Below are 57,671 nucleotides of genomic sequence, written 5' to 3' on the forward strand. Positions count from 1 at the left end.
GGGTGCATCCCCGTGTCGCTTGGCCTTCGTGGAAATGCTGTCGTACGTCGGGTCAATGTCCCCCTGGCACCTCATGCACGTACTCTCCCAGGGCGTCTTGTTCGAGGTAAACGGCACCTTCGAGTCGCACCCGTTCCGAAGCATGAGCTGCCGCGCATCTTCCGGGTCAGTCGCACGTCCTGATACCAACTTGTCCATCCCTCAGTCAGGTTGCAGGCCACGCTCGCCCCGCAATGACTCTACGGGCGACCACCGACAGAGACCGGGCGCTGCGACCCTTCCCGTCCGACTGTTGCCGTCCGTGGCGCCACCCACGCGGATCCGGAAAGACAGGAGCGCAGCGACCGCACCCTGGCGCGCCTGCGATCCCAACGCCGCAACGGACGGACCACATCGAACGCAGGCACGTGCCCGACGACACCCAGCAGGCGATCCCAGCCGTCCCGAGTCCGGCGACCGGAGGTGGACCACACGAGCACCACATGCACCTGCTCGGGCGGTACTACCGCCAAGTGGAAGCAGGCCGCAAGACGATCGAAGCGAGGGTGGCTACCCCTCATAAATGCGCCGTCACAGTCGGTGACACGGTCGTCTTCCGCGACCGGGACACCGGGCCAGAACCCGACGTCATCGTGAAGCGGGTCGCCGCGTACCACTCCTTCGAGGATCTGCTCAGCTCGGAGGACACGTGCGTATCGGACGGGCCGCATGGAGAGCTACCCGCCAACCTCCGCAGCATCTACCCGCTCCCTGTGCAGGGACCTCCAACCGCACAAGCAGCGACGGATGAAGTGTGGGGTAGTCAGGCCGGGCGGGTTGGCCTGCGGTGCTGGCCTCTTCAGTCTCCGTTGCGGTTCCTTCGCCGGCGTGCGGACTCGAGTTCTCTTTGCAGCTTGCTCAGCAGAGTCGGGTCCAGGTCGAAGTCATAGGACTCGAGCCCGAGCACATCAAGATCGCGGCGGAGGAAGGTGCCCAGGAGGTTGCGCCAGGCATAAAGGTCCTCGGGCTCAGGCCCCCCTGTCGCTGCCCAATTGCGACAGCATTCACGAAGGCCGAGCAGAGCACCTCGTGTGGTGGCGTCGGCGCATAGACCGCCGGCGGAGTAGAGCCAGTTGTTGAGCTGCTGGGCCACCTCGCCGGCGACTTGGGGGGTGACCGCGTCCGGGCTGGCGTGTGACAGCGGCGCGAGGCCTCTGTGCGCCTCGGGGTAGGTCGCCATTCGTGATTTATGGAGTTCGAGTGACCATGCGACCTTGAGATCGGTCAGCCACCTTCGGTGCTCCCTGCGGATCTGTGTCAGGGACAGGAGGGCGCTTCCACCTCCAACGAGCAGGGCTACGAAACCTGATATCAGTGCCGTCGTGATCTGCTCCATGCGATTCACCTCGTGCGGGTTTGCGTGATGGCGCTGTCGAAGAGCGGCGTTGCCTAATCCTCGTCCAGCGTCGTTTCCAAGTCAGCGAGATCTCGCTTCTCTGCACGGAGTCAACCCACACGATCAAGGTGGTCCGGCGGGCGGGGAGGCGGCGCGCGAGTCGGCGGCATCAGCTCGCTCGGTTCAGACGAAGGCCTTTTGTTGGGCTGGGCAGCCTGGGCACTGAGCGTGGAAGATCGCGCCGTGACCATCACCGGGCGTGCTGTAGAGGTCGAAGGAGCAGGCGCAGAGGACCGACCCGCACCGCCCGCGTTTGGAATCCGGTCAGCGTCTGAAGTTCTCTGCCCTGATTGGGCAGTTGAAGGGAACCGGTATCTGCCTGGGCCCGGGGCAGGCTCACGGACGTCGAGCAAGCGGAGCGAGCAGACCGTCGCCGGGCCACAGGTCCTGGTCAGCCACGAGGCTGGCGAGGAGCGTGCCCACTTCGGCCAGCGCGGCGGCCCGTTCTTCGGGGCCGTAGTCGATGAACTCGTCAGTTGCGGCGTCGAAGGCGCGCACGTGGCTGACCGGACTGGTGCAGACGAGGGCGCGCGCGATCTCGGGCAGGCCGAGGCTGAGGGCATCGCAGTCGCCGGAGTGGACGAGCTGTACCAGGTCGGTGGTTACGCGCTCCCAGTCGCCGACGGCCGGCCAGTCGACGCCGCCGCCCAGTTCGTGGGTGAGGGTCGACAGGGGAACGATCTCGTCCGGCTGCCGTCCTCGGGTAAGGAGGTCGTGGATCCGGACACCGTCGGGCTGGCACACCTGCGGGTGGAGCAGAGAGCCGGCGGCGACGACGGTGGTGTTGATCTCCTGAGTTCCGGGGCCGGGGTAGTACGGCGCGTGCGCGAAGAGCAGGTACACGTTCTGCTTGCGGGCGGGGCTGGGTTCGGGCTGGGGCATGAGGAGGGTTCCTTCCAAGGGTGGTGCGCCGGGAACGCGGTGAGGTGCTGGGGGTGGCGTCGACCGAGCGCCCGGTGGGTACGGGCCCAACTGCGGCCCGGGCTCACGGGTCAGGTCGGTGTTGGCCGTTCCGTGCTTGGATGCCGGGCGCATCTGGGCCACTTGGTGGGCGAGTTGGAGCATCAGCCGCTCGTAGGCGATGCGGCGGTCCGGGGCGGAGCGGGTGTCCTGGGCCTGGAGGAGGCCGGCGGCATCCCAGAGCAGGTTGTGGCCGAGTTCGGCCGAACGGCGCAGTTCGTAGCGGTCGCTGCCGGCGGCGGCCTGGACGAGCGAGGTGTGCAGGGCGGCGAGGCGCTGCAGGTAGCGGCAGGCATCGTCGCCTTCGACGATGTGGACGTGTTCGCCGGCCCAGATGTCCAGTCGGTCGGGCAGGTGTTCGGCGAGCAGCGGGGCGAGGAGCATCGCCGGGCAGGGCGACGTCGACGGGGACTGCGTGGCTCATGGCGACCAGGCTGACGAGCGCGGCGACCGCGGCGGAGAACCGCAGGGGCCCGGGGACGCTGTTCAGGGTGATGCGCTGGGCCGGGCGCCTGGTCAGCCAGCGCAGGGCTAGGCGCTGCGTACGGGTGGCGGCTGGAGTGAGGACCGCGATCCGATGGGGGAGCTCGGGCGGACTGCCGTCGCCGGGGACGGTCCAGGCGAGCCAGCCCCAGGGGGTGCGCTCGTGGACGAGCACCAGCTCGCAGGCGGCCGAGCATGTGTGGTCGCGGACGTGGCCGGCCCGCAGGGCACGGGAGCGTTCTCTTTCCCACCGTCCCGGGTAGCGGGTGAAGGGGCGCTCGTGGTGCGCGGCCGCTGCCGGGGGTGGCGTGTGGAGCGTGGCTGTCACGGGCTAATTCCTTCTGGTTGGGCGGTGAGGGCGGAGGCGCACGTGGTGCAGCGGCCGTCGCCGTCGGGGTGGGCGCGCCTGGGTGTGGGGCCGGGGCAGGTGCGGCAGAGCGGCCAGCCGAGGCAGGCCGGGCAGAGGTCCTCGCCGGGGGCGGTTCCGGGAACGCCGCAGCCGGCGCATTCGGTCAGGGCCCGGTAGGTCAGGGCCTCGCTCACTGTGCGCGCGGCCGCGGAGCCGGTCGTCGGCTGCGGCGGCGGGTCGTCCCACACGGGCTGGTCGTGGTGGTCGGCCGCGCGGGTGGGCGGCGGGTAGGCCTGGGCGGCGCGCAGGCGGGCGGCGATGATCGCGCCGACCGAGGTTCGCACCGGATGGGGCAGGGGCCGGGCAGCGATGACGTGCCGCAGCTGCTCGCGGCTCCAGCCGGATTCGAGCATCACGGTCACGACGCGGCCTTGGTCGGTCAGCGCCTGCCCGGTCAGCAGCAGCTCGGGGCGAGCCGCCCCGAGGTCGAGCAGCAGCAGGATGCCCGGGTGCATCTCATCCGCCGCGGGCGCGGCCGGCGGCGACGGCAGCGGGTCCGGCCGGTCCGTCCGTCCGGGTGCTCGCGACGCGTCGCCGCGGCACGGACGGAGGGGGCTGGTCTTCTGCTGAGTGGTCTTCTTTCTGTTGGTGTTCTTAGTGGACCGATCAGCCAACGTAGGGTCATCCACTGGTGGAAAACCCGACTCTGGTTGTGACCTGCTGCTTTGCAGAGCGGGCAGGTCGGTGATGAAGTACGCGGCCGCGCCGAGGGTGCCGTCTGGGCCGCGCTCGCGTTCTCGGACCAGGAAGCCGTGCTTCTCCAGCTCCTTCAGCCCGCTCTTGACGGCTGAGTCTCCGTCGCGTCCACGGCGGGCGATGTCGGCAACCGTCATCCGCCAGCCGTCCCGGTGCGTGGAGAGCAGTCCGAACAGGCCCTTGGCCTTGAAGGACAACCGGGTGTCGCGGAAGAGCCCGTTGGCGATCTGGGTGAACTGATCGGCCGCCATAACGCCCCGCCGGATCCCCGCCGGGGGGCCGCCGGCGTGCTCGGCCTCGGGAGCCGTGACCACCAAGTCGGCTTCGATCAGTGCGATGTCCAAGGCGGCTGACCGGTCCGTGATGCAGTAGACGACCTCGCCCAGGGTGCCGTCTGGGCGGCGCAGGCGTTCACGGATCAGGTAGCCGTGTGCCTCGAGCTCCTGTAGGCCGGTGCGTACCGCTTCGCGTCCGTCCGGGCCCAGGCGCACGAGGTCGGTGACCGTCACCTGCCAGCCGTTCCTGTGCGTAGAGACGTACCCGAAGATCCCCTTGGCTTTGAACGACAGCCCGGAATCACGGAACAGCGCGTTGGCGATCTGGGTGAACTGATCGGCCGCCATGACGCCCCGGCGGATCCCCGCCCCGAAACGGCTCACCGCCGTGTCCCTGACGCATGCCGCGCGCAGTGGACACGGCGGCACACCGGCCCCGCCGCGGTGGGGCGGCCGGGGGTCCTGGGCGTGGAGGCGTGCGTGTGTTCCATGGCGTCAGCTCACCCGCCGACCCCGACCAGGCTGACGGCCACGAGCCCCGACCATCGGTCACGATCCGACAACGGAGCCGTCTAGCAGCCGTGGTCGGGCTCATGGTCGGGCCGACCATGAACCTTCAGCCCCGGCGCTCAGTGATTGCGCAGCCGACTGCGCAGGCTCGGCAGGCGTTGCGCAATCGGGCTGCGCAACTGGCCCGGGGATCCTGCGCAGTCGAGTTGTGCCGGGCTGGCTGCGCAGTCCGCCCGGACTTCCTGGTCTTCTCTTGCGCAGGTCCGTCTGGCGCACTGCGCAGGCGTCTGTCGCAGCCCGGCCGACTTCCATCTGCGCATCGATGCCCGGGTCCAGTGGCCGGGCGGCACGTGATCGCACGGCGGTCGCCAGTCCAGGCAATGCGCCCCGGACACGATGGCCTGCCGCCGGCTCGCGGCTGACCCGTGGTCGGGGTCATGGTCGGGCCAACCATGACCCCGACCACGGACTTCGTGTCCCCATCGTGACCTTGGTCGGGGGTTCATGGTCGGTGGTCGGGTCGGGGCCGACGGGTTTTCTCGAGGTCAGAAACATCCGTTCTGACCTGGGAGTTTGACCATGTCCCCTGGCAAGCAGGCCTCACAGAGCGAGGCCGCTGCTCCGATGGCGGCCGGTGCCCGGCTGGAGGCGATGTGCCGCCGCGTACGCCTCTCGCTCCTGGCGGTCTGGACCGTCATCGCAGCTGGCCCGATCGCCCTGTGCGTCGCCGTAGCCTCCACCCCGACCACGGTCGAGGCGGCCACCCCGGCCAAGCCCACCGCCGTGCGCACTGCGGCGGTTGTCGCCGACCCGGGTGGCTATGCGCAGCTGTTCGTCAGTGCGTGGTTGCGCAGCAGCGCGGACGACGCGACGACTGCGCAGGCGCGGCTTGCGCAGGCGCTCGCGCCCGACGTCGAACTGCCGGACCCGGCCGCGGGTGCGCAGTCGAAGCCTCTGTCCGTGACGGCGGTGCGCAGTGCGCAGCGCTCCGGTGGTACGTGGTCGGTGACGGTGGCTGCGCAGTACGCCGATGGACGGTTGCGCTACTACGCCGTGCCGGTTGCTGCTGGCGGCGCGGGCGCATCGTTCACGGTGACCGGTGCGCCCGGCGTGGTGGCCGGTCCGGCCCGGGCCCGGGTGGCGAAGTCGTCGTACAGCGTGACTGTCCCTGAGGGTGATTTGTCGTCCGCGGTCGGGGAGTTCTTCGCCGCGTACCTGACCGGTTCTGGGGAGGTGAGCCGCTACCTGGCTCCCGGTGTGACGCTGTCGGCTGTCTCTCCCGCCCCGTACCAGGCGGTCTCCGTCGAGCAGGTGTCCGCTGTCGAGGAGGCCGCGGCCGCCGGGCAGGTGTCGGCCGACGGCACGAAGGTGCGTGCCCTGGTCCAGGTGGAGGCTCGGGACGCCGACGGCCGGTGGCCGCTGGCGTACGAGCTGGCTCTCGAGGCCCGCTCGGGCCGGTGGGAAGTCGCGGCGCTGGAGTCCGGCACGGTCCAGGACGGCGGTGTGCGGTGAACACGGTGCACAGCCTGATGCTCGCTGGGCAGCTGGACGACCTCGGCAACTCGTGGATCACCATGTTCAAGAACTGGGCGGCCAAGGGCCTGCAGGCCGGTCTGCTCGTCCTCGTCGTCGTCACCATGATCCAGAAGTTCTCGTTGAAGGCGGGGATCGGCGCCCTGCTGCTGATGGTGATCGCGCTCGGTCTGTACAACTCGCGCAATGACCTGGCGAACATGTTCACCAACGAGGTGAAGAACCCGTCCAAGGGCGCGCCCGCCGCTCCGGGGGTTGTCCGGTCCGAACTCCCGGCCTCTCGTGACCACTCGCCGGGCGTCGGGGGCCGGCTGTGAGCGCGGCCGCCGCGGCACGGGTGGGCCGCTTCTACACCTCAGCCCGCCGTCACCCGTGGGTGCTGGGCAAGGTTGCCGACTGGAAGATCCCGCTCGGCCCGTACACCCCCGCGCAGATCGCGGTCGCCGTCGTCGGCGGTTTTCTGCTCATCAAGACCATTGCGTGGTGGTCGTGGATGGGGCCGGTACCGCTCGTGGCCTGGCTGCTGACGATCTGGGCCGTGCGGCGGCCGAAGATCCGGGGGCGTGCCCCGATGCAGGCGGCGTTGGGTTGGGTGCTGCTTACCTGGCAGCCCCGCGGAGGGCGGATCGGTGGGCGGGCCGCCCGCGACCGCGGGTCCCGTCCCTTGCTCGGCGGTTTCACTATCGAGGATGCGCCCGCTCTCGCCGCGGCGGCCTCACCGTCTCGTCCGGGTGTGCAGCGTGCCTCCCGGGCAGCGCGCCCGGACCCGGTAGCCGGTCGCTCGTCCACGCGCCAGCCCGCGGAGCCGGCGGCTCCCGCAGCGCCGGCGCGTCCGGTGTCGGGTGTGCAGCAGCTGCTCGCCCTCGCCGGGCAGGGCGGAGGTGCACGGTGAGGGTTCCGATTCGGCACATCGCCGGGCACCTGGTGTGGTCGACGCAGGGCAGCGTGTGGGCCCTCTATCGTCTTCACCCCGGCCCGGACGCGCAGGGACGGGTGGAGGAGACCGTTCAGGGCACGTACGTTCCCGCTGCCGTCCGTGACGAACAGCTCGCCAAGATCACACATTTGGTGCGGTCGTTGTCCGGGGCGCCGCGCCTGTTCGGGCTGTGCGCGCAGGTCGACCCGGGCGAGGTCGCCCTGCGCATGATCGAGGGCATCGAGCCGGCCGACCAGGCACCCGATGCGGGCCGGCGCCCGTGGGTGGAGAACGTCGAGGCCGCCCTGGATCTGCTGGACGACCAGGAGATGCACCGCCGCACCCTGTGGCTGGCGGTGCCGCTGCGGACCGAGAGCGCCGGCATGCAGGTGTCGGCGTCCCTCGGCGCGGCGTGGGCCGAGCTGTCCCCGATGCTGGGCATGCGTCCGGCGCTGGTGGCCCGGCGCGAGGTGAGCGCCTACCGCGAGCAGGCTTCCCGGGTGGAGGCAGCGCTCGCCGGCGGCATAGCTTTCCGCCCCGCCCGCCCGGCGGAGATCGTGTGGATGATCGAGCACGCCCTCCACCGCGGTCTCGCGGAGCCGCTGCTGGCCGAGGCCGAGAGCAGCGAGCTGTACGGCGGGCGCATCCGGGACGGGGTGCTGCGCTCCCCCAGCTACGCCGACCTCGGGCAGGTTCGCCTGCAGGAAGGCGGTATCGACCCCGAGCTCGACGACGTCGACGAGCTCAAGAGCGCGGGACAGCTCACGCGGTCGGGCCGCAAGGCCTGGTGGCGGCTGAACACCGGCTCGCCGCTCGGGCGGCGCTGGCTGCAGGTCGAGACGGACATCGGGGTGGGCTACCAGGCGCAGTTGGCGCTGGCCGAGTGCCCGCCCGCCGTCGGCCAGGACGCCGCTGATCTGTTCGCCCAGCTGGAGCTGCTGGACTTCCCCGTCGACTACACCGTCGACCTCACCCTTGTGCCCGCGGAGAAGGCCCGCGGCCAGGTCCGGCGCAAGAAGAACGAGCTGATCGACCAAGCGGACCAGTATGACGCCCGCCCCACCGGCATGCCCGCCTCGCTCACCGAGGCAGCCCGGGACCTCGGCGAGCTGGACGCCCGTCTCTCCCGCACCAGCGTGGAGGTCGAGGTCCAGTCCGTAACCGTGCTGACGGTGTGGGGGCCGACCGCTTCCGTCTGCGACGCCCGGGCTCGCGCCCTGGTTGCGCTGCTCGGCGGCGCCGACTACCGCGCTGTGCGCCCGGCCGGCCTGCAGGAGGCCCTCTTCACTCTGGGCCTGCCCGGCACGGTGCGGCCCGGTGTGGTGCGGGAGTTCACCCAGCATCAGGTCGGCGAGGATTGGGCGCTTTCCGGGGCCTTCACCGCCGCGGAGGTCGGCGACCCGAACGGCATGTTCCTCGGCATCGACCTGGACTGCGGCACCACCCGACCCGTGATGATCAACGTGGCGGATGCGCCCAGGGTGGACGCCTCTGCCTCGATGGGCATCGTCGGCGATCTCGGCGCTGGGAAGAGCGTGCTGCAGAAGCTGATCGCCGAGGCGGTGTGGGCACGTGGCGGATGCGCGATCTGCATCGACCGCACCCCCGTGCGCGAGTGGGCCACCTTCGCCCGGACCGCCGCGAAGGGCCGCGTCCAGATCATCGACGCCGCGCAGGCCGAGGTGTCCATCGACCCGCTGCGGATGTTCACCGGGCCTGAGGGACGGCACTACGCCCTGTCCTACCTGACCCTGCAGCTCGGCATCGGCCCGATGAGCACCAGCGGCGAGGTCCTGCACCACGCAGTGGAGCAGGCCGCCGCTGGCTCGGAGCCGTCCATGCACCGCGTCCTTCAGGTCCTCGAGGAGATGGCCACGAGCGAAGCGGGCAAGCGGCAGGACGCGGCGGCCACCCTCGCCGGCCTCATCCGCGTCGTCGCCACCAACTCCCTGGCTGCGATGGTTTTCGACCCTTCGCTGCCGCCGGTACGGCTGGACGCCTCCAGCAACTCCGACATGATCGTGATCACCACGACCGGTCTGAAACTGCCGCCGAAGGCCGCGTTCGCCAATCCGGAGGTTCTGCACCAGCAGCCGCTGGAGGCGCTGATCGGGCGCGCGGTGCTCTATCTGATTGCCGCGATCGCCCGCCAGACCGCGTTCGAGGACCCGGAGCGGTTCACCGCCGTGGTCCTGGACGAGTTGTACTGGCTCACCTCGTCCGCAGAGGGCACCGCCCTGGTCCACGAGATCCTCCACGACGGCCGTAAACACGGCGCCGGCCTGCTCGGCGCATCCCACGAAGCCGAGGAACTCGGCCCCGACCGCGGCCTGATGGCCTACCGGGCGCTCGCCCGGACCGCGGATCGCGAACGTGCCCGCCGCGGCCTGGAGTTCGTCGGCCTCGACCCAGGCGACCCGGAGCTGCTGCGGCTGGTGACCACCGGCCTGTCCCCCGTCGGCCAGAAGGGCCGGGAGGGCGAGTTCCTGCTGACCTGCCCGCGGCAGAACACCGGCCGCATCAAGGTCTCCATCCCCCGCATCCCACGCATCACCACCTCCATCACCACCACGCCAGGACGCCGCATGAGCGCCGCACCGCGCTCCGCACCCGCTGTGGGTGAGGCCGTGGACGCCCGTCCGAAGGAGCACGTCCGATGACCACTTCGTCCTGGGACCGTTCCCGGCGCATCGCCGCGGTCGTGAGCGTCCTCACTGTGATCGCCGTCATCGCCGGCGCGGTCATCCTTGCCCTCGGGGTCGGCCTGCCGGACGCCTGGTGGCCGCACACCGGGCAGGCGTTCGCCGCCGATGCCCGCCCCGCGCACCACGATCCCTGCGCCTTGATCGTCGGGCCGGCCAAGGCGTACTGCGAGCGCGGGGCCACCACCGCCGCCGGTCAGCAGGACACTGCCGGTGCTGCGTGGAGGCTGGTGGCCGCCGGTGCCGGTGTGGCTGCCCTGGTGGTGTGGCGGCTGCGGTCCGCTGCTGGGCAAAGGCGGCGCTGAAGTGTTCCGTCCAGACCGCATGACTCTGCGTTCGGCTGGCTTCGTGGTGCTGCTCACCGGCGTGTTCCTTCTGGTGAACAGCCAGGTCGTGTACGCGGCCAGCAGCAGTAACAGCGAGACCGGAGACCTGCTTGCCCCGCTGAACATCACCTCGTCCGAGGGTGTACCGATCGACGGGTACGACCTCAACGCTTCAGGCGGCTCCATCGTCGCCTTCAAGACGCAGGCCCTCGCCTTCGCCCTGTCCGGGCTGTTCACCCTGATCAGGCTGCTCGTCGGACTGGCCGGGTGGGCCATCGAGGTCGCCTTCAGGTTCCCGCTGCTGAAGATCCTCACCCGCCCAGCGCAGAAGGTTGCCGATACCTACGACGACGTGGTCGTCGACACCCTCGGGCTGAAGGGTCTGCTGCTCGCGTGGGCGTTCGTCTTCGCCGGGTTCATGATCGTGCGCGGGCGGGTCGGGCGTGGTCTGGGCGAAATCTTCCTCACCCTGCTCATCGGGGCGTTCGCCGCCTCGGCTCTCATCCGCCCCGACACCCTGCTCTCCCAGGACGGGCCGCTGGGACAGTCCCAGCAGGTCGCCGCCGACGTCGCCCAGCAATCCGTCAACTCCTACGACTGGGGCGGCAAACTCGCCAGCTACGACCCCTGCGCGGGCATGGCCGGCAACGCCGAGATCAAGTGCGAGAAACAGGAGAGCGAGGGGCTGGTCTCCTCAACCGAAGTGGCCCGTCCTATCCAGGACTCGATCACCAACGCCCTGATCGTCAAGCCGTACATGCTCCTGCAGTACGGACGCATCCTCGACCCGGCCAAGCCCGCCGACCGCAAGGCCTACGCCATCCACCTGAAATGGATCACCGGCGGATACAAGGTAGGCAACGCCAAGGTCACCGACCAGGGCAAGAAGGCGTGCAGCAAGATTCACGGCCCGGCCAAGCAGTACTGCGAGCGGGGCTACATCGAGGGCGTCACGAACGCAGACGGCAGCGGAGACGGGCTTCCGGCCCTGACTCCCGGCGGTGAGCTGCTGGACACCACCAACGCGCTCGTCACCGACGAAGACCGCGAATTCGACGCGTTCCTCGCGGACATGAATAGGGCCGGCGAGGTCGGCAAGTCCTGCGCCGCCTACGCCGAGAAACCCACCTGGTGGCGGGTCGGCGGCGCCGCGCTCCTGCTGATCGCCGCGCTGTTCATCTGCGGCACGCTGCTCTCCTCGGCGATCGTGCTGCTCGGCACCCAGGGCATCTGCGCAGCCGCGGCGGCCATCGGCGGCGTCACCTTCATCGCGGGCATGCTGCCCGGACCCGCCCGCCAGTCGGTGTGGAAGTGGCTGTCGATCTGGGGCATCGCAGTCCTGGCCGTGGTCGGCATCTGCGCGTTCATCCCCTTCTTCGGCATCGCCATCGACGCCACGATCACCAACGGGCCCGACCTGATGGTCGAGCGGATCCTGCTCATCGACGTCCTCGCCATCGCCGGCGCGGCCGGGCACCGCCGCCTGCTGAGCGGCATCACCTCCTTCGGACAGCGCATGGCCATGCGCATGCGCTACGCCAAGGTCGGCGGCACCCACCTGCCCGGCGACACCTCCGAGCTCGGCGCCGCGCTCGCCATGAACTCCCCCGCCGCAACGGGCGGATACGGCGGCGGACTACGCATGTTCGCTGGCGGCGGTGGCGGCCGGTTCGGGCTGCTCGGCACCCGCCATCGCCTGATGGGCGCACTGACGTCGCTGGGCGACGGGGCGGGCATGCCGGTCGATACCGGGCGCGTACTTGCCGACGCAGGCGCCGAAGCAAGGCGTGGGCTCGCCCCGCTCACCGCCGCGGCCGCCCTGGGCGCAGTAGGTGTGCGGCTCGGCGCGAAGGGCTCCCACTGGCTGCTGATCGGCCGACGGCCGGACAACGAGCAGTTGGCCAAGTGGCGCAAACCCACAGCTGACGGCGACCCAGAAGAAGGTGGCCCGACCACCAGCCCGGGCGGCGGCCGTTCGGGAGGCGGAGGGCCGCGCCGTCCTGGCGGCCCGCCCGACCGCTACCGCGACGAGGACGGCCAGGTCATCGACCGCCGTACGGGACAGGTACTGCACGACCAGAACATCGACCGCACGCTGCTGTCGACGCGCGCCCACAACCGTCTGGTGCGTTTGCGCGGATACCGCATCCTCAGCCGGGGCGGGCGCACCGCGTATGAGGCGACGGTCGGTCTCCCGGCCACTGTCCGCCGGGCCCGCGCGGGAGGCTCGCGCTACTCCCAGGACGCCCGCCAGCAGGTGCGGGTGTGGGGCAACACCGTCCGCGAGGACGCCCACGCCTGGGCCGACGTGGGCCGGCAGGCCGCCCGTTCAGGCCCGTTCCGCAGCCGCCGCCTCCCGGCAGCACCGACGGTAGCCCCCTCCCCGCGGCCGAACTCGGTCCAGCCGCCGGCGGCACGCACCGGCAGCCCCGCTGGCCGTCCGGGGCCAGCCCCCGCTCGGCCGACCGCGCCGACGTCTGCGGCTGGAGGCAACGCAACGCCGGCGGGCACGCCGACGTCCCCAAACCGGCTCGCGGGCGGCAGTGCCACGCGCCCGGCGAGCCCTGCGCCGGACAGGGCAGGCCCGGCCCTTCCCGGCGCAGGAGGCTCCCGCAGCTCACCGCGCGAGGAGGCGCGGGCCCGGATGCGGGACCTGCTGCGGCACAACGGGCCCGAGGAAGAACAGCAACGCCAGGCCGATCGGCTGCGCCAGATGCGGGCGCAGTGGCAGGCCGAGGACGGTGAGGACCAGTGAGGGCGCCGGGGCGCCGCCTGGGGCGGTGGGGATGCGTGACCGTGCTGCTGCTGTTCACCGGCGTGTGCTGCGCGGCTCCTGTCTCGAACGCGATCAGCGCGTACGTCGCGCTGCAGACCGGGCTCCAGGACAACGGCGGGATCGCAGACGGCGGCACCGCAGCAGACATCCCCGCGCGGATGCTGACGGCCTACAAGAAGGCCGCCCAGCAGGTGGGGAAGTACAGGCCCATGTGCCGGGGCATGCGCTGGCCGATACTGGCCGGGATCGCCAAGGTCGAGTCGAACCACGCCCTCGGCCGCAGCGTCACCGCAGGCGGAGACATCCGTCCGAAGATCTACGGGGTGCTCCTCAACGGCTCCGGTGCCGGTGGGAACACCGCCGTCTTCCCGGACACCGACGGCGGCAAGTGGGACGGCACCGCCAGCGGGGAGCGCGCGGTCGGACCCTTCCAGTTCCTGCCGTCCACCTGGGAGGGCGTCGGCGAGGACGCAAACGGGGACAAGGCGGCCGACCCGCACAACGCCGACGACGCAGCCCTCGGCGCCGCCAAATACCTGTGCGGCAACGGACGGGACTTGACCAAGCGGACTCAGCTCAGGGCCGCGGTCCTGCAGTACAACCACTCAGGTGAGTACGTGGCGAACGTGCTGGGCTGGATCGACCAGTACACGGCGGCCGCGAAGGACCCGGACCTGAAGAACGTGCCGGGGAAGGTCCGCGCGGTGATCGAGGCGGCGCTCGCCCAGCGCGGTGTGCCCTACTCGTGGGGCGGCGGCAACGCGAGCGGCACGTCGTACGGCATCTGCTGCTCGCCGAGCGGCAAGAGCGGCACCACCGTCAAGGGCTTCGACTGCTCGGGGCTGACCGTGTACGCCTACGCGCAGGCCGGCATTCGCCTGCCGCGTACCGCGGCCGCGCAGGCCGGTGTCGGCCAGCGGATACCCGCCGGTCTCGGTACCGGCGCGCTCAAGGTCGGTGACCTCGTCTTCTACGCCGACGCTCCGGGCCGGGACGCGACGATCTATCACGTCGGGATCTACCTCGGCAGCGGGCAGATGATCAACGCCCCCAGGCCGGGTGCCGTGGTCCGCCTGGACGCGGTCAGCGCGATGCCGGGATACGCGGGAGGGGCCCGGCTGCTATGACGCGCTCCCCGGCGCGTTCGCCGCGCCTGCTGCTGATCGCCACCATGTTCCTGGTCGTGGCCGGGGGGATCCTGCTGACGGTGCCGCAGACGCCGAGCGCGCCCACGATCTCGGCACCACCGCTCGCGACCGCTCCCCCGGCGCACCCTGCGGCAACCGCTCCAAGCAGCCGCGCTACGCCAGCCGGCGCGCCCGCGCAGGCCACGGCCTCTGCCGCGTCGACGCAGTCGGCCAGTGCGTCCGCGCTGCCGCCGCACGGTGAGGGCGTGGCTGGCGATGCCGCCATCCAGAAGTCGTTGGAGGATGCGTGGCCCGCCGACCTTGCCGCTGACGACGAGCACACGCTCCTCGCGGCGGGCCGTGGCCTGCTGCGGGCGGACGCCACAGGGGTCGACCGCGCCAAGTGGCCGGCTCTCTTCGGCGATCCGGACCAGGTGATCGCACCGGCGTTCTCCACCGCCCGCTTCCGTATCCAGGCCGCCATCGCCCGCCGCGACGGAAGCCCGAACCAGGCGGTGGTGCACCTGGTGTGGGCGGCCACGGACCGCGGCGGCACCTACACCGACCGGCGCATCACCGACTGGCACTTCACCCGCACGTCGACGAAAGGCGCGTCCACATGGACACCCCAGCCCCGTACCTGACCGACCGGGCGGATGACACGGCGGCCGGCCAGGTCCTCGGTCTGCTGGCCAGCCTGGTCAACGCTGCCGACTGGTTGATCACCTACTGGTACGTGCCCATGGCGGCTGCCCTTGTCGTCTGGGTCATGGGCGAGGCGGTGATGCGCCGTCTGGCGAGGAAGGCCTCGGCCGAACGGATGGCACTGGAACTCGTGCCGACGAGGCACTTCGAACCGGGCCTGGAGGAGATCTTCCGCCGTGGGGTCCAGCTTGCCCGGGCCTCGACGAGCATGCCGTGGTGGGCGCCCAGGCGGTCGAAGGCGGTGCAGATCCGGCTGCGCGCCGACGGCTCGAGCCCGTTGCGCTACCGGATCGAAGGCCCGGCCGGCGGCGAACGCCTGCTGTCAATCACGCCCTTCGGGCCGGCCGTCACCGTGAAACGGGCCCGTCACCTCGTCGACAAGCCGCGTGAGCATGTGGTGCGGGCGGAGTTCATTCTGCGCGGCAAGCCCACGGCCCCGCTGCGGGACGTTCCGCTGGACCCGGATCCGCTCCAGCCCCTGATCGACGCCGTCTCCGATCTGCGGGCGGAGCTCGGGGACCTGGCTGAGATACGGCTCGACATCCAGCGCGCCCCCAAATGGGCGCTGCGGGCCCGGCGCCTTCAGCTGATGTCGGACGCCCGCCGCAGGGAGCGGCGTGAAGCGCAGCGGGCGGCCCGGTGGGTGCGGCAGGATGCCACCGGCGTCGAGGACTCCGTGGCCTGGCAGCTCCAGCAGTTGGTCAGCGGCAAGCAGGGCGGGGGCGGGCGCCGTTTGGTCATGCCGCCCGTCCCGCGCCGGGTGGACCCCGCAGAGGCGCTGGGCAAGCTCGCCGATGACGACCACCTGGTGCGCGTGCAGCTGCTGGTGATGTGCGCGTCGAACACGGAAGGGCGTTCCCAGGCCCGGCTCGCCCAGCTCCAGGCCGCCTTCGACGTCTTCGGTGGCGGTTCACGCTGGGCGATGCGCGGATGGCGGGTTGGCCCGTGGCGGTTCGGGGCGGACCGCTGGCCCAGCAGGCGCGGCTTCGAGCGTCGCTGGACGTTGGGCCACTGCCAGCCGCCCCGCCCGAACTGGGTGCGCCTGGAGGAGCTGACGGGTCTGCTCAAGCCGCCCACGGTGCACTGCCGGCTGCCGCTGCTCGCCGGGGACCTGCCGACCTTCAAGTTCGGGAACCCTCAGTTGCTGCTGCAGGGCATCTACCATGCACCCGACGGCCGCCGGCGTCTGGTCGCAAGCTATGCGAAGGAGACGCTGTTCGAGGTCGGCGTGGGCAAGGCGGGCGGCGGCAAGACGGAGAGGGCCCTGGCGCAGGCGATCGGCTGGGCTCATGCGGGCGGCGGGCTGATGTTCGTCGACCCACACCGTGACTCCTGGCCCCGCGCTCTGCCGTTCCTGGCTCACGACGCGCTGATGGACCGGATTGCGCTCGTCGACCTCAACGCCCATGGGCCCGCGCCGCAGGTCAGCGCATGGAACCCGCTCGGCATGCACCAGGGCCAGGTGGCGCACGAGGTCGTCGAGGCCACCGCGGACGCCTACGCGGCCGCATTGGGCTGGGACGATTCCAGCGCACCCCGCGCGCTGACCATCCTCACCGCCTCCCTGGCGGTGCTGGTGGCCGTCAACGAAGCCGCCTGCCAAGCCGGACGCGCCGAAGACCAGGCCACGGTCTTCCACGTGCGGGCGCTGCTCACCGATGCGGCCTTCCGTGCTGCGGCGCTCGCCGGCGTTCAGGGACGCCTGGACGACGAGACTCGCTCCTGGTGGCAGACGGTATTCCCCACCCTGGCTCCGGACTCCTTCGCCGTGGTCCTCAACCCGCTCGCCCGGCTCGCCGCGAACCCCGTTACCCGCGCATTCCTCGGCCAGCCCGCCGGCCGCTACAACATCCGCGCCGCGATGGACTCGAAGATGATCGTGTGGGTGTGCCCGGGCGGCAACGGACCCACCGACCGACTGATCACCGCACTCCTCGCCCGAGACCTACTGCGAGCCGTGCGCTCCCGCCGCGACACCCCCGAAGCCCAACGAGAGCCGTTCCGACCCTACTTCGACGAATTGATCACCCTCACCGGCGCAGCCCCGGAAACGATCGCCTCCATGTTCGAAGACTTCCGCAAATACCGCGTCCACGTCCACGGCATGACCCAGCTCCTGGCCCGCCTGCCCACCCCCGTGCGGCTCTCCCTGGTCCAGAACGCCTCCACCCTCGCGTCCACCGCCGGATCGCAGTCCGCCATCGCTCCGATCACAGCGGAATGGGGCGACCGCCCCGGACCTGCCGTCGTCGCCACGCTCGATCGCTACGAGCACTACATATCCCTGACGGTCAGGGGCCGTCGCATCGGTCCCCTCCGGATCACCGGCCCACACCTCGACGAAGTCTTCGCCGACTACGCACGACCCCGCCAGACGGCGGCGCTCGAGCGCGCCGCCCGCGCCATGGCCGGCGCCCAGCCCCTGGACCAGCTCACCACCCGCGCCACCGACCAGTTGTCCCGTGTGAACCGGTTCCTCGCCCAACTCGCCCCCACCGCCGAGCCAGCTGCACAGCTGCAGAAGAAGCGATACCAGTAACCGCCACCGTCGAACCGGGTTTCCGGTGGGCGATCACCCTGCCCGTGCCGAGGCCTCGGCCGTGCTCGGCGTCTGAGTCCTGATGCTCGGCCTTCGGGGCCGTTCTCGTACTTCCGTTGTCCGTCACCGATACCGCGACACCTGCCCTGAAGCCCTCTGATTCGTAGCTCTGTAGAGATCGGTCGTTGGAGGTCATACAGGCTGCGGGGAGGAGTGTGAGGGCGGTGTTGGGCGCTGGCGGCTGCTGGGGTTCCTGTACTTCGTTGCTGTACCGCAGCAAGGCACTGTCGCTTCTCCTGGTCCCGGCCTGTTGTCAGTGCCGCTTGCTAGTTTGCGTGGTGGAGTGAGACCGGTCAGAGAACCTTCGAGGTCCGCGGTCAAGGGGGGTGGGCATAAATGTCCCCGGGAGCCACCTCGGGACTATGTTCCAGGCCGTAGATCCCCACCCCCCTCTCCTGCTCCTTGGCGGAGCTGTCGGCACCGCCTGATGCCCAACACGCTCTCCCACTGTGGTGGTGGGGTGTTGGGCCGTGTGCAGGGGCGTTCATCTGGGTTCATGGCCGGTAGGTCGTCGGTTTCCGGCAGGGCTGTGCGCCTCGCCTGAACGGTCGTGAACGGGGCTGAATGAGACGGAGACTGAAAGGGGGCTAGCGTGTCAGGGGTTCTCCTCTGCCCAGGTGCCGCTCAGCCTTCTTGCGCGTCGTCCGCGAGTGGGACGGTGTCCTTGGCCGGCGGGGCTTTGACGGTCACAGGCTGATTGATGTCGAGGAACGTGATGGTCAGATCGAGCGGCCCGTCTCCGGTGCCGGCAAGCATGTCGTTGTGTTCGGCCCGCAGACGGAACTGCTTGGTGCGGTCGTCGCCGTCTATCCACAGGTCCATGGTGAGCGGGTCGGAGACTTCCAGCTGTATGAACTGATCCAGGTGCTCTCCAATCAGGCCGTCGCTGTTGACCGTCCCCTTGTAGTGCGTGGCCCTGGCGCCGTCGACCGTCTCAGTGCCGACCAGCCGCAGGTCCTTGGCCCCGGTCAGAAGCGTGGACTGCGCAGTTGGGTTCCCCTGTAGCTGACTGGGCAGCACGCCATAGGACTGGTTGTCCACCGCGCTGCGTCCCCATGTGGCTGGCGCAGCGCTCAGCCAGCTCTTGCCGTTCAGCTTCTCGGAACTCACCCCACTCCCGCCGACGTACATCGCCTCGTCCACGAACCGGATTTCCAGATGGTGATCCCCACCCTGGTCGGCCGCAGCGGTCATCTTCATACTCATGGCCAGCGGTTTTGTGTTCATGGAGGCCTCGGCCTCCAGACGGCCTTTCGCCGGCACGGTGCCGCTGATCCGGTAGTGGAGCGACGTGATGTCCTCGGAGTTCTTCGCAGCCTTCGCCACGGCGGCCGCGGGAGTCACCTTGGGTGGGGCTGCAACCGCGGAATCGCTCTTGGCGCCCCCTCCGCAGGCTACCGATCCCCCAGCGAGCAGTACGGCCGCGACCGCCACGCTCGTCACTCTGCGCGGTACGGAAACAAGAACGGACATTCCCACAAACCCCCAAAGACAGATGGCAGATCCATGCCAAGGCCGCGAGCCTAACTGGGGGTGTGTCTTGCGGGCTGCTGGGGGCTTGTGAGGTATGCGCGTCAGACGTGCTCGCCCGCTTTCGGCTGCCGTGCCCCTGGCCGGACCTTCAGCTTGGCGCCTGGTGCGGGCGCTGACCAAGGTGAACGGCTGGGTCGTGGCCTAGTCGGGGGCAGTTGCTCTCACCGTGTTTCCCCGCTGCTCCCCGCTGGATCTGGTGCGCTGGTGGTGCGCCTTCGTTGTCAGTGCGGGTGGCTATGGTGCGTCTGCCATCAAGGGCAGCACTCTGGGAGGGGTTTTGGGAGCCAAGACGGGTCTGCTGGTGTACGCCGACGGCGACGTACCGGAGCTGCTGCGACGAGTGGGAGCGGCGGACCGTGATCGGACTGCCACCATGATGCGGCGGCTCTACCCGGGCAGGGGGGCGAGGAGTGCGAGGTCTCAGTTCTCTCAGACGGCGTGTACCCCCCGGAGGGGACGGTGTATGCGGCCTGCTGGCCGGGTGTGGAGGTCATCGGTGATCGGGGGGGATGATGGTTGACCTTCCCTCACAACTCCCGGAGCACCTCGTGGCGGCAAGCGCGGGCCGACGGCTCGTCCTGCACAACATGCACAGCGTCGTCGACTGGCTTGCATTCGCCGTGTGGGAAGACGGCCGGCTCGTCCGCTCCCTCAGCCTGTCCCCGGACGGCGTCATGGAGAACATCGGCGAACCGTTCCCGTTCGAACTGCCCTACTGGGCCGGAGACCGCTCAGCCGACGTTGTCTCCTGGCCGGACGAAGACGAAGACGAGGAGCCCTATCCACTGCCCTTCCACCCCTTGGAACTGGGAGAAGACGCACTGCGAGCGCTCTGCGGCTTCGTCCAGGAGGGCCGCCCCGAGGCGGATGACGTCAACGCGGACCACATCCGACTCCACGGCTTCCGGGTGCGGGATCCACAGGGCCCTGGTCCCGTGAAGCCGGAAGCCGAACTGAAATGCGCTGGGGAAGCGATGGGACCGCCACGCTTATACACCTTTGGGCCTGACGGCTTGATGGTCGAGAACGACGGCGTTTAGCTCACGAATTCTTCGTCCCGAATGAGGTTCGATCATGCTGCCAACCAGTCGCGAAGGATGTATACCCAGGTCAGGGTGTTGGTGGCCGTTGGTCTCGGGTGGTGTCGCGGGCGCTCTGGGGGGCGAGATCTCCCAGATTTCTCCCAAGCGGCGGAGTGACGGCGTGGCAGTTGCTTCAGCATGTCGCGTTACGAAGGAGAATTTACGCGATGCGGTGCGCCGTCAGCGGCAGCGCGGCGCATGGTGTACCACCGCCTACGCATCGCTCGCGCTGAGGATCGGCTGAACCGTTCTTTCAAGCACCTCGACGCCTCCCTGCTCTGCCCGAGGGAGTTGGCCGAACCTGCGCGTGCACCTGCGCATTTGGAGCAAGAATGGCGGCCTGGTGGATCAACAAGGCGCAGGGGGCGGAGTTCTACATGACGAGCCAGGTGGAAGTAGGCGGCCTGAGGATCGCCAAGGCACTGTCGTACGTGTGTAGCCATCGGGACGACCTCGCCGCGCTGCTCGACGAGGACGATGCCGCCTTATGTGCCGTCGAAGCCGCAGTTGGCGGGCCGCCCGCGGACGATGTCTCGCTCACTGCCCTTCTGGACGCCTTGCACACAGCGGTTCGAGGTGCAGGCGACCCAGCGGGGGTGTACGGAGGAACGGGCCGCGGCGTGATGCCGGCCGGTGTTGCCGATTTGGACGTCGTGTACCGGTGTCCCTTGCAGCTATGCATCGGTCGATCCGGTCCTGAAGCGGATAACGACGTGCCACGCTGCCAGTTCGCCCCAGGGGAGACGGCGCTGATCCGGGAGAGGCTCCCGTAGTGGGAGGGCTGCTCAGTGAACTTGGCAAGAAGTTGGCCGAGCGGTGGCTGACTCTCCTCGTACTGCCAGGCGCGCTCTACTTGGCGGTCGCCGCAGCCGGACACATCCTCGGGCAGAGCGCCGCGCTGGACATGGGGCGGCTTACTCACGCGATCTCGGACGCTGCCCGAGCTCCCGTGGCGACCGCGGTAGGCGGCCAGGTCGTGCTACTCGCTGCCATCCTGGCCGGTGCGGCCGCCGCTGGTCTGTCTGCCCAGTCCCTCGGCTCCTTAGTCGAGCGTGTGGCCCTGGCTGCCGGTTGGGGTGCATGGCCGTGGCTGTTCGGTGAGTTGGCTGAGCGGCACGTGGCACGCCGCCAGCGTCTCTGGGACGCGTCACGGGCGGAGTACGAAGCCCTACGGTTTCTGGAACGCGCTCCGCGACCGGCCGACCGTCCCAGGACCCGGCAGCGTCACCGCGCTGCCCACAGGTATGAACGTATCTCCGTGGAGCGGCCTGAACGGCCGACTTGGAGTGGTGATCGGATCCACGCAACGGCGGTCCGGCTGGACCGAGACGCACATATCAATCTCCTCATCCTCTGGCCACACCTTTGGCTGGTGCTGCCGGAAGAGATACGTGGCGAGATCGGTACGGCCCGTGCCGCGTTGACGCGAGCTGCCGTCCTCGGTGGATGGGCCCTGCTCTATCTGCCTCTGGCCTGGTGGTGGTGGCCCGCAGCGCCGCTCGCCGCCACGATGGTGGTCGTCTCGGCACGTCGCCTCCGTACTGCCTCGGACACCTACGCCACGTTGGTGGAGGCATCCGTGCGCCTTTACCTGGCGGATCTGGCCGACAAGCTGCGCATCGAGGAACAGCCGCTGGGTCCTCTGCTCGGTGGCGCGGTCATGCGACGGCTGAGCAGCCCGGCGCCTGTGACAGAACCGGCTTCGTGAGCTCCGTCGAATTCAGTGGCTCTCCTTGGCAGACATGGACAGCGCAGCAATCAGACCTATCGGAGACCGGGAAGGTACAGGACGGTTCATGCAGGGGCGCGAGCAAGACTTCGCAAGGGAACACGAACTGGAGCAGCGGATTGCTGTGGTGGGGTTACGGCTCGAACGGCTGGCCCGTGAACAGGACCTTGGTGTGGTGCTGGAACCGGAAGCACTGGTAGAGGCCCGCCAACTTGCCGCAATACTCCGAAACGACGAGTCCGACCTGGAAGGTCATTACGTCCTCGGTTGGTTGCACGCCTTCAGGTACCGGGCACTTCCCGAAGGGGCTGGGCAGCGGGACAGAGAGGAAGCCGTCGCGAAGTTCACGCCCTGCTTCGTGTTCGGCGCAGATGAGGAGGATCTGCCGGACGAACTGCTTCCAGACGTGGCTCAGCGCGCGCTTTCCTTTGTGTGGAGGATCCAACAAGGGATGAACGCCTCGCCGAGCCCGGAGTTGCGCGCAAGAGTGACCGATCTCCTACGGCGCATCGCGGCCGCTATCCCCCGCGGCGAAACCGGGCACGCGGGAACGCTGTCTAATCTTTCCGTCCTCCTAAAATCCCACTTTGACGCGGGTGGCGAACCAACCGATCTGGATGCGGCGATCGACGCTGCCCTGGGCGCAGTGGAAAGCATGGAACCAGGGCATCCGAATCAGCCTGTCATGCTATCCAACTTGTCAGGTGTGCTGATGGCACGCTTCACCTATGCAGGTAGGGCGGCGGACCTGGACGATGCGATCGATATCGGACGCTTGGCAGTTCGGGCTGCTGCGAGCTCTCCTGCTGACCGGGCTGCTGGACTCAGCAACCTGGGTAACGCGCTGAAGACCAGGTTCACCGAGAGAGGCATCCTCTCGGACCTGGGCGCGGCGATCGAAGCCTTCCAGGAAGCGTCAGATCTGTGTGCCGAGGACGACGAAAAGGCAGGAATCCTTCACAATCTTGGTATCGCGTGGCGGGCCCGATATGAGAGCACTGGTGTCCCTGTAGATCTGGAAAGCGCAATCGAGTGTGGCCAAGCCGCACTTGAGGCTGCCTCCGAGGAGCATCCTGGACGCTCCATATTCCTGTTTGGGCTCGGCGGCATCACGCTGACTCGATTCGAACGAACCGGGGAAACAGCTTATCTGGACCGATCCGTCAACGCATTCCAGGAAGCTCTGGAGATTCTTCCGCCGGGGCATCGGGCTCGTGGGCTTCGTCTCTCCGGCTTGGGTCAAGCTCTCCTAACGCGATACCGCATCGGCGGCGACAGGTATGACCTCGATACGGCCATCGAGATGAATCGCGCCGCCTCCGGGGAAATTACCCCGAACCAGACCGAATTCAACGCGGTCCTAAACAACTTGGCCATCTCTCTCGGACAGCGTTTCGAATGCACTGGTGATTTGGCCGACCTGGACGAGGCAATCAGTGCCAGTCGCGCTTCCGCTCAGGCCACTGCGGACGGTCACGTCGACCGGCCGATCCGTCTGTCCAATGTCGGTCTGATGCTGTGGACTCGGTCCAAGCACACTGGGGCGATGTCGGACCTGGACGCGGCGATCGAGTTCGCGCACAGAGCTGTGAAGACGGCACCCCGTGAACACTCCGCCTTGGCGGCGATGCTGTCCAATCTCGGCGCAGTGTTGTTGCAGCGTTATGAACGGTACGAGGACCCTCAAGACCTCGACGAGGTGATCCGAAGGAACCGCGAGGTCCTCGGCATTGTGGATGCAAGCAGTCCTGACCGTCCTCGTTTCCTCGCCAATCTGTCCGCCGCCCTGTATGCCCGCTTCCAGCGCGCTGGAAGTTTTGAGGACTTGGACGGCGCGGTTGCGGCGGGACAGGATGCGACCGCCACCGTTCCATCCCACCACCCTGAGCGCCCGAGGTACTTGTCCTTGCTGGGAGGTGTGCTGACCGTCAGGTTCAAGAAGACCGGGTCTACTGCGGACCTGGATGACGCGGTGGTTGTGTGTCAGGCCGCACTCGACACCTCGCCGGCAGAACATCCTGAGCGCGCCGACTACCTGTTCCAGCTCGGGACGGCCTTGCACCGCCGTTATCAGCGGACTCACTTGAGACAGGACTTTGATCGTGCCCTGGCCGCCCACATGGAAGGCGCGCGAGCCGACGGGGCCAGGCCCTCGATTCGGATTCGGGCCGCCCAGGCAGCGGCTTCAATGACCGGACGGTCGGATCCTGATCTCGCAGCTGATCTCCTGGACGGTGCCGTACGCCTGCTGCCCGAAGTGGCAGACCGCCGACTGAGCCGCGGTGACCAGCAGCATGCCATGGGCAAGTGGTCCGGGCTGGCCGGAGATGCGGCGGCACTAGCTCTTGCTTCTCGCGAAGGCACACCCGCTGAACGGGCAGCGCGAGCACTGCAGTTGATCGAGGTGGGTCGCGGCGTCCTCCACAGCCAGGCGTTGGACATGCGGAGCGACCTCGCAGAGCTTCGCGAGCGCCATCCCGACCTGGCCCATCGCTTCGAGGTACTTCGGGACGAGCTGGACCGGCCGATGGAATTGGCTTCCCTCACGGAGCCCGACGGACAAGTCAGCGCCACGGTACGTGCGGTCGATGCCGAGGAGCAACGACGCGGCCGCGCCGACCAACTTCAGGCCACGCTGGGCAACATCCGAGCGCAGGACGGATTCGCCAGCTTCGCTCGTCCCCCTGCCGTCAGTGAGCTCCTGGCACAAGCCGCCTCCGGCCCGGTGGTGAGCTTCACCGTCAGCCACTACCGCAGCGACGCACTGCTGTTGACGTCCGATGGAATCGAGTCCCTGAACCTGCCCGACCTTACGTACGACCTCGTCATCGACCAGATACAGACTTTTCATAGGGCCCTGGAAACCGTTGCGGATCCGCGCATGTCGCCTCTCACGCGAAAGGAGGCGCAAGCGACACTTCACGCTGTCTTGGAGTGGCTGTGGAACGCGGCGGCCGAACCGGTCCTGCGCAGCCTTGGTTTCACGGGTGAGCCCGCTCCCGGACAGTCGTGGCCCCGCGTCTGGTGGGCGCCTGGCGGGCTCCTCTCGCTGCTACCTCTGCACGCTGCCGGCCATCACTCCGAGCCGCTCCGGGCGGACTTGAGAGACGGGGAACCGCCGACAGTCATGGACCGTGTCGTCTCCTCGTACACCACCACGATCCGCGCACTGCACCACGCGCGCCGTCGTCACACCTCCGCGCCGTCCGTGAGCCGGTCACTGATCGTGGCCATGCCCACAACTCCGGGCGTTCAAGGCAGCCTGGACCACGTCTCTGAAGAAGCCGCACTGCTGTGCGGCCTGCTGCCCGAGCCGACGCTCCTCATGGCGCCGGGTGCAGAAGCTGACGGCATGACCGTCCCCGGGCCGGAGACACGACCGACCAAGGCTCGGGTCTTGAAGACCCTGTCCGATTGCGGGATCGTTCATTTCGCGTGCCACGGTGCCCACGACCCCGACGACCCGTCCCAGAGCCTGTTACTTCTGCACGACCACGAACGTGATCCGCTCACGGTGGCGAGCCTTGCAGGAATGAAGATGGACTCGGCTCAACTGGCCTACCTGTCAGCGTGCCGAACAGCGTTCATGGAATCCGTGGAGCTGATCGACGAGGCCATCCATCTCACATCTGCCTTTCAGCTCGCGGGTTTTCCCCACGTCATCGGCACCCTCTGGGAGATAAACGACGAGGTGGCCTCGCATATGGCAGCTGACTTCTATGCTGAGCTCGGCGGGGTCACCGTCCAGCATGGTGGCCTCGACACGGATGCAGCGGCCCGTGCTCTGCACCACACTGTGCGCAAGGTGCGTGATCGCTATCCCAAGTCCCCCTACCTGTGGGCGGCCCACTTGCACGCCGGGATCTGAACGCGGGCGGTGTCGCTGCTGAGACGCGGCGTCGACATACGTACTGTTGTCGATGCCGCGTACACCTTGGTCTCGACTGATCGTGAGTGCGCGGTGATTGAGTGTCCGTGACGCGGATCTTCCGCGATGGACATGTAGAAACTCCCCAGGCTATGGCTCACATTGCGGTGGTTGGGGTCCGACCAGGCCGAGATCCGACAGGACTTGGTGAGCCAGTTCGAATGGCTGGTTGCGGGGGCCGTGGGGTACGGAGGCAGCGGATTCGAAGCTGCGCTGTGCGGCGAGAGCTCGGGGGCCTACAAGTCCAGTGAGCCGGTAATGCCGCCAGAGGGGAATCGGCCGGCGAGCATCGACCACGATGAGGTCGGGTCGACGCCAGACAACCAGCGCCCAACCTCCCCCGCCGGACTCCGAGCCCGAGTCGGCCCAGGCCCCGACCAGGGGCGCATCCTCGGCGGAGCCGACTGCTTCGAGTGCCACCAGCGCGGGGTTGCTGAAGCGGCCGGTGACATGGAGCAGGAGTCGTCCGTGGCGGTGTACGTCGCGCCCCTTCTCGGCGAGGGACCATACGGCGTCAGTGAGGGGATCGTCCTGGACGACGTCCGACGCGACATCGAGCACGGCGGCCTGGTCGACGGCTGGGCCGAAGGCTGTGTCGAGCGGGGCCGTGTATTCCGCGACGTACGCGGAGTCCACTGCGGGAAGCAGGTGGCCGACTGCCTGGGAGGCTTCGTTGAAGGCGAGTGTCTCAGGGGTGATCTCGTAGCGTGGGGCGTGGCTTCGGAGCACGGCGAGGGCGACTGCGGCGAGGCTGGCGACCTGCGGCTCGATCCGCTCGGGGAGATCGTTTCGGTTCAGTGCGCGAACGGCCCGGGAGAGCAGTGGCAGCCAGTCGGTGTGTGCCGGGGGCCAGGCGCCTGCCGCGACGGTCCACAAGGTCAGCCGGACGACGAGCATGCGCTCCGGAGGGCCCAGTTGGGGAGCGAGGGCGACGAGGCGCTCCACCCAGCGCCGGTATCTACGGCGGACTTCCTGGTCGGCCTGCCGGAGGTCGGGCAGGGTGATGGCGTTCGCTTCGCTACCGGCTGCCTCGGGGTCGTGCTCTGCTGCCACGGCCTCGGCGTCGTCATCGTCGAGGGCGGCTTCGATGTCGTCGGTGAACCGCTCGTCCCAGGAGACGGGGAGCAGGTCCTGAAAGGGCGTGCTGGTGTCGGTGGGCAGGGGTAGCCCCAGCGCGAAACGAGTGAGCGGGTGCCCGACGCGTCCGGCGCATTCGTCCAGATAGCGCTCCCAGCCGTCCTCGTCTCCGTCCAGCGGTACCGTCGCGGCCGCACCGCCAGTGCTGCTGCTCGCGGATACGCCCGCTGGGGTGGGGGTCAGTCCCGTACGGAGGGTTTCCAGGTCGCCCAGGAATCGTTCGGCGAGCCGGGGATCCGCGAACAGGTCGGGTGGCCGTGTTGTGGGGGTCTGGGACTGTGCCGGGGTCATTCGGCGCAGAGCGCGGTCAGGGTCGACGACGAACACGATGTTGCCGAAGCTTGGTACGCCGTCGCTGTCGACTACGACCAGGCGCACACGGCTGCCCGCATCAGCCGGAGCCGTCACCGTCAGCGTGGCCTGTCCGGGCGGGATGTCGGCGATGCGCTCCCATGCCTCCGGCGGTGCTGCCGCCTGAGACAACTCCAGGTGAGCGATGTCGGAGAGAGGCCGGGCCACGCTGATCTCCAGGCCGTCCGGTACGCGTAGGGCACCGAGCAGCAGCGGCCCACTGCTGGCGATGGGGCGGGGGAGGGGCGGGGCCGTGTGCAGCCGGGTGGCGGGCTCGTCGGTGCCGTCCGGAAGGAGGGTGGCGGGAATGGGGGTGATGACGCCGAGTTCGCAGTTGCCTCCCTCGCCCTGGGAAAGCAGCAGGGCCGCGGCGGAAAGGTTCGGGCTGCCGGTCAGGGCCCACCGCTGCCCCTCGGAGACCCACTCGACGAGTTTCCCGTGGCGGTACCGCTGGTCGTTGTCGCTGATGACGCGTCCGTCGTACTCCTTCACCAGGGCGGCGACCGACGGACCGTCGAGATCGCTGAGCCCGGGCTGGTAGGCGAGGGTGAACCGGCTCGGACGGAAGCGTTCGAGCAGCCGCCGCAGTGCCATCGAGCGCCGGTCGTAGAAGGGCGCGAACACGGCCAGTTCGTCGACGGGCCCCTGCGGCAGCTGATCGATGATCGGCGAACGCAGACTGCTGACGACGCGGACCTGTGGCGCCTTGGGTGTCCTGTCGCGGTGGAGCCGGTCCAGCAGCGCTGCGACCCGACTCAGCGACTGTGGCACTCCGGCGGAGAACCTCACCTTTTCCGGGAGGTCGCGCAGCCATGCCGACAGCTCCGGAACCGCGGCGGGACTCTGCTCGCCGTCCACTCGCAGAACCGTCCACAGTTCGGCGTTGGCCTGCCAGCCGGCCAGCGTGGTGTTGCCGGAGCCGAGAGCGATGATGGCGTGTTCCGGTCCGGCGAGGACGATCAGCTTGGGATGGAACGCGGCACCCTGGGCGTAGGCCAGACCGGCGAGGTAGCTGCGGCCGGCCCGCCGGACGGACCGGGGATCGTTCCGGGCCATTGAGACGTCTCCCGCCACCGTGACGCGTGCGCCGGTGGACTGGGTGACGCCGAGGGCTACCTCCTCGAAGAAGCCGAGATCGGCGGTGAAGCTGAGGAAGAGCGCTTCTTGCAGGTTCCGCCCGCCCGTGCGCTCCTCGTCGAGGATGAGGGTCAACGGAGAGGCGAACGCGGTTGGTGGCTCCACCACGACCGGTGCCGGTGCGGTCTCAGTCAACGAGAGCCCTCCCGCTCCTGGTCACCGACCAGTGCTGGTCGTCGTAGTGCAGCACGCCGCAGGTGGCCAGGACGGTCCCGAGCTGGTCCAGCCGTAGCCCGACGTCACCGCGCCCCTCCTGGCTCGTCCGGTACAGCAGCCCGCCCCGCTCGTGCAGCCGGGTCGGTAACCACAGCGTGCCGTCAGCACGTCGGCGGGCCTTGGCCAGCGCGATCCGCTGCGACCGCGCCACCAGGTCGTAGGTGAGTCGGCGGGCCACATCGCGCAGTTTCATGGGCCGCGCTTCGTCAAGCCGCCGCTGGACCCATTCCGGGCCGAGCTCGACACCGCGCTGGCCTAGAAACGCGTCCCGGACCCGACCGGTAAGTTCGTCCACCCGACGGGCACCGGCGGCGAGCACTCGCAGTTCGGAAAGGGGCAAGGAATCACCCGCCCACCTCAGGTCGTGCTCGGCGGGCAACGGCGCTTCGGTCGTGCTTTGCGTCGCGGGAAGGGAGGACAGGAACGCGTCCACCGTCATGTCCGGAAGCTCAGCGGCGAAGCGGTCGGCCACTTCCTCGATCGGTAGCAGTCCGTCCACCTGCTCCACGAGCCAGGACCACAGGCGGCGCCACGCTCCGACGGCATAGTTTCGCAGCACCACTCCACGCCAGGCACCAGCCGCGTCGATGCCGTTGGTCACGGGATCAGTCATCAGGAAGTCGCCGAAAGCGAGCACATGGCCGATGTCGCGGGCGAAATATCGAACGGGATGCGTGGCGACCACACGAGCCAGAAGCTGAATCGTCTGTCGTCGTGTTACCGAGCGGGAGCCTGCTTCGCCCGGTGCACCGGGCTTGCACATGAGGTCCGCCAGCCACGCCCCGTCAGGATGCTCACCGCCCACGCAGACGCACAGCCGGTCCCCGAAAGAGGCGAGATCATCCACGTTCAGCGTGTCCTCGGCGGCCAGTTCGAGCAGCCCGCCCAGCCCAGCTCGTAGTGCCGCGGTCTCCAACCGCGGTCCGGGAACCGGCATGGGGCCCGCACCGAGGATGCCGAGCGCGACCTCGGATCCGGCGTACGGCGCCCAGAACCCCCACGAGTTGCCCACGTACCCGTCCTTGCCCGGGACCTCGGCCTCGGACATGGCGACCGTGCCGGCGTGCAGCCGTCGGGCCAGGGCATCGACCCCATGGGCACGCGGCAGCCACTCCAGAGCCTGCGGATGATGCGCGAACGACACGGCGGCCAACGCCACTTCAGCGCGCCTGAGCAGAGTCTGGGCGGCCGGGACCGTCAGGTCTTCCGCATCGGCTTGCGCTGCGATCAGCCCGTGCAGAGCGTAGTAACGCGCATGCGGCGTCAACGTGGTCACCCCTGGCACCAAGTGATCGACCATGCGCCCCACATGCCGCTCCACCGAGAGCGGATAACGGCCCGCGGCGACGTCCAGTCCGGGGCGGCTCCAGCCCGGTCCGTCCACGAGCTCCGGTGTTTGCCTCTTCCCACCGGCAGCGACCATACGCTCAACCATCGGACCCAGAGCAGCTGAACGCCGCTGGCCGGTTGGTGCGCCGCGCAGTGAGCCCTTTGCGGCAAGACAGTCCGCGGCTGCGCTCGACCATTTCCCGCTGTCACCCCCTCAGTGCTGTTCAGTCGGGAAACTGATCCGTCATTCTGGCGCATCTCTCGGGAGGCAGAGGCACTTCGGATGTGAATCACCCAGCCGGATGAGACAGCCCGACGGGGTGAATCTGCAGCCATGTCTGATAACCGTCATTATCAGATGAAGGCGCACTCACGTAGCCAGGGTCGGCGTATCGTCTTGTGGCGTCGGACGAGAATCCACTGCAAGCCGTGACGCAAGACAAGGCCCGGCCTGATGGCCGAAGCGGCTGATGTGACGATAGATGAGCGGGGGAGGGATGCGCACCGTGGGCACTGGTCCGCCAAACTCGGCACTCCGCTCCCCAGCACCGGCGCCCCTCCTGGTGTCGATGTCCGACATCGCGACGTTCGCCGGGTGAAGCGCCCTGTCGTGCCCCGCCGCCATCTCCGAGAACTCAGGACGGCCGCTGTTCGACGGTGCGCAGGTGACCGACTGGCTGATCGCCTCCGGCCTTGGCAACGCCGCCCCGGAGGAGCTCCGATCCGAGCTGGCCCTTTTCGGCATCATCGCGCTGCGGGACCGTTTCACGCCGTGGCAGCTGGTCGAGACGCTGGGCAGCCTGCTGTGCCTGCGCCAGCTCGACCGCCGGCCACTGGCCGACGACTCGAACGTCTCCCCGGCCTCCCTGCCCGACGCCGAAGCCGACGAGGCCCTTTGGTCCGCGCTGCTGCGCCGAGCCGAACGAATCGACGCCGAGGACGATTTTGCACTCCGCGAGCTTCGCTCGATCGACGCCACGGCGGCCCCCCTCGCCCGCCTCACCGAGGACCTGGTCGAATCCGCCTACGACGAGCGCGGCGCGTACGAGTGGCTGCTCGCCGCCCGCTCCCGGCTCGGGCTGGACTCCCTCACCGCCGACGCTGTCACCCCGGAGTTGCGGAGCCTGCTCACCCAGCTCACCGACCTCCGCGTCCGCCTTGAGCGAGGCGAGGCCCTCACCCTCGCCGACCCGCACGCCCGCGCCGGCGACCTGATCGCCGCGCTCCTCGACGACACGGAGGACCGCGACCGCGTCACGTCCTCGCCGCCGACCCCGACGACCGGCTCACCCGCATCACCCGCCGCCGCTTCCTGCTGGCGGGCGTAAGCGAACTCGACCTGGACGTGCAGACTGGCTCCGACCTGGAGGAACGCTTCGCGGACCCGGACATAGCTGGAGTATTAGGCAGCCGAATGTCGCAGTCCTGCAACGGCCCTCCAAGCCACTCGACATTTGCATGAGTGAACAAGTAATTTACCAGTGCACATCGCGAACGCCCCTCAACTCGCCCTACCCAAAACAGGCCGGAGGCGCCAGATGGCGTTGGCGGGGGATTCGATTCACCAGAAGGAAGATCCATGGAACTACATGCCCTCAACCCCGATCCGGTCCGTCAGCCGCATCGGGGACGTCTGGGTAGTAGGGGGTCGGGAACTACGAACTGGAAGATCTCGACGAGCTCCGCCGCAGGTTTCCCCGCCGACGCGCCACCCTCGATGGAGAGGTGATCAACGTGTGGCCATCCTTCACCGAGTTCAGCCGACCCGATAGACCACCCGCACACGGAACAGGGGCGGCCGGTCCGTTTTCCGCATCCCGTTCCGGCCACATCGCGCCAGGTGCCCCAACAGCCCCACGCGTCCCAGCATGTCCCAGCCAGTGGCTCGACCTAGAAAATCGCCAACCAGGGAACGTCTGAGTACCACACGAAATCACCCCAAACCGGCTCGCGATGCAGAGACTCCGAGCAACGATGGGCGGACGCCGCAGCGCATCGCGCACCTCAACTTCACAGCCAAAAACACAACTCACCAAGCAGGCCGACGAACAAACACTCGAAACCAGCCGCAGGCATATGCGTAACTTGCCATCACGCAACGCATCACTGCAGCCGACCCGGCCGCCGATCTGGACTGCCTGTGCGTAGGCGCCCGAAGCAGCGGTCGCACCGCACAGCGTCGTACGGGGAGACACATCGTGACACGTGCACAACGACGCCCGTCAGGGTTCACCGCAGTTCGCATCCGGAGGCACGCAACCGGGCTACTGATGGCGAGCGGTCTGATCGCTCTGTCGGCCTGCGGGAGCGGCGACGACTCCGACGGCTCCGCCAAGAGCCCTGTCCCCACCAGCAGTGCGCCTGCCCCCGAGACGTCGTCGGCCAGCGCCGGTACGCAGAAGCAAACCAACGAGGCTGTACTGCAGGCGTACGAGGATTTCTGGGCGGAGCAAGTCAAGGCGTATGCCAAGGGCGACACCGCTGGAACCTCCTTTGCCCAGTACGCAGCTGGTGAGGCGCTGTCCAGCACTCAAGACGATCTCAAGGACCTGCATAACAAGGGGATCGTGACCACCGGCGCCCCTTCCCACGACACAACGGTCGTCAGTCTCGAACCGGGTAGGAAGGTTCCTTCCGCGAAGCTGACGGACTGCCTGGACAGCACAGATTGGAGGTTCATCTACCGAAAGTCCGGCAAGCCCGTCGAAATGCCGGAGGGCAGGCTCATTCGCTACGTGACGAGGATCGACGCGGAGAAGTGGGGGAAGCAGTGGAAGATCGTAGACGTCACGCCGGAACAGCGCGCTTGCTAACCCACTTATGCGCCGGCCTGACGGCGGTAACGGTGGTATCACTGTTACCGGCATCGTCGGCATTCTCGGCCACGCCTTCGGGCGGGGGCTGCGGCGCGGCTAGCAAGTGGGTAATTTGCGAGGCCGACGATGATGCGGCCACGTCAGGATCGAATTCCCAGGCTTCCGATCCCGGCAGCGGAAGCTCGAGCGGCAAGCCCGTGTGCACGGTCAAGAAGCTGGACCCACAGCCCCCTGAGGGCAGCATGTACTGGAAGGGCAAGTCGCCAGAAGACGGTGGCGCCGTGTACGAACGCTCTTGCCGGACCGGGCCAGGCACTACTCCGGTGTACACGTACTTCGTAGCCGATGACGCAGTGAACGTCCCTGCTGTGGATCCCGCTGAGGTGGCCGAGCAGGCCGTCGCCAAGATGCAACTCTCCGGCCCGGACATCGCGAGCCCTCGGGCGAACGGCAAGTACGTCGTGGGCGTCCCGATGTGGATGTGGGTGAACACGAGCCCCACTACCTTCGGCCCCAATTCTGCCAGCGCCACTGCCGGCGGCGTGACGGTGCTCGCGACTGCGAGGGTTACAAAAATCGTCTGGGCGATGGGCGACGGATCCGCTGTGACATGTAACGGCGCTGGTACGCCCTACGCGGCCTCCGACGGCATGCAGGAATCCCCTACCTGTGGCCACACCTACGCCCGTACCTCGGCATCCCAGACTGGCGGCAGGTTCACCGTGACCGCGACCTCGACTTGGACGGTGGACTGGCAGGTCAATGGCGGTGGGGAGAGCGGACAACTCGTCGAGACCCGCCAGTCCCAGATGCAGGTGGCAATGGGCGAAGTGCAGGTTGTCAGATGAGCCGCCGGAAGGGACAGAGCGTTGAGTAGGACCAAAGAGCAAGCTGGACCAGCAAGGGCGGCAAACGGAGTCCCTCAGCCAGGGCAGGTGACCAGCCCGGTGGCTCCGCCACGTGTGTCGGCACGCAGGCGTCGACCAGGTCTCATCGCCCTGTCGTTGGCGCTGATCGCCGCCGGGGGTGCCGGTGTTGCCGTCCTGCTGTTGCAGGTCGGTGACCGCACAGAGGTGGTGACCGTGGTGCGCGACGTCCAGGTCGGCCAGGTCCTCACGGAGGACGACTTGGGCACGGCTTCCCTCGCTCTGGATCCCGCCGTCAAGGCGGTGCGTTCCGACGACGTGGACTCGGTGGTCGGTAAGCGGGCCGCCGTGGAGCTCAAGCCCGGGTCTCTTCTCACCCCGTCGCAGGTGACGAAGGATTCGCTGGTGAAGGCCGGCGAGCAGCTGGTGCCGATCGGTCTCGAGCCCAAGCAGATCCCCGCCACGGCGCTGGTGCCGGGCCAGAAGGTCCAGCTCGTGCACGTTCCAGCGCAGGGGACGACAAGCACGGGTGAAACGTCCGATGCCGCTCCGGAGACCATCGACGGCCGGGTCGTGAAGGCGTCTGGAGCAGCTCCCGGCACCGGGATTGTGGTGGTCGATGTCGCCACATCTGCCACGGACGGTCCCAAGGCTGCCGCGTGGGTAGCCGCCGGCGTCCTGCGCCTGGTTCTCGCCGCCCCGGACGGCAGCTGATGACCGTCATCGCACTTGCCGGATGCAGCGGCGCGCCCGGCGTCACCACAACCGCCTTGGCCCTGCTGCTGTCCTGGCCGCTGGAGCCGGGTCGGCGGATGATGCTGGCCGAGTGCGACCCGGACGGCGGCGCCGTGCTGCACGGGCTGCTGCAGGGCACGCTCGGGGACCGCTACGGGCTGCGGAATCTCTCCGTCGCCGCCCGGCAGGGCGACCTCGGCGACGCGTTCTGGCGCCAGCTGATCGATCTGGGCAGCGAGGACGGCACGAAGGACGCGCCACACGACCGGTTGCTGCTGCCTGGCATCACTGATCCCGTGCAGGCGGCGAGTCTCGGCTCGGTCTGGAAGGCCCTGGGGGTCATCTTCCGTGGCATCGCGGCCGAGCACGGTCACGACGTTCTGATCGACCTCGGCCGCCGAGGGGCCTTCGGACCGCCCGGTGTCCTGGCCGAACAGGCCGACGCCGTGTTCGTCGTTGTGCGCAACACCCTGCGCTGCCTCCAAGCAGCAGAGGGGCGGGTGCGCGCGCTGGAGGAACGGGTCGGCGACGTCAGCGTGCTGATGATCAACGAGGGTCCGTATCCCGCGGGCGAGGTGCAACGCGTGCTCCAGGTGCCGGTGGTCGCGACCCTGCCGTACGCACCCAAGGACGCCAAGGTGTTGTCCGACGGCGCGGAGCAGCCGCGTCACTTCACCAGGTCACCGCTGATGAAGGCTGCCCGTACGGGCAGCGCGCTGGTGGTTCAGCGGGCTGCGCTGCGGCGGGCGCGCCTCGATCCTGCTGGCGCGCGCGTCGGGGACGGCGGGGTGACCCGTGCGCGGTAGACCTCTGCACACCGATCCCGCGGTAGTTCCGCCGCCTGGCCGGCCCCAGCAGGCGTGGAAGCACCAGGTAGACGGCGTCTCTGCCGGTGCTGCCTCGAGTACGCAGGTGCTCGGCGCCGCGGCTCCTCAGGTCACGGTCGATTACAAGGTCGCCCGGCATATCGCTGCGCAGGTCGCTAAGCAGCGCGAGGAGCTGCTGAAGACGACACCGGACATGGACCGTGCGAGCGAGGAGCAGCGCTGCCTGGATTGGATCAACGAGGCCGTGGCCTTGTGGTCGGATGCCCAGGCGATGGCGCCGCAGGAAGACGATGCTCTGCGGCGGGCCGTCTATGACCTTCTCTTCCGTGCTGGCCGGCTCCAGCCGTACCTGGATGATGAGCGGGTCGAGGACATCATTATCCAGGGGCCGGGCGAGGTGTGGCTCGACTACGGGGACGGCGAGCGCCGCCGGGTGGGTCCGATCGCGGACTCTGAGGAGGAGCTGCTGGAGTTGCTGCGGGAGTTGGCTCGCGGCTCTGGGCACAACGAGCGCACGATCTCCACCGCGAACCCCACTCTGGCTCTGTCCCTGCAGGACGGCTCTCGGCTTCAGGCCATCACGGGGCTCGGGCCGATGACCTATGCGGTCATCCGCCGGCACCGGGTCTCCCACGCGGATCTTGACGACCTTGTACGGCTGGGCACCATCGACCCGATTCTGCGGGAGTTCCTCGGTGCGTGTGTGCGCGCGGAGAAGAACATAATGATCGCGGGGAAGCAGAAGGCCGGGAAGACTACCCTCCTGCGGGCGATGCTGAAGGAGTTCGACCCTGAGACTCGGTTCGCGACCATCCAGACCGAGGACGAGCTTTTCGCCCACGCCAACGGCTACCACCGGCAGGTCGTCTCCTTGGTCGGGCGTGAGTCCAACGGGGAGAAGGACGTCACCGGTCGCGGTGCCGGTGAGGTCACGTTGCTGGACTTGATGCACCCGGCGCTGCGGATGTCGTTGGAGCGGATCGTGGTCGGCGAGGTCCGCGGCCCCGAGGTCGTGGCCATGATGCAGGCGTTGACGAACGGCTCGGGCGGCAATCTGTGCACGATCCACGCGCGTCGCCCGGACATCATCTTTGACCGGATTGCCGAGCTGTACGCGCTCGCTCAGGGGAACCTGTCCGAAGCGCTGGCCTACCGGCAGACCGCCAACGGCCTGGACTTCATCGTGTACGTCGATATGACGGACGAGACGCAGATCGGTGGCCGCCGCCACCGTTACGTCTCCCACGTGCTGGAGCTGACCGGGATCGGCGAGAACGGCCGGCCGGCGACCAACACGGTCTTCTCCCCCGGCAGGGAGTGGGGGGACCTGCGGGCCGTCCCCCGGATGGACCCGGGCTGCATTGATGACCTGCGCCGTGCCGGCTTCGACTCCTCCCTGTTGCAGCAGTCCTATGGGGCCTGGCCGGAGCCGCTCCCGCTGAAGGTGGGGGCGGGCCGATGACGCTGGTGTTCGGGCTGCTGTGCGGAATGGCCGTAGTCGGTGGGCTGGTCGGTGTCGTCGCGGGGGTCGTGGGCACCACGGCGCCTCGCCGGGCCCCGCTGTACCGGCGCTGGCAGGCATCCCTGCGTGGTGGGAGGAATCAGAGTGAAGACACCCGGATGCGACGGCGCACGCTCATGGTCGCGGCCGTCGTGGTGTTCGTGACCGTATGGCTGGTCTCGGGGAACTTCGTCGGCGGCGCGCTGCTCGGCTCCGGCGTCATCGGAGTGCCCTGGCTGATCACCCCGGCGCAGATGGCAAAGGACCGCATCGGCCAGCTGGAGGCCTTGAGCGAGTGGACCCAGCGCCTGGCCGGCCTGCTGCGCCTCGGCATGGGCCTGGAGCAGGCGATGATGACCAGCCGCAAGGGCGCACCGGATGAACTCGCACCGCAGATCGTCACCCTGTCCGACCGGCTGCGCCTGGGGTGGCGGCCGGAAGGAGCGCTCCGCGCGTTCGCCGACGATCTGAACGATGTGACGGCGGACAAGGTGGTCGCCGCGCTCATCCTGTCGGTCAACGACCGCGGCCCGGGGCTGGCTCAGGCGCTGGAGGGCCTGGCGGGCACGGTCCGCGACGAGGTCGCGAAGAAGCGCGCCATCGAGGCGGACCGGGCGAAGCCGCGGACCACGGTGCGGTGGATGACCATCATCACCGTGGGTGTCGTGGTGGCCGGGTTTTTCGTGCCCTCTTACAGCAAGCCCTACTCCACCCTCCTGGGACAGCTCGTGCTCGCCTTCCTGACGGCCGGATTCGTCGGCGTGCTTGCTCTGATGCGGCAGCTGGGCAACTTCCGCCGTATCCCGCGCTTCCTGGTCACCGACCCGAGCAGCACCGTCCGCCTGCCCACGGCCGCGCCGGAGCCGGATCTGCCGATCGCTGCACGCGAGCCGGAAGGAGCCATCCCGTGAACCTGATCCCCGTGGTGCTGTCCGGCGGTACGGTCGGCGCCGGCGTCGCTCTGCTGATCCGTGAGCTCCTGCAGCCCCAGCCTGCGCTGGGGCCGGCCCTGAGGCGTAGTGCCCCGGCGACCTTGACGATGGCCGAGCCGGAGCTGGACCGTGAGGAGGTGTGGGGCCGGTGGCTGCTGCCCCGCCTCGAGCGGCTGCCGGGAGTTCGGGTCCCCACCACTAATTTGGCCCTGCTCGGGCAGGGGCCGGGCCAGTTCATGCTCAAGAAGACCGCGCTCGCCGCGCTCGGCCTGCTCTGCCCGGTGATCGCGACGATCCCCTGGGTCATCGCCGGCGTCTCCCTGCCGTTCTACGTGCCCGCCGGTGTCGGAATGGTCATCGCAGGGCTGCTGTTCATCACTCCGGATCTCGCCGTGCGCGACCAGGCCAAACGGGCGCGGGAAGAGTTCGCCCACGCCTTGTCCGCCTACCTCGACCTGGTCGCGCTCAAGCGGGCAGCCGACGCCGGCCCCGCCGAGGCCCTGGAAAAGGCCGCCGAGGTCGGCGAGGGCTGGCCCTTCCTGTATCTCCAGGGGGCGCTGCGCCGGGCCCGGCTGGAGAAGATCCCTCCGTATCAGGCACTCACAGAGTTGTCCGCCCAGTACGGACTGCCCGTCCTCGACGACGTCGCCGACATCATGCGCGGCAGCGCCACCGACGGCGCCGCCGTCTACAAGGCGCTGCGGGCCCGCACCGCGGCCCTCAACGCCGAACTGCTGGCCGACCAGGCCGCGGAGGCGAACGCCGCCAGCGAGAAGATGACCGCTCCGGGAGCCCTGCTCGCCGTCCTGGTCATGCTCCTGATGGCGTTCCCCGCGGTCATCCGCATGCTCACCGTCTAGACCACCTCGAATTGCTGGACCGCTTAAGGAGCAAGGAGCACCGATCATGAAGCACACCGCAGCCCGCACCTACCGTGCGGCGCACTGGCTGACCACACGCCTGCAAGAGAGCCTGGAGGAGGCCAGGCAGCGACCGGACCGCGGCGACATCAGCACGACGACCGTCATCATCTGGGTAGCGGCCGTCACCGGCGCCGTACTGATCGCCGGGACCATCGCCATCGTGATCACCAAATACAACGGCAAGCTCAGCGGGCTGTAGCGATGTCTCGTCCGGAGCGGTTGAAGGACTGGTGGCAGGGGCGACGATGGCGCGACGACCGGGGCGACACCAGCATCCAGATGGCGATCATCTTCCCGTTCGTGCTGCTCGCCACGGTCGCCGTCATCCAGGCCTCCATGTGGTACTACGCACGGCAGATCGCTCTGACTGCTGCCCGCGAGGGCCTCACCGCCGCCCGCGCCTACCAGTCGAGCCCGGCCGAAGGTGCCGCCCAGGCACAGGACGTGCTGGGGCGCACTGCGGGTGACAGCCTGCGCGGCTACAGCGTCTCCGCCAGCAGTGACGGGCAGCGGGTGCGTGTCCAGGTGTCCGGCACGGCTCTGTCGATGATCCCGGGTGTCTCAGGCCTGCAGATCACGCAGTCGGCGTCCGGCCCCCTGGAGCGTTGGGTGCCGGCGGAGTGAATCGCGTGCGATCCATGGCCCGTTGGGCTCGCAGAGTCCGCAGCGATGAGGGGAGTGCCGCGATCGAGGCGGCGATCGTCCTCCCCGCATTGGTCATGTTCCTGTGCCTGGCGATCGCCGGCGGCCGGATCGTGACCTCCGGCGCGAAGATCGACTCGGCGGCTGAGGACGCGGCGAGGGAGGCGTCCATCCACCGCACGGCCGCGAGCGCCCAGAGCGCCGCGCAGTCGGCGGCCGCCGAGTCCCTGGATGACCAGGGCATCAAGTGCGCGTCGACGTCCGTCAGCATCAACACCGGCGGTCTCAGCGTTCCGGTGGGGCAGGTCGGCACGGTCACCGTGACCGTGACCTGCACCGTCAATCTGGCAGACCTTCTCCTTCCGGGCGTGCCGGGAGCCAAGACCCTCACGTCGACCGCGACCTCGGTAGTGGATCAGTACCGGCAGCGGGGTGACTGATGACCTTCCGACAGATGTGCCTGCGCCGAGGACAGTTGGACGACCGGGGAGGCGTCACCGTCTTCGTCGCTGTATGCGTCATCGCGCTGATCGGGATCATCGGCGTCGCCGTCGACGGCGGCAGCAAGATGCGGGCCACCGAGCGCGCGGACTACATCGCCGGCGAAGCCGCGCGGGCCGGCGGGCAGGCCATCGATCCTGCCGACGCGATCAGCGGGAGGGCAGTCGTCGTGGATCCGCAGGCCGCGGCCGCCGCAGCCCAGACCTACCTGCGCTCCGCCGGTGCCACCGGCACGGTCAGCGTGTCCGGCGACAACAAGTCCCTCACCGTCACGGTCACCGGCTCATACGACACGAAGTTCCTATCGGTGGTGGGGATCGGCTCTCTGCCGGTGTCCGGCCACGGCAAGGCCACCCTCCTGCATGGCGTCACGGCTCCCGAAGGAAATTGATGCGCACCAGCCCCTCTCCCGCCGCAAGCGCCGGCCGCACCCTGGCGCGGGTCCTCAAAGCCGTGCTGAGCCTGCTGGTCCTGGCAGTCGCGGTCGCCGGGCTGCCACTGCTGCTGTCCTGGGCCACCCCGGTCATCTGGGCTGCCACCCATGACGACCTCACGCACCTGCTCGACCGGCAGGACACCGGCAGCGTGTTCCTGCTGCTGCTCGTCGCGGTCGGTTGGATCGGGTGGCTGCAGTTCACGTTCTGCGCCGTACGCGAGCTGATCGCACAGGTGCGGGGCCGGACCTGGCACGCCCCGCGCGGGATGGGCGTCTCGCAACGCGCCGCGGCTCTCCTGATCGGCAGCATCCTGGTGCTGCTGCCCACCAGCTCAGCGCTGGCATCCGACGCCCAGGCCGCCCCAGCCACCACGGCGACCCGTGTCCCCGGCCAGGCCCAGGCGCAGGCCGCCGAGACCGAACAGGCTCAGGCGCCCGCTGCGAGCACGCCTGAGTCCCGCACGACGTATACGGTCCGCGATACGCGGCCTGCGGAGAGCCTGTGGGGCATCGCCGAGAAGCAGCTGGGAGACGGCGAGCGGTGGCGGGAGATCGCCGACCTGAACGAGGGCCGGACCATGGCCGACGGCACGGTCTTCCGCGCGAACAGCTTTCTGCAGCCCGGCTGGCGGCTTCAGATGCCCGAGACCGCCTCGGCCGCGGGAGGCGCCCGTACGCAGCTGGGTGACAGCGCCCTGGCTGCCGGCGAGAAGGACGGGCACGTCGTCACGGTCCAATCCGGCGACTACCTGTCGAAGATCGCGGAGGAAGAGCTCGGCGACGGCAACGAATGGCCGCAGCTGTTCGAGGCCAGCAAGGGCAAGCCACAGCCGCACGGCCTTCCCGCGATCACCGACCCCGACATCGTCTACGCGGGACAGCAAGTCACCGTGCCCGGTACCGAGACCGACAAGCCGCCCCGAGACCGCAGCCAGGGTGAGGAGTCGGGCAGCCAGGAGGCCACTCCCCCGGCCACCCAGAGCCCCGACGGCGCACAAAAGCCGGGCGCCGGCACGGGCAATGCGCAGGCGCCCGCGCCCAGCCAGAGCGCGACGCCCGCACCGCAGTCCTCGGCACCCACCGCACCGTCCAATCGCCCGGCCGAGCGACCTGGTCAGGAACAGGGCTCTCCGTCAGCAGCCGCGTCGGCGACGCCCGAGCCCACCGCCAATGCCTCGTCTTCGGCCGCCTCCCCGCCTGCTTCGGCGGAGCCGTCCGGTAGCGCTGCCTCCACCCCCGGCACGCCAGCACCTCAGACCCCGGCGACGTCGCCGGCCAGCAGCCCGCTGAACCTGCGGATCGTGTTCGGCGCCGGTGCGCTGCTCGCTGCCGCCATCACCGGTGCGCTCGCCGTGCGCAGGACGCTGCAGCGTCGGCGCCGCAAGCCGGGCGAGAAGATCGCCATCGCGTCGGAGACGTCCGCCGCCGAGGCCCAGTTGGCGGCGGCAGCCGAGCCCGGCGGTGCTGCCCGTCTGGATGTGCCGCTGCGTACCCTGGCCCACCACGTGGCCCAGCAGGGAGAGGACGCGGTCCTGCCGCCACTGCGGGCCGCCCGCATCGGAACCCGCACGGTGGAGGTGCTGCCTGAAGACCTCGCCCAGGAACCGGTAGCCCCCTTCACCTCGCGGCAAGGCGGCGGGTGGGTCCTGCCCTCTGATGCCGCGCTCCTGGACGGCGAGGCCGCCCGGGCCGTGCCGGCGCCGTACCCGGCGCTGGTCACGATCGGCAGCACCGAGGCGGGCGACCTGCTGCTGCTCGACCTCGCCGGGCTACCCGCGCTGCTGCTGGACGGCAACCCGGTCCACATCACCGAGGTGTGCACCTCGCTCGCCCTGGAACTCGGGATGAGCCCGTGGGCGAGTGAAGTCGAGATCGTCACCGTCGGGTTCGGCGAAGACCTGCCCCAGCTTCTGCCCACCGCACGGATCGCCCACATGCGCCACGCCAGGCATGCGCTGCGCGACCTGAGCGAACGCCTGCTTGAAGCCCACCAAATACCCGAGACCAGTCACCAGCCCTACGTGCTGCTGTGCGCATCGGCTCTGGACCCGGACACGGCGTGGGAGTTCGCCGACGTCATCGACAAGGCCGGGACGGTTCCCGTCACCCTGATCGCCCCAGCGAGTACGGCTGCCGCGCACTTCCCCGAGGCGGAAATCCTCAACGCCTCGCTCAGCACACTGCAGCGAATCGACTCCGTCGGCACCGAGGTCACGGTTCAGCGCCTCGAGCACGCCTCCTACCTCCAGATCACCACCGCGTTGAAAGTGTCCGCGCAGCCGGCGCACCCGGCTGAGGGCCCGTGGCAGGGCGTACCGGAAGAGCCCGACAGCGTGCACCACCCCGAGCAGACTCAGCCCCACGAGCCGGCCGCGCCCGCGACCAACGCGGGCACGAGCCTCTCGGCGACGCCAACAACAGAGTTGAGCAGCGATGTCTTCCCGGCCCTGCTTGCCGCCACTACCGACCCGACCGGACTTCGTCTCCTGCCCACCTCCACACCGGCACCTCAGGCCGAGGAGGACCCCGCCCCGATGACCGACACTCCGGTGGCCCCGGCCGCCGAGGATCCGGAGACCGCGGAGACCGACGCCGAGCATGCCGCTGCGGAGGCCACGGCACCGGAGACGGATGCGGGCATCGTTGAGGGGGCGGCTCATGACCTGCGCGCGCCGGACATCCGCGTTCTGGGCCCGGTCGAGGTGACGGGAGTGGACAGCACCGGCCACGGCCCACGGATGGCTCAGCTCGCCGCATTGCTGTTCTTCCGACCGGGGCGGAGTGCGGACGCCGTGTGCTCCGACATGGATCCCGTCAGCCCGTGGGGGCTGAGCACCCTCAACGCCCGGATGCAGGGCCTGCGCCGCTCCCTGGGCAGCGATCCCGCCGGCAACCCCTACGTGCCCCGCCGGAAGTCCGGCGAGGACCCCTACCGGCTCGCCCCCGGCGTGCGGTGCGACTGGACCCGCTTCCTGCAGCTCGTCGAACACGCCCTGCCGCTCGGCCCATCCGGCCTGACCGAGCTGGAAAAGGCGCTCACCCTGGTCCGCGGCAGGCCGTTCGGGGGCACACCGCTGCCCTGGGCCGAGCCCTACCAGCAGGAAATGGTCACGCGGATCATCGACGTAGCGCACACCGTGGCCACCTACCGCACCCCCGCGGGACCACACCACGATCTCAGCGCAGCTCGTCTCGCCGTCGCAACCGGCCTCGACGTCGACGACACCGCAGAGCTCCTGTACCGGGACTGGCTCAGAATCGAGTACTCGGCCGGCAACCGGCAGGGTCTACACACCGCCATCACTCGCGTCCAGCAGGTCAACCGAGCGTTGGACTGCTCTCTGGAGAGGGAGACCGAGCAGCTCATCAACGAGCTCCTCCACGGCTCGGGCCAGCCAGTGCGCAAGGTTCTGTAGCCGCTGCATACGCAGGTGCGCCGCTACCGGCTGAGGGCGACGTCACAAACTGCGCACAACGCAGGTGTGTCCGACCTGCGGTGACGCCCACTGCCTCGGGCCCCCTCAAATGCCAGTGCCCGGATCACTCCAGGTCTTCCCATGTCAGGGGACAGCGGCACTCACATCAGGTTACTGCCCGAACCGGAACCGCTTCCGGCGATCGCCGAGCCCCATGAACGCATCGGAGGACGCTGCGACAGGAACCTGTACAGCGGGGGGCCGTCCGTTTGCTCCGGCGCGCCAACCTGACACGTACTTGTCACCAGCAGCCAGCCCACGGCGCGCGATTCGTCGAGGCAGACGTGCGCGGCGTCCCGTTCCATGAGAACCGCTTCCCGTTCCGGCGCCCCCTGCATCATGCTCAGCAATACGGCCACACAACGCAGGCCTGTCGCCTCCTCGGCATACGCCACGCTGGCGAGGCGCTGTCAGCAGCGGCACCCGGCCGACCTGCCCATGCAAATTGTGGCGGTACCTCCCCGGAGCGCCGCGCGTCCATCCCGCAGCCGCGTGCCGTACGGTCCCGATGCCCGGCTCAACAAGACGGCCGCGGCTGCGGTCCCGCGCCTCCTTCGCACGTTGCGCGGGACCGCCCTCATCGTCCACACCTCGCACCCGGACCCCCCAGCCGGGCGTGGGCGCGTCGCAGTACAGGCATCGGCAGGTTGCCCTGCTTGGCTCGTCGGGCGGGTAGTCGGCCGGCTCATCGCGGGACGTGGACCGATGGAGGCCGTGAGACGGTATCGAGCTCGTGGACGTAGGCCATGCCCTGGGAAGGGAACGCGTTGAGCAGTTCATGATGGGGTTTGGGACACGCGAGTTGATCGTTTCGGAGTATCGGGTCACGGGGCTGCGGCCAGACGTGATCGCTGAACTCATCGCGGCGATCGGCCCGTTGTGGAGTGAACATCGCCAGGCCGCTCGTTGGGCCCGGCCGCGCCAGCGGACGTCCGAAGCGGGAGCGAAGCCATACATTCGTCTTCATGGACCGGCTGCTGGCTACGCTGGTCAATCTGCCTCATGGCATCTCTCACGATGCGCTGACCTGCTGGTTCGGCGGGACCGCTCCACCACGACGCGTGCCATCGGCGAGGTGCGGCCGCGAATGGCGCATCGTGGCCGCACTGTCGCCGCCGACATTCGGCTGCGTTCCCTGGCGGACGTCATCACGCACCAGGGCGCCGAGGGACAGACCGCAATCGTCGACGACGCCGAGATCCGTGTGCGCCGCCCAGCCGCCGACCGCAAACACCGGGACAAATCGATCTCCAGCAAAACCAAGCAGGACGCCGGAGCTCACGCGCGCACTCGTCCGTGGACCGCGACCCTGCCGCATGGCGTGAGCAAGTTCGAGCGCGCTCGGAAGCCAGTCCGTAGCCGTTGGCCCGGCGCCTGGGCCTCCACTGTTGGTCGTCGTCGACGCCGTGGCCAGCTCCGCAATCAGCAGCGGTCCGCGTGTGTATACTGCTTCACGGTTGTGACTGCAGCCACCGTCAGCGGAGCCGGCCCGGACCCGTTTCTGCGCCTACGACGGAAAGAAGTGGATGCTTCGTCAGTGATTTGACCATCGTCGTCTGTCGGCGCGTTGGTCCGGGTCGTCGTGCCGCAGAAGGATTCGCTGTGTCTCGCGACAAGACCGCGCGGCTGCGCATGGACTACACCGGTGAGTCATACAGCGCCGCTTTCCAGTGGTACCGCAGCCGGGGCCTGTTCAACGGGCTCGTGCCCAACGCCGAATCACCCCAGCAACAGATGCTGGAAGCCTGCGTGCTCAGGTCGCTGGCCCGGCCAGCCCCGTCAGGGCTCCCGCTTCTCGTGTCTTCAGGAACGGCCTTCGGCCTGGAGGGCGTTTCCCCGGACGTGGACACGCTGCTCCTGCGACCGGCGGGTGACCTCGTCGCCCAGGTTCTCGCACGTATCCTGCCGTCGACCGCAGGCGCGGGCGTGGTGGGCGTGCCGGGGCTTCGTGCCCAAGTCAGCCGTCGTTCCGGCCTGACGGTGGGACGAATCGGGGAACGTGCGGTGATCGAGGTACAGCCGAGCCGCACCGGAAGCGTTCAGGCAGCTCAGGAGGATCTCCAGGAAGCCGCCGACCTCGTCACGGCTGCGGGACTGACCCCGTTGTGGACCAACACAGGACCCGCGGAGGGCGAGAGCGAGGCGTGGTACCGGCTTCGTGAGGAGAGCGCGGACGCTCCGTTGTGGAGCACGGCGCTGCGCAGAATTGGTCTGTTCGTCGCCGAGTCCCCGGACTGGACCCGGCGCGCCCCAGTCCCAGAGGAAGTGGCCGGGCCCAGGCCGACGAAGATCCGCCCGCGTCCTGTCAGCCCCGGCAGCCAGGTCACCGGCGTGGTCGCTGTGACCTCCGGTTCGGGCCGAGGCGGTCTGGGCTGTACGACAGCGGCCGTGGCTCTCGCTGGAGCACTCGCACGCGGCGGCGCGGCCGTAGGCATACTCGCCGGACAGGAAGACCCGAACGGTGTCCTCTCCTTCCGTCCAAAACCCCAGGGCACCGCGCCCGACGGCTGGTGCGACCTGGTGGCGATCGACGGCGGTGGCACCGTCCGTGCCTCCGCCGTGCCCCAGAGCGCGGACGCAACCGAGGTGATCGCCCAGGCGCGCACCATGTTCGACATCGTGATCATCGACGCCGGGCACGGAGGCTTTCCAGACCGCCAGTGGACCGCCTTCGCCGACGTGACCGTGGCGCTGGTAGCCCACGAAGAGGGGCACTGGGCCGGAGCGCGGCTCGTCGATCGCCGCCCCGACCGCATCCGGTTCTTCGCGTGGCTGAACGACGAGTTCAACCGGTTCAACCGCGCCAGCGGCCGCCATGTGCAGCCGCTGGAGAGCCTTCTAACTTTCCTCGATGAGGAATTCCTCGTCTACGTGACCAACCGGGAAGCCGACGGTGACCCCGCGGTCTACGACGCCTCCGATCCCGAAGATGCCGAGCAATGGTGGTCGTACTACGCCTTCGCGGACCAGTTTGGCCCCGACGAGGACGACGACTTGCGGTTGCCCGCCGAAGACGAAGCGCCACTTCTGGACGAGTGGCGGGCCGACTTTCTGGTGTTTCTGGCCAAAGAGGGCGCGCGCCGCCACGGCGCCATGTGGACGCAGGCCGCGGCGCAGTGGGCCGGCCGCAACAAAGGCCGCAACCTCAGGGGCCTCCGGCCCGGCGAGCGCGAAAGCGCAGAGGTTGCGCAAGAGTTTGCTCTCGCCGTGGAGGAGGACGCGATCAGGGAATGGGGACGGGATGTGTGGCAGTCGCAGTTCCCCGTGTGGGAAGCCGCGCGTGAGGCTGGTGACGACCTACTGCAGCCGTGGGCTCACCTGCTGGAGACCGTTGCCCTGCCCCGCGATCCGGAGGAGATCGCCACCCACCTGCGCCGCCAGCTGCACGGCCTGCCTGGCAAGCCAACCGTCGTTGCCCTGGCGCGTGCTGAAAACAGGCTCGGTTCGGACCGGCTGACAGCAGTGCGTGATGTGCTGATGGACAACGGCTACCCCGGCCTCGTCGTGCTCCCCGAGCTGAGGGCGTTCTCCGAGCTGCACAGAAACATCGGTCGAGTGGCAGACCGGGCGGGCGAGGCGGCAGGCGCCGCGAACCGCCTCGCACACGTCGTCACCAACACCCTGCGCGAGGTATCTCGCACGCCAGGCTCCCGCCATTGACAGATTCGCAAGTCCGCTTTCGTGCCGCTGCGATTAAAGAGCGTTTTGTTCCGTCAGGGGCGTTTGATAGGGCGGCGGAGTTGAGTAGGTCACGGTCGCTCGAGAGGGTGGCATGTGGGATTCAATGCAGGAAGGCGCTGTAGCCGAGTAGTGGCGAGCGCCTCAACGCTCTGATCACCGGCGGCGACGCCCATACCCACCAGATGTAAGGACATGGGAAACGGCGCGGCTAGGGGTCGGCCGCTGCTGACCACTGACCGCGCATTGAACTCTGCCACCTGACCAACGGCTGAGGTGCCGGACACGTCCGCGGGCGCGGAGCGGACCTCGTACCGCGCCATACCGCACTGCAATGCGGCGGGACACCTCCGCGGGCGCGGAGCGAACGGTATGCCGGCACGGTCGCCGGGTGGCTCATCAACAACGCGGCAAGTAGGTCGTCGACGGTAGCAATGCCGATCTCGAATCGGTGAACCTTCAACCGGACCGCATACATCAACATCATCCGGCGATAACCTGCCGATCCGTCACAACCCTGGGGGGACCATGACCGACGAAACACCCGCACACCCTGCCACCGCACCGACCGCCCTCGAATTGGCACCCGAGGCGCCAGCCACACCGCCGATGCCCACGGCCCCGCCCCAAAAGCCCCTCCGCCCGCTCACCGCCGGCCTCATCGGACTCGCCATCGGCGCAGGACTGATGGGCGGTATCTGGGCCATCACCGCCAGCAGCGGTGCCGGAAGCCCGGGCAGCTTCACCCTCGAAGGCGAGTTTGCACTCCTCGAGGACGCCTCCGAAACTGGCAGCGGTTGCGAAGGAACCGGCGGATACGACGACATCGCCGAAGGCGCCTCCGTCACCGTCTACGGAGCAGACGGAGACGTCATCGCCACAGGCTCCCTCGGCGACAGCGAAACCATCACCTTCGGTACCTGCAAGTTCGGCGTTGCGGTCGAAGACGTGCCCAAGGGTGAGAAGTTCTACAAGGTCGAGGTCTCCCACCGCGGCACCGTCCAGCTGAGCGCGGAAGAGGCCGAGAATGGGGAGTTCTCCGCCAGCCTCGGCTAGTGCTGTGACCGGATTGGTTCACCGGGTTGGCGTGTCGGCGTTACTCGTCGAAGTACCCAACCAGGTACGGATGAACGTGCCCACCATCAAGCCGTGGGCTTTCTTTGCGGGAGAGCTGCCGGAGACAGGGATGATCATCTCATGATGCGAGGTGCCTTCGACGCCGTCCCTTTGACCGCGCTCTTTCCTCTCCTGACGCTTGCGGATGTGGACTCCTTGAATCAGGCGACCGGCACGGTCGACGCGGCTCGTGCAGGCAGAACCACGGCAGATTGGGAGTGGGTCCTGGAGCATGCCGCCTTCCCGGGCACGCAGTTGGGCACGCCGATCGTCCTTGGGCTGGATGTCATCGAGCACGCTGAGGGAGGCGACCAGCTGGAGTTCCTGCTTCAGGTGGTGTGGACCGACCCGGGCCAGCTCGCGGTCGATGCGGCGGTGAACGTGGCTTGCTGGTGCGAGAGCGATCACGCCACCCATGACGTCGACGCCCTCAGGCTCGTGGTCGGCGAGGAGACTTCGTTGTCCGATGCATTCCGTGCCGGCGCTGAACGCCTGACCGGCTGGCTGGCCGATCCTCACGACGCCGACCACTGGCGTGCCAAAGCGGGACTACCTCCCAGGCGGATCAGCTGAAGGTCCGGTGCTGGGCACGTTCGTCTGTACCCGACTGGGTACGTTCACATGTACGCCGACATGGCGGTACTGTCCGCGCATGCATCAGCTCCCGTGCACTTTGGAAGCCCTCGTTGTGCGCACCGCTTTCTCGGCAGACGGTGCTTGGGATGCTCTGCGGGCGGCGCTGTTCTCGCCCAGCAGGGACGGCTTCTTGGCCAACGTCGCACTTGTCGATGGCCGGAGATACGAGGGCTTGACGCCCGAGTCGGCCCTCGACCTCATCCCTGCGGAGTATCAGCATCCACTTCTGGTCCTTGCAGACCCTGTAGCTGTCGCCTCGACTGACCTGCCGCTTCTCGTAGTGGACCTGCGGAGTGAGCGTAGGCGGTGTGTCCGCGTTGTGGCAGCCGAGCTGTGGAGCATCGAGAACAACCTCTCGGAGGCGAACATGGACTTCGAGGAGTTCGCCGGCGCCGTCGACGACGACGGCGTTTTCCGAGACTTCTGAGTCACTGGCCGCCAGGCGGTGTTCAGGCTGCGGGTGTGAGGGGGCGCCCGCCCCAGCGGATGCCCTTTTCGCTGCGGATGCGGGCGCGTTCTCTGCGCTGGGCTGCAAGGACGTCGGGGTGGCGGGCATTGGTGTTGCGCCAGCACAGGTATCGGTGCAGGGCCCGGGTTTGCGCGGGGTGGCTGCGATGGTTCGAGTTGGCCAGGGTGAACTGCCGCAGCGGGCCAAAGTGGGCCTCGATCGGGTTGGCCCAGGAGGCGTAGGTCGGGGTGAAGCACAGCTCGACCTTGTTCTTCTTCGCCCAGCGGCGGATGTCCGCGCCGGCGGTGCCCTTGCGGCGCCGGTTGACGCCCCACAGACGATCGTCGCCGACGGAGTAGCAGCCGTGGAAGTAGGTGACGCCGTGGGTGCGGCGGTAAGTCGCCGGCAGGCGGTTGGGCTTGCCCTGCTTCGCCCAGCAGGAGCCTGCGATGGGCCTGATCCCCAGGGGCCCGAACTCGTCGAAGGCGAACTCCCGGTCGGGGAAGCGGTCCAGCACGTGCTCGATGCGGTCGAGCTTGGCGTCGTGTTCGGACGTGCAGAGCCATCCCAGCCAAGCCGGGCCGGAACAGACGGGCAGTGGGAGCCACTTCAGCCGTAGGAATTGCCGCACACGCGGACCGGTAAGGCCAGTTCGGGCGGGGCCAGTTCAGAGAGTTGCGGACAGGCTGGGAAACCAAACCGGTCGCGCGCCGTCGTCAGACGGTGTGCGGTTCCTGTGTGCGATGCGCCGTCACCAGGAGCGTGTCGGCGGCGCGCGGCCCCGGTCCGCCGGGCAGAACCTCGGTAGTGATCCGGGTGAAGCCGGCCTCATCGAGGAGCTTGGTCCACACGTGTTCCTGGAGTACCCAGCGGCGCATGACGGCCGCCGTGCCGTCCGGTGTCTTCGCGGCGATCTCGGTGTGCTGCACGTCGGGGTGGGCGGGCGTGCCGCCGAGGTGATGGGCGAGGGTGGAGAACACCAGTCGTCCGCCGGGGCGCAGCGCGTTCGCCGCTGCGGGCAGCAGTTCGCGCGGCTCGGTGAAGTCGACGGCACCGAAGACGCTGTAGAGCACGTCGTAGGTGTCGGTGCTGGCCCTGAGGTGGGCCGGTACGTCGCAGAGGGCCAGGTTCAGCCGCGGAAAGAGGTGGCCGTACAGGTCGCCGGCCATGGCGTGCTGGGCGGGCGATGCGTCGACGGCGACGATGCTGGCGGGGTGGTGGTGGATGGCCAGGTGGGCTCCGTGCCGGGCCGCCCCGGCACCGAGATCGCCTACATACCGGCCGGTGAGGTCGCCGAGGATTTCCGCTCCGGGTCCGCTGTCCTGGCCCCAGCTCCAGTAGAAGTCGCCGGGCACGGCACGGTCGGTGGCGTGCCGGGTGCGGCCGTAGTGGTGCCAGAGGTCTGCGGTGCGGGTCACCCGGCCCATCCTGGCGGGTGCCGTCGATCGCGGGGCAAGTTCCGACGAATCTCACCCGGGGGTGTGTTGAAGGGCCCCGGCCAGCGGCCGGGACCCTGTGTTCACCGCTCAAGGAGCTGGTCAGTGTGAGTCGTTGCCCGGGTGGCAGGGGCTGCACGTGGCGGCGTCCACCCACAGCGAGAGGTCGACCTCCCAGCCGTCGGCGGCGATCACGTCTGCCGTGCGCAGCACCGAGCCGTCGTCCTTGAAGTCGACCTCGGGGATGTGGTGGAGGAAGTGGCCGCTGTTGAAGCGATCACACAGGTCGAGGTAGGTGACGGTGTCGAGGATGACGGTGTGGACTCCGATGTCGACGAGCGTGCTCGGGGCGAGCCCGAGGCCTTCGCCCCGGTGCCGCATCGCGGTCAGCAGGTAGGCGTAGCCCTGGCCAAGGACCCGGGCCGCCATGACCGAGTCGTAGGGGTAGTCCCGCATGAGGAGCCGGACTTGCTTGTCCCACAACGCGGCCGGCACGGCTTCCCGGGCCGAGCGGGCGATGCCGGTCGTCGGGTGGGCTGGAGAGGGTGCGGTGGCCGTTGTCATGGTGCCTCCATTGGACGGTGCCCCGCGGGTTGGGGCGATGCGTCCAGGACACCTCGCTGACTGGCCGTGCAGTGGTCATCTGCCGTGCGTCGCAACGGCTTTGCACGTCGTGCAAGCGGCCTCGACGCCATTCGGAGCCCGCTTTACCGTGGGAGGTTCCTCCCGGTAGCGCGTGCGGCGTGGGAGGGTTTCGTGCCCGTAGACCCGCTCTGGAGCAGCATGGCGGCCAGTCGATTGGCCGCGCAGCGCAGGCCTGGTGCCCTGATCCGGCTCGGGCGCGAGCATCTGGCATGGACGTTGGCTGCGTTCGGGGAGCGGATTGGCTGCTCAGCGGCCACCGTCTCGCGTCTCGAACGCCGCTCGCGAGTGGTCGACTTGGCGCTTGTGCACCGGGCGGCGGCCGAGGTCGGTATGCCCCGACACGTCCTGATGACTTCTCTGGCGCCACCTCTTCCTGCGGCACCGGTCGGCACTAGAGTGACGGCGTGGTCGCGTGATGCCGAGGAGGACCTTATGCGCCGCCGTACGCTGCTCACCGCCACGGCGGCCGCCGGACCGGCAGGTCTGCTCATGGGACTGGACGAGGCTCTCGCTGCCACACCGGCGCCCACCAGCGGTCTGGGGCCACTGGACCGTCGCCTGGCCGCCGCCCGCGAGCTGTACGACAGGGGCATGCACGGCAAGCTCTTGGCCATGTTGCCCGGCCTCATCGCGGATGGGCACCGTGGGGCTCTCTCACGCCAGGACCTCGATCAGGCCCGGCTGTCCGCCGTCTACACCCTCGCTTCCTCGGTGCTCAGCAAGGTGGGCTCGTACGACCGGGCCCGGCTCACCGCAGACCGGGCCCGTACCTGGGCCGAGGTGTCAGGCTCTCCGCTCGCGGAGGCCGCGGCCTCCCGGGAACTGGCCATCGTTCTGCGTCACCAGGACCGCCACGGCGAGGCCCAGCGTCTCATGGCGTCCGCTGCCGCCGACGTGGAGGCGACCGGCCTGCGCACGGATGCCGCAGCGGCCGCGTACGCGCAGATGCTGTGCACGTTGGCGTACACAGCCGCCCGGGGAGGGCAGCGTGCCCAGGCGCTGCCAATGGTCGAGGAGGCCGGCCGCTCCGCCCGGCGGCTGCCCCAGGCGTCGCCGCCGGGTCGGCTGTTCCCCATCAGCTCGGCCGCCGTCGACCTGTACGCAGTCGGTGTGCACTGGGCACTCGGCGACGCGGGCGCCGCGCTGGAAGCCGGAAAGGATCTGCGGCCCGAACAGTTCCCGACCGCCGAGCGCAAAGCGAGGCTGGGCACGGACATGGCGCGTGCCTGGTGGGCGTGGAACCGGCCCGAGCAGACCGCCCGCGCGCTGCTGGACGCGCACCGGGCCAGCCCCGGCGAGGTCCAGGACCGGCCCGCGATCCGCGCCATCGTCAACGAGCTGGCCGAACGGCACCCGCACACCACAGGGGTGCGCGAACTCCACACCGCCGTGGCGATGACCATCTGACAGCCGCAACCCGTGACCGTCCGCACGTTGTATGGGCCACCGGGCGCGGGTCCGGCGTCTACGCGCTCACCTGCCACCTTCGACGGCGCCAAGTGGACCTGCGACGTCCAGCCGAGGCTTCACCCATTCGGGTCACACCCCGGTGGCTCCGCCTACGCGCCGTCTCCACAGCTGCGCATCATGCCTCCACCCATAAATGATCCAGGGGGGATCCATGAGCCAGGACACGCCGCCGCACATGCCCGCTGTGCCACCACCGCCGCCCGAGCCGACGGCGAGGAAGTCGCGGACTAACGTCATCATCATCAGCTCTGCTGCCGCCGTCATCGCCGCGATCGTCGCAACCGGCATCGTGGTCACGCAGTCCGGCCATGGCGGCAGTGAACCGACCGCCACTGTCGGGCCCAGCCTCTACGGCATGGAGGGCACCGCCGCCGCTGTGCCGGAATCGTCGCCGGGGACGGAGATGGAGCCGACATATTCCGACCTGGACGCCGACGACTTCACCATGGAGTTGCGCACCACCTCACGGCAGTGCTTCGGATCGGCGGGCTGCAACGTGACGGTCGAGCCGGAGTTGACCTACGTGGGCGTCTTCAACGGAATCGATCCGAACGTGGTGTACGAGATCACTTACAAGATCCAGGGTGACGAGTCCGGACCGGTCATCCAGACGGCCAAGCTGTCGAACGAGACCACACTGAATTACAGGCCGTCCACGATCAGTACAGCGTCGTCAGGCACGAAGGTGTCCGTGCAGATCACCGACGTGGCGATCCAAGGACGCTGATGCAGGCGTTGGACTGCTGCGGCGTAGTTCTCATGACGTGCGGGCTGGCAGCGAAGCAACCTCCCCCGCCAAGCTCCGCTCAAGCGGTGTGAAGCCCACCAGGCCTGCCGACTCCCTCAAACCGCGCACGCGTCCCTTCCTGTCCCAAATAAAGCCGTTGGGCGTGGCGGTGAGTGATCAGGCAGACTGCGAGTCCGAGGAGTGCTTCGTGGATGTCGTCACGTCGCTCCCAGCGGATACGCAGGCAGCGGACGCCGTGGAGGCAGGCGATAGTGCGCTCGACGACATAGCGGAAGATGCCACAGGCCACTGCCGTGTGGTTGGCCTCGCTTCGCGATCCCGGGGCGGATCCCTCGCTGCCAGAGCAGGCGACGGTACTTGTCGTATGTTGTAGCCGCGGTCGGCCAGCAGCGCGTCGGGCGTCGTCGGGGTCTGCCGACCCGGCCCTCGACGGCCAGGATCTTGTCCAGCAGAGGCTTGAGTTGGGTGCTTCATTGCGGTTCCCGCCGGTCAGCCACACCGCGAGCGGGATGTCCCTGGCCGTCGGTGATGACATGGTGCTTGCTGCGCGCCGTGCGCGGTCGACTGGCGGTCCAGCTGGTGTTTCGACCCGCTGCGCCGCCGCCTAGCCACCGCGAACCCGCACCTGTTCCTCACCACCCGCAGCGCAGCAACGACGACCCCTGCCAGCCGGCCCTGGCTCTACCGGCAACACCCCTGCGTGCGGCCGCCTATGGCTCAAGAACTCTAAGCGCGGGGGGTGGCAGGGTGGTTGCGTCTGTTTCATGCGGTAGGGCCTGGTCGTCAGGGGCGGAAGAGTCGTGCTCAGGTTCGGGAGTGGGCCACTGTTCTGGATCGATCTTGTGAGCCAGTGCGTGCCAGTCAGCGATCGTCTGCTGGGAGAGTGACCGCATGCCACGATGTTGACGGAGCCGTGTGAGGAGGTCTGAGTGGGAGAAGAGGCCAGCCTGGTTGAGCAGGCGCAGTGTGATCACCGCTTCCGTCAGGCGCAGTGCTCCGGCTAGGACGCCGGGGTCTTGGTGGATTCCTTCGGGCGCTGGGAAGCCGTGGCTGAGGACATTGCGGACACGAGCGGTGACGAAGGCCCAGGGACGGATGGCGCCGGCGAAGAGCCACTCGCACACCTCGGATCCGAGGCTCTGGGCCAGAGCGAGGAGGCGTCGCTCCAGGCTTGTTTCCGTGAACTTGACGGCGTCGTAGACGGCCCGCCGTTCACGGGAGTTGAACCTGATCACCTCAGACTGCTCAAGCGCCTCGCGGACCCGCTGAGCGAACGGGTACTCCGTCGGATTGGTATGCAGAGCCCGATGGAGAGTCTCGGCGGCGTTCACGACGTCCAGGAGCTGCAATTGCAGAGGTCCTGAGCGCGGGCGGGGCTCCACGACGTCCAGGGGAACCGAGCAACGGCGGGCCAGATCTAGCCACGCCGGAATGAACGAGGCCATGTCCGAAATAGCGGGTGACAGCGGGAAAGGGGGCGGCACCGACGAGGGCAGCATCTCGGGTGATTCGCTGTCATGAGGGTCGACATCGAAGGAGCGCCGCAGTGCGTTTGGCTCGGAAGAGGAGGCGTCTTCGGGATACACACGAAGGTTGAAAACGCTGACTGGTTCGTCGACACCGATAGCGACCAAGGCTCTCAGTGGATCCGTGATGTCTCTGCCGAGCTCGTCTAGGGTGAACCCCGATGGGCGGTCCACCCAGACGATCACATGTTCGTGCAGAGACTTCTCACGTCGTCCGGAACGGACGGATTCCCGGATCCCAATGGTGATGCCTCCACCGTCGCTAATGGGTATGACGACGTCGTCGGGCGGACTGTAGCGCCCTGCGCGCACCTGCGGGCCCCGCAGCCCGCTCGGCGGCCACCAAGCCGGAAGCCCAGTAATCTCGAATGAACCGGTGGTGAAACGCGTCGACTCCGTCACAGCGCCGCCGCGGACGAGTTGGCCGACCCGCCAAGTCATCACCCACTGGTCGCTCGTGCTGTCGGTGGAATCGAGTCCGACGCCATCCACATCATCGAGGTAGCAGTGCAGGAGTGTGTACGGAACTCCGAGACACGAGCCCCAGATGGTTGTCGGCGGGACGATACGAAGGCCCTCGCCTCCGTCCGAGTCCACCAGCAGACTGCCGATGAGATTCAACCGCCAGGCCCCGTCGACACTGGTCAACGTTCCGGGCACACGCACCGTCGGCGCATTGGGCGTCCACCATGCGCCATGCCGCTGCTCGCTCACACATCCCCCTGTGACATCTTCTTGCCACTCTACGAGTCCGAAGCTTCTCCAGCAGCAGCACGTGCAGTTGGTCCCAGACGCTGGCCTCGTTCCAGGCCGCCAGCAGGTCATCCCCGAGCCGAAGCCCAACCCGGCTCAGGCACTCGAGATCAGCTCCGCGCGGTTCCTCCAGCAGGGCAACGAGGTCGACGTTCGGCACTCAACGCACACTTCGTAGTGCGGTATCGACATCTTGGGCAAAATCTGTACGTCGAGTCACAGGCTTGCCTTGGACGACGCAGGTGCAACCTCACACGGGAGTGCTCGCCAGGTGCGTGAACCTACACACTCGCTTCTCAGTCCGATGCCGACCGCAGCTACGCTACCCGGATGATTCGCGCTGTGATCTTCGATGTTGGCGAATGCCTGGTGGATGAGACCACCGAGTACGGAGCGTGGGCGGACTGGCTCGGCGTGCCGCGCCACACCTTCCATGCGATGTTCGGTGCCGTCATCGCTCAGGGGCGGGACTACCGCGAGACATTCCAGGAATTCCGGCCAGGTTTTGATCTGTACGCGGAGCGGGAACGTCGTGCGCAGTCGGGGCAGCCCGAGGCGTTCGGTGAGAACGATGTGTATCCGGATGTGCGCGACACGTTCGCGGCGCTCCGCGCCGATGGGCTGTGGCTGGGCATTGCAGGGAATCAGACGGTACGCGCGGGCAAGATTCTACGGGAGCTGTTCAGCCCGGATGTGGATCTGATTGGTACGTCTGATGACTGGGGAGCTTCCAAGCCTGCGCCCGAGTTCTTCGACCGCGTCGCCCAGGTAGTACCAGTGCAGACGGAGGAGATGCTGTACGTCGGGGACCGTGTGGACAACGACATCCGTCCAGCGCATCAGGCGGGCATGCACACGGCGTTGGTGCGACGCGGACCGTGGGGGACCATTCAATGGCATACCGAAGCAGCCCAGGAACTCCCGACGTTCCGCGTCGAGAGCCTCCTGGAACTGTCGGGACTGATCGCCCGCTTCAACGGTTCAGTGCGCTGATCGTCGTCGACCAGCCGTAGAGACGATCGTCCAACTCCCTCACACACTGCTGTTGCTGGTACGGGACCAGGATCCGGCGTACCTCGCGCACTCGATCCATACCCATTGCATACCAAGCGTTTTCCAGGCCATCGAGTGCGCTCAGCGCGTACCTGCATGCGCCCTCAGGATTGCCAGCAGCTGCTTCCACGGCCGCAAGATCGCCTAGAACGACGGTGCGCTGTTTGTCGTCGCCCGACCCAAGAGCGTCCAGCACACCCTGCAAGGTTTCGCGAGCCTGAGGAAGGTGGCCAGCCTTCAGCTGCGTGTTTCCTTTAAAGGCAGCCAGCCTGACCTCGCTGAACCAGTCGAGCCAGGGGGGACTTGCATACTGGCTCCCCTCGGCCAGCACGCTCTCTGCATGGTGGATGAGCTGGAGTGCTGCGCGCGTGTTGTCACAACGTGTCTCGCATTCGGCTTCGACGGCATCCAGCCAGGCAAGTAGACCGCTGCTCGCAGGACCGCGGCGGGCGTAGGTTCGGGCAGCCGCCATGCGTTCAGCAGCCCCGCCCCGCTCGCCGGCCCAGGCGGGAATGAACGCAGAATGCGCGAGAATCGCGGCGCCCAGCAGCGGGTCGTTGGCTTCGCCCGCAGCCTGCAGTGCTCGCACCAGGGTCTGTTGCGCCCGATCCGC

47 protein-coding genes and 2 pseudogenes (2 of these 49 cut by a window edge) are annotated in these 57,671 nt (G+C 68.5%); 34 read left to right on the plus strand and 15 right to left on the minus strand.

The annotated features are described in order from the left end of the window. The 4 genes from OG736_RS44775 to OG736_RS44790 all read right to left on the minus strand — a co-directional run. On the minus strand, positions 1-198 hold the 5' portion of the coding sequence (locus OG736_RS44775; protein WP_327187934.1) for a hypothetical protein. 1,047 nt of this gene lie to the left of the window's left edge; the window shows 198 of its 1,245 coding nt (coding positions 1-198); its start codon is at positions 196-198; the stop codon falls past the left edge of the window. A 640-nt stretch (positions 199-838) separates the two neighbouring features. After that, on the minus strand, positions 839-1,375 hold the full coding sequence (locus tag OG736_RS44780) for a hypothetical protein (protein WP_327187935.1): 537 nt from the start codon (positions 1,373-1,375) through the stop codon (positions 839-841). 396 nt (positions 1,376-1,771) lie between these two features. Further along, complete coding sequence (locus tag OG736_RS44785; protein WP_327187936.1) at positions 1,772-2,779, minus strand: hypothetical protein; 1,008 nt, start codon at positions 2,777-2,779, stop codon at positions 1,772-1,774. A gap of 423 nt (positions 2,780-3,202) precedes the next feature. Then, positions 3,203-4,642, minus strand: a complete 1,440-nt coding sequence (locus tag OG736_RS44790) for a hypothetical protein (protein ID WP_327187937.1) — start codon at positions 4,640-4,642, stop codon at positions 3,203-3,205. Positions 4,643-5,347: 705 nt separating this feature from the next. Between OG736_RS44790 and OG736_RS44795 the strand changes: the two genes are divergently transcribed. The 9 genes from OG736_RS44795 to OG736_RS44835 are packed head-to-tail and all read left to right on the plus strand — an operon-like array spanning position 5,348 to position 17,392. Then, the gene (locus OG736_RS44795) at positions 5,348-6,280 is read left to right on the plus strand and encodes a conjugal transfer protein (protein ID WP_327187938.1); all 933 of its coding nucleotides are present in this window, start codon (positions 5,348-5,350) and stop codon (positions 6,278-6,280) included. Beyond that, the gene (locus OG736_RS44800) at positions 6,277-6,618 is read left to right on the plus strand and encodes a hypothetical protein (RefSeq protein WP_442817220.1); all 342 of its coding nucleotides are present in this window, start codon (positions 6,277-6,279) and stop codon (positions 6,616-6,618) included. Before OG736_RS44795 ends, OG736_RS44800 begins: the two co-directional genes overlap by 4 nt. Beyond that, the gene (locus OG736_RS44805) at positions 6,615-7,193 is read left to right on the plus strand and encodes a hypothetical protein (RefSeq protein ID WP_327187940.1); all 579 of its coding nucleotides are present in this window, start codon (positions 6,615-6,617) and stop codon (positions 7,191-7,193) included. Before OG736_RS44800 ends, OG736_RS44805 begins: the two co-directional genes overlap by 4 nt. Then, positions 7,190-9,877: an ATP-binding protein gene (locus tag OG736_RS44810; RefSeq protein ID WP_327187941.1), complete on the plus strand. Its 2,688-nt coding sequence runs from the start codon at positions 7,190-7,192 to the stop codon at positions 9,875-9,877. Before OG736_RS44805 ends, OG736_RS44810 begins: the two co-directional genes overlap by 4 nt. After that, positions 9,874-10,224 carry a hypothetical protein gene (locus OG736_RS44815; protein ID WP_327187942.1) on the plus strand — a complete coding sequence of 117 codons (351 nt, stop codon included), beginning with the start codon at positions 9,874-9,876 and terminating at the stop codon, positions 10,222-10,224. The genes OG736_RS44810 and OG736_RS44815 overlap by 4 nt, the downstream gene beginning before the upstream one ends. A gap of 19 nt (positions 10,225-10,243) precedes the next feature. Next, a complete protein-coding gene (locus OG736_RS44820; protein WP_327187943.1) occupies positions 10,244-13,000 on the plus strand; it encodes a hypothetical protein in 2,757 nt (918 codons plus the stop codon). A 35-nt stretch (positions 13,001-13,035) separates the two neighbouring features. Beyond that, on the plus strand, positions 13,036-14,148 hold the full coding sequence (locus OG736_RS44825) for a C40 family peptidase (RefSeq protein ID WP_327187944.1): 1,113 nt from the start codon (positions 13,036-13,038) through the stop codon (positions 14,146-14,148). Beyond that, entirely contained in the window at positions 14,145-14,792 is a 648-nt protein-coding gene (locus OG736_RS44830; RefSeq protein ID WP_327187945.1) for a hypothetical protein, read from the plus strand. The genes OG736_RS44825 and OG736_RS44830 overlap by 4 nt, the downstream gene beginning before the upstream one ends. Continuing rightward, the gene (locus OG736_RS44835; RefSeq protein ID WP_327187946.1) at positions 14,768-17,392 is read left to right on the plus strand and encodes an ATP/GTP-binding protein; all 2,625 of its coding nucleotides are present in this window, start codon (positions 14,768-14,770) and stop codon (positions 17,390-17,392) included. The genes OG736_RS44830 and OG736_RS44835 overlap by 25 nt, the downstream gene beginning before the upstream one ends. 684 nt (positions 17,393-18,076) lie before the next feature. On the opposite strand, the gene OG736_RS44845 is transcribed toward OG736_RS44835, so the two are convergent. Beyond that, the gene (locus tag OG736_RS44845) at positions 18,077-18,925 is read right to left on the minus strand and encodes an SCO4651 family lipoprotein (RefSeq protein ID WP_327187947.1); all 849 of its coding nucleotides are present in this window, start codon (positions 18,923-18,925) and stop codon (positions 18,077-18,079) included. 498 nt (positions 18,926-19,423) lie between these two features. On the opposite strand from OG736_RS44845, the gene OG736_RS47415 reads away from it, so the two are divergent. The 5 genes from OG736_RS47415 (at position 19,424) to OG736_RS44865 (ending at position 25,664) form a co-directional block, all read left to right on the plus strand. Further along, a complete protein-coding gene (locus OG736_RS47415) occupies positions 19,424-19,498 on the plus strand; it encodes a hypothetical protein (RefSeq protein ID WP_442817228.1) in 75 nt (24 codons plus the stop codon). Between the two features lie 35 nt (positions 19,499-19,533). Further along, positions 19,534-20,025 carry a DUF6928 family protein gene (locus OG736_RS44850; RefSeq protein WP_327187948.1) on the plus strand — a complete coding sequence of 164 codons (492 nt, stop codon included), beginning with the start codon at positions 19,534-19,536 and terminating at the stop codon, positions 20,023-20,025. Positions 20,026-20,399: 374 nt separating this feature from the next. Beyond that, positions 20,400-20,840 carry a hypothetical protein gene (locus tag OG736_RS44855; protein WP_327187949.1) on the plus strand — a complete coding sequence of 147 codons (441 nt, stop codon included), beginning with the start codon at positions 20,400-20,402 and terminating at the stop codon, positions 20,838-20,840. Between the two features lie 599 nt (positions 20,841-21,439). Further along, complete coding sequence (locus tag OG736_RS44860; protein ID WP_327187950.1) at positions 21,440-21,775, plus strand: hypothetical protein; 336 nt, start codon at positions 21,440-21,442, stop codon at positions 21,773-21,775. 34 nt (positions 21,776-21,809) lie between these two features. Next, positions 21,810-25,664, plus strand: a complete 3,855-nt coding sequence (locus OG736_RS44865; protein ID WP_327187951.1) for a CHAT domain-containing protein — start codon at positions 21,810-21,812, stop codon at positions 25,662-25,664. A 150-nt stretch (positions 25,665-25,814) separates the two neighbouring features. On the opposite strand, the gene OG736_RS44870 is transcribed toward OG736_RS44865, so the two are convergent. Next, positions 25,815-28,484 carry a hypothetical protein gene (locus OG736_RS44870; RefSeq protein ID WP_327187952.1) on the minus strand — a complete coding sequence of 890 codons (2,670 nt, stop codon included), beginning with the start codon at positions 28,482-28,484 and terminating at the stop codon, positions 25,815-25,817. Further along, positions 28,477-29,988: a hypothetical protein gene (locus tag OG736_RS44875; RefSeq protein ID WP_327187953.1), complete on the minus strand. Its 1,512-nt coding sequence runs from the start codon at positions 29,986-29,988 to the stop codon at positions 28,477-28,479. The genes OG736_RS44870 and OG736_RS44875 overlap by 8 nt, the downstream gene beginning before the upstream one ends. A 571-nt stretch (positions 29,989-30,559) precedes the next feature. Here OG736_RS44875 and OG736_RS44880 point away from each other — a divergent pair. The 13 genes from OG736_RS44880 to OG736_RS44940 all read left to right on the plus strand — a co-directional run bounded on the left by OG736_RS44880 (position 30,560) and on the right by OG736_RS44940 (position 43,489). Next, entirely contained in the window at positions 30,560-31,222 is a 663-nt protein-coding gene (locus OG736_RS44880) for a hypothetical protein (protein WP_327187954.1), read from the plus strand. A gap of 942 nt (positions 31,223-32,164) precedes the next feature. Then, a complete protein-coding gene (locus OG736_RS44885) occupies positions 32,165-32,707 on the plus strand; it encodes a hypothetical protein (RefSeq protein ID WP_327187955.1) in 543 nt (180 codons plus the stop codon). Between the two features lie 386 nt (positions 32,708-33,093). After that, positions 33,094-33,558, plus strand: coding sequence for an ATP/GTP-binding protein (locus tag OG736_RS44890; RefSeq protein WP_327187956.1), 465 nt, complete (start codon positions 33,094-33,096; stop codon positions 33,556-33,558). Positions 33,559-33,657: 99 nt separating this feature from the next. Beyond that, positions 33,658-34,290: an SAF domain-containing protein gene (locus tag OG736_RS44895; RefSeq protein ID WP_327187957.1), complete on the plus strand. Its 633-nt coding sequence runs from the start codon at positions 33,658-33,660 to the stop codon at positions 34,288-34,290. Continuing rightward, positions 34,290-35,117, plus strand: coding sequence for a CpaE/TadZ family protein (locus OG736_RS44900; protein WP_327187958.1), 828 nt, complete (start codon positions 34,290-34,292; stop codon positions 35,115-35,117). The genes OG736_RS44895 and OG736_RS44900 overlap by 1 nt, the downstream gene beginning before the upstream one ends. Before the next feature lie 106 nt (positions 35,118-35,223). Continuing rightward, a complete protein-coding gene (locus OG736_RS44905) occupies positions 35,224-36,600 on the plus strand; it encodes a TadA family conjugal transfer-associated ATPase (RefSeq protein WP_327187959.1) in 1,377 nt (458 codons plus the stop codon). Next, positions 36,597-37,550, plus strand: coding sequence for a type II secretion system F family protein (locus OG736_RS44910; protein WP_327187960.1), 954 nt, complete (start codon positions 36,597-36,599; stop codon positions 37,548-37,550). The genes OG736_RS44905 and OG736_RS44910 overlap by 4 nt, the downstream gene beginning before the upstream one ends. Next, on the plus strand, positions 37,547-38,431 hold the full coding sequence (locus tag OG736_RS44915) for a type II secretion system F family protein (protein WP_327187961.1): 885 nt from the start codon (positions 37,547-37,549) through the stop codon (positions 38,429-38,431). The genes OG736_RS44910 and OG736_RS44915 overlap by 4 nt, the downstream gene beginning before the upstream one ends. 46 nt (positions 38,432-38,477) lie before the next feature. Then, entirely contained in the window at positions 38,478-38,693 is a 216-nt protein-coding gene (locus OG736_RS44920; RefSeq protein ID WP_327187962.1) for a hypothetical protein, read from the plus strand. A 2-nt stretch (positions 38,694-38,695) separates the two neighbouring features. Further along, positions 38,696-39,118 (plus strand): TadE/TadG family type IV pilus assembly protein, encoded by a 423-nt coding sequence (locus tag OG736_RS44925; protein ID WP_327187963.1) that lies wholly within the window; start codon positions 38,696-38,698, stop codon positions 39,116-39,118. A 14-nt stretch (positions 39,119-39,132) separates the two neighbouring features. Beyond that, positions 39,133-39,576, plus strand: a complete 444-nt coding sequence (locus OG736_RS44930) for a TadE/TadG family type IV pilus assembly protein (RefSeq protein ID WP_327187964.1) — start codon at positions 39,133-39,135, stop codon at positions 39,574-39,576. After that, positions 39,576-40,028 carry a TadE/TadG family type IV pilus assembly protein gene (locus OG736_RS44935; RefSeq protein WP_327187965.1) on the plus strand — a complete coding sequence of 151 codons (453 nt, stop codon included), beginning with the start codon at positions 39,576-39,578 and terminating at the stop codon, positions 40,026-40,028. The genes OG736_RS44930 and OG736_RS44935 overlap by 1 nt, the downstream gene beginning before the upstream one ends. Beyond that, positions 40,028-43,489: a hypothetical protein gene (locus OG736_RS44940; RefSeq protein ID WP_327187966.1), complete on the plus strand. Its 3,462-nt coding sequence runs from the start codon at positions 40,028-40,030 to the stop codon at positions 43,487-43,489. Before OG736_RS44935 ends, OG736_RS44940 begins: the two co-directional genes overlap by 1 nt. Before the next feature lie 161 nt (positions 43,490-43,650). Here the strand turns inward: OG736_RS44940 and OG736_RS44945 are convergent, their stop codons facing one another. Together OG736_RS44945 and OG736_RS44950 are read right to left on the minus strand one after the other, a co-directional pair. Next, positions 43,651-43,944 (minus strand): hypothetical protein, encoded by a 294-nt coding sequence (locus tag OG736_RS44945; RefSeq protein WP_327187967.1) that lies wholly within the window; start codon positions 43,942-43,944, stop codon positions 43,651-43,653. 617 nt (positions 43,945-44,561) lie between these two features. Further along, positions 44,562-44,831, minus strand: coding sequence for a hypothetical protein (locus tag OG736_RS44950; RefSeq protein ID WP_327187968.1), 270 nt, complete (start codon positions 44,829-44,831; stop codon positions 44,562-44,564). Between the two features lie 320 nt (positions 44,832-45,151). On the opposite strand from OG736_RS44950, the gene OG736_RS44955 reads away from it, so the two are divergent. The 4 genes from OG736_RS44955 to OG736_RS44970 all read left to right on the plus strand — a co-directional run bounded on the left by OG736_RS44955 (position 45,152) and on the right by OG736_RS44970 (position 49,406). Beyond that, complete coding sequence (locus tag OG736_RS44955) at positions 45,152-47,209, plus strand: hypothetical protein (protein ID WP_327187969.1); 2,058 nt, start codon at positions 45,152-45,154, stop codon at positions 47,207-47,209. 546 nt (positions 47,210-47,755) lie between these two features. Beyond that, on the plus strand, positions 47,756-48,283 hold the full coding sequence (locus OG736_RS44960) for a hypothetical protein (RefSeq protein ID WP_327187970.1): 528 nt from the start codon (positions 47,756-47,758) through the stop codon (positions 48,281-48,283). 141 nt (positions 48,284-48,424) lie between these two features. Further along, the gene (locus OG736_RS44965; protein WP_327187971.1) at positions 48,425-48,916 is read left to right on the plus strand and encodes a hypothetical protein; all 492 of its coding nucleotides are present in this window, start codon (positions 48,425-48,427) and stop codon (positions 48,914-48,916) included. Between the two features lie 79 nt (positions 48,917-48,995). Further along, positions 48,996-49,406: a DUF6924 domain-containing protein gene (locus OG736_RS44970; RefSeq protein WP_327187972.1), complete on the plus strand. Its 411-nt coding sequence runs from the start codon at positions 48,996-48,998 to the stop codon at positions 49,404-49,406. A 22-nt stretch (positions 49,407-49,428) separates the two neighbouring features. Here OG736_RS44970 and OG736_RS44975 read toward each other — a convergent pair. The 3 genes and pseudogenes from OG736_RS44975 to OG736_RS44985 form a co-directional block, all read right to left on the minus strand. Continuing rightward, a pseudogene (locus tag OG736_RS44975) lies at positions 49,429-49,977 on the minus strand (IS630 family transposase); the annotation flags it as partial. A 166-nt stretch (positions 49,978-50,143) separates the two neighbouring features. After that, positions 50,144-50,854 (minus strand): class I SAM-dependent methyltransferase, encoded by a 711-nt coding sequence (locus OG736_RS44980; RefSeq protein ID WP_442817221.1) that lies wholly within the window; start codon positions 50,852-50,854, stop codon positions 50,144-50,146. Positions 50,855-50,965: 111 nt separating this feature from the next. Beyond that, the gene (locus OG736_RS44985; RefSeq protein WP_327187974.1) at positions 50,966-51,427 is read right to left on the minus strand and encodes a glycine-rich domain-containing protein; all 462 of its coding nucleotides are present in this window, start codon (positions 51,425-51,427) and stop codon (positions 50,966-50,968) included. 219 nt (positions 51,428-51,646) lie between these two features. Here OG736_RS44985 and OG736_RS44990 point away from each other — a divergent pair, with 219 nt between their 5' ends. Then, a complete protein-coding gene (locus OG736_RS44990) occupies positions 51,647-52,915 on the plus strand; it encodes a helix-turn-helix domain-containing protein (protein ID WP_327187975.1) in 1,269 nt (422 codons plus the stop codon). A 214-nt stretch (positions 52,916-53,129) separates the two neighbouring features. Beyond that, positions 53,130-53,705, plus strand: coding sequence for a hypothetical protein (locus OG736_RS44995; RefSeq protein ID WP_327187976.1), 576 nt, complete (start codon positions 53,130-53,132; stop codon positions 53,703-53,705). Positions 53,706-53,880: 175 nt separating this feature from the next. On the opposite strand, the pseudogene OG736_RS47420 reads toward OG736_RS44995, so the two are convergent. Together OG736_RS47420 and OG736_RS45000 are read right to left on the minus strand one after the other, a co-directional pair. Beyond that, positions 53,881-54,300, minus strand: a pseudogene (locus OG736_RS47420) (transposase); the annotation flags it as partial. 136 nt (positions 54,301-54,436) lie between these two features. Beyond that, positions 54,437-55,966, minus strand: coding sequence for an ApeA N-terminal domain 1-containing protein (locus OG736_RS45000; RefSeq protein WP_327187977.1), 1,530 nt, complete (start codon positions 55,964-55,966; stop codon positions 54,437-54,439). Positions 55,967-56,335: 369 nt separating this feature from the next. On the opposite strand from OG736_RS45000, the gene OG736_RS45005 reads away from it, so the two are divergent. Continuing rightward, positions 56,336-56,998: an HAD family hydrolase gene (locus OG736_RS45005; RefSeq protein WP_327187978.1), complete on the plus strand. Its 663-nt coding sequence runs from the start codon at positions 56,336-56,338 to the stop codon at positions 56,996-56,998. On the opposite strand, the gene OG736_RS45010 is transcribed toward OG736_RS45005, so the two are convergent. After that, positions 56,979-57,671 carry the 3' portion of a helix-turn-helix domain-containing protein gene (locus OG736_RS45010; protein WP_327187979.1) on the minus strand. The gene runs 534 nt beyond the window's last position, so 693 of the gene's 1,227 nt are visible here — the last part of the coding sequence; its start codon lies off the right edge, out of view; its stop codon occupies positions 56,979-56,981. The genes OG736_RS45005 and OG736_RS45010 overlap by 20 nt on opposite strands.

Source organism: Streptomyces sp. NBC_01334 (genome assembly GCF_035983595.1).
Taxonomy (GTDB): domain Bacteria; phylum Actinomycetota; class Actinomycetes; order Streptomycetales; family Streptomycetaceae; genus Streptomyces; species Streptomyces coriariae.

Excerpts from the sequence above, each read along its gene's own strand:
- OG736_RS44780 (WP_327187935.1), bottom strand. The coding sequence starts at position 1,375 with ATGGAGCAGATCACGACGGCACTGATATCAGGTTTCGTAGCCCTGCTC.
- OG736_RS44785 (WP_327187936.1), bottom strand. The coding sequence starts at position 2,779 with ATGCTCCTCGCCCCGCTGCTCGCCGAACACCTGCCCGACCGACTGGAC.
- OG736_RS44795 (WP_327187938.1), top strand. The coding sequence starts at position 5,348 with ATGTCCCCTGGCAAGCAGGCCTCACAGAGCGAGGCCGCTGCTCCGATG.
- OG736_RS44815 (WP_327187942.1), top strand. The coding sequence starts at position 9,874 with ATGACCACTTCGTCCTGGGACCGTTCCCGGCGCATCGCCGCGGTCGTG.
- OG736_RS44820 (WP_327187943.1), top strand. The coding sequence starts at position 10,244 with ATGACTCTGCGTTCGGCTGGCTTCGTGGTGCTGCTCACCGGCGTGTTC.
- OG736_RS44830 (WP_327187945.1), top strand. The coding sequence starts at position 14,145 with ATGACGCGCTCCCCGGCGCGTTCGCCGCGCCTGCTGCTGATCGCCACC.
- OG736_RS44835 (WP_327187946.1), top strand. The coding sequence starts at position 14,768 with ATGGACACCCCAGCCCCGTACCTGACCGACCGGGCGGATGACACGGCG.
- OG736_RS44845 (WP_327187947.1), bottom strand. The coding sequence starts at position 18,925 with ATGTCCGTTCTTGTTTCCGTACCGCGCAGAGTGACGAGCGTGGCGGTC.
- OG736_RS44855 (WP_327187949.1), top strand. The coding sequence starts at position 20,400 with ATGGCGGCCTGGTGGATCAACAAGGCGCAGGGGGCGGAGTTCTACATG.
- OG736_RS44865 (WP_327187951.1), top strand. The coding sequence starts at position 21,810 with ATGGACAGCGCAGCAATCAGACCTATCGGAGACCGGGAAGGTACAGGA.
- OG736_RS44875 (WP_327187953.1), bottom strand. The coding sequence starts at position 29,988 with ATGGTCGCTGCCGGTGGGAAGAGGCAAACACCGGAGCTCGTGGACGGA.
- OG736_RS44885 (WP_327187955.1), top strand. The coding sequence starts at position 32,165 with ATGGCGAGCGGTCTGATCGCTCTGTCGGCCTGCGGGAGCGGCGACGAC.
- OG736_RS44900 (WP_327187958.1), top strand. The coding sequence starts at position 34,290 with ATGACCGTCATCGCACTTGCCGGATGCAGCGGCGCGCCCGGCGTCACC.
- OG736_RS44910 (WP_327187960.1), top strand. The coding sequence starts at position 36,597 with ATGACGCTGGTGTTCGGGCTGCTGTGCGGAATGGCCGTAGTCGGTGGG.
- OG736_RS44920 (WP_327187962.1), top strand. The coding sequence starts at position 38,478 with ATGAAGCACACCGCAGCCCGCACCTACCGTGCGGCGCACTGGCTGACC.
- OG736_RS44925 (WP_327187963.1), top strand. The coding sequence starts at position 38,696 with ATGTCTCGTCCGGAGCGGTTGAAGGACTGGTGGCAGGGGCGACGATGG.
- OG736_RS44930 (WP_327187964.1), top strand. The coding sequence starts at position 39,133 with ATGGCCCGTTGGGCTCGCAGAGTCCGCAGCGATGAGGGGAGTGCCGCG.
- OG736_RS44935 (WP_327187965.1), top strand. The coding sequence starts at position 39,576 with ATGACCTTCCGACAGATGTGCCTGCGCCGAGGACAGTTGGACGACCGG.
- OG736_RS44940 (WP_327187966.1), top strand. The coding sequence starts at position 40,028 with ATGCGCACCAGCCCCTCTCCCGCCGCAAGCGCCGGCCGCACCCTGGCG.
- OG736_RS44960 (WP_327187970.1), top strand. The coding sequence starts at position 47,756 with ATGACCGACGAAACACCCGCACACCCTGCCACCGCACCGACCGCCCTC.
- OG736_RS44965 (WP_327187971.1), top strand. The coding sequence starts at position 48,425 with ATGATGCGAGGTGCCTTCGACGCCGTCCCTTTGACCGCGCTCTTTCCT.
- OG736_RS44970 (WP_327187972.1), top strand. The coding sequence starts at position 48,996 with ATGCATCAGCTCCCGTGCACTTTGGAAGCCCTCGTTGTGCGCACCGCT.
- OG736_RS44980 (WP_442817221.1), bottom strand. The coding sequence starts at position 50,854 with ATGGGCCGGGTGACCCGCACCGCAGACCTCTGGCACCACTACGGCCGC.
- OG736_RS44985 (WP_327187974.1), bottom strand. The coding sequence starts at position 51,427 with ATGACAACGGCCACCGCACCCTCTCCAGCCCACCCGACGACCGGCATC.
- OG736_RS44990 (WP_327187975.1), top strand. The coding sequence starts at position 51,647 with ATGGCGGCCAGTCGATTGGCCGCGCAGCGCAGGCCTGGTGCCCTGATC.
- OG736_RS44995 (WP_327187976.1), top strand. The coding sequence starts at position 53,130 with ATGAGCCAGGACACGCCGCCGCACATGCCCGCTGTGCCACCACCGCCG.
- OG736_RS45005 (WP_327187978.1), top strand. The coding sequence starts at position 56,336 with ATGATTCGCGCTGTGATCTTCGATGTTGGCGAATGCCTGGTGGATGAG.